This is a genomic window from Nocardioides sp. AN3, assembly GCF_054653495.1.
Genome location: NZ_BAAIGC010000035.1, coordinates 1 through 50,226 on the forward strand (window position 1 = coordinate 1; position 50,226 = coordinate 50,226).

Here is a 50,226-nt window from a genome sequence, read left to right on the forward strand (position 1 = left end):
CTAAGGTCGGCTTGGTGACGGCCTCGGCCAAGATCACCGCGACCTCCTCGCTGCTCATCGCGTTTGGCTGGTGCGGCTTGCGGCGTTCCTTGGGAAGCAGCGCCGAGAGACCGTAGGCCTCGGCCTTCTTCACCCACTCGTAGTAGGTCTTCCTCGACACGCCGAATACCCGGCAGGCCTCGGCCACGTTGTCGATCTTCGCGGCGTACTCAATCAGACGGACACGACGGTCATAGACAATGTCTTCGTGGGTCACGGGATGGCTTCCTATTCTCTAGATCTTCAGCAATCCAGAGACTGCCTCCCGTGACCCACGCCTGCGTGGAGGCTGGCCGGGCCAGGTGTCACCCCAACCCGTGATCCCTAAGTACTAGACCGCATGAGTGACCGTTTCCGCCTACTGGCCGTCAGGAGTAGTGCGGTTCCCGCCCGGCAACAGTCCTTACGGGCCGCACTGGAGTGGAGCTACGACCACTGCAGCGAGGCCGAACGGCTGCTGTGGGGCCGCCTGTCGTTGTTTCCGGCGTCCTTCGACCTCAGCGCAGCCGAGGCCGTGTGCGCAGGCTCCGGTGTGGCGGATGTGGTCAGCACGATCGGCGAGCTGGTGGACCGCTCGGTTCTCGTCTCCGAACCGCGGAGCTCCGGGATGCGGTACCGGCTGCTCGAGACCCTCCGCGAATACGGCTGGCAGAAGTTCGGCCAGCGCCCGGAGCAGGACAAGGGCCCATCCGAGCAACTGCTCCGCACGCGACACCTGGACTGGTACACGAGCCAAGCCGCCGAGTTCGACCGCGCCTGGTTCGGTCCACGTCAGCCAGAGTGGCTCGAACGGCTTGATCTCGACTTGCCCAACATCCGCGCCGCACTCTCCCTCGCCGCGGACGACCCCGTTCACGTCGAACAAGGACTGATCCTCGCCGGCTCCTTGTACCAGTTCTGGAGGGTGAGCGCGATACGCGAAGGAGAGCAGTGGCTCACGCGTCTCCTTCAGGTCGACACGCAGCCATCCACGGGACGTGCACGCGCACTGGTGGCGCTGACTGGTCTGCTCGCCGCCCGCGGTCGGCCGCAGGTGAAGATGGTCGCTGATGAAGCGCAGGCGATGGCTGCGGAGTTCGAGCCTTCACTGGTCTCGCACGTCATGTCCCTCCGTGCGTCGGGGTCGGTTGACGGAGACCTCGCCAGCGTGGAGGCACTGCTTCAGGCCACGCTGACACAAGCCAGGCAGGCGGGATCGGTGACCGATGTCGCCTTGGCCCTGCACAGCCTTGCCTGGCGCCTCGGCCTTGCCGGCCGACTACCTGAGGCCGAGGTCTACTTCGCCGAGACTCGGGTCCTCTCCGAGGAGGCCGGTGAGCTCGCGTATCTGGGTGCGATGCAACTCCGACGCGCCCTGGTCGCATGGATGAACAACGATCCGGCACTCATGTCAGCCGCGGCGACTGATTCTTTGCGCGCCTCGCGCCTGGTGCATGACCGGTTCACTTCTGCAAACGCTGTGAGCCTGATCGGCGTCTTGGCGGTGGGTCGACAAGACCGGCTCGCGGCCACCCTGTTCGGAGCTGCGGAGCGCTTCTGGGAGGACGCGGACGGTTCGATCGTGACCACCTCTCCTTGGCGCCCCCTGCTGGACGAGGCGAAGGCACGTTGCCGATCCAGGATCGGTGCTGCCGCGTTCGACGACCGCTACGGGCGCGGCCGACACCAGCCACTTGAGGATGCGATCTTCACGGCACTGGGGGAGCGTCCGGAGCAGCCCAGTATGTCTCTCACCCAACGGGACTTCGGTCTCACAAGACGGGAACTCGAGGTGGTGGAGCTGGTCTCCGAAGGCCTCACCAACAAGGAGATAGCCAGACGTCTGGTGATCTCATCGCGTACCGCGGACACCCATGTCCAGAACGTGCTCAGCAAGACCGGCTTCAACACGCGTAGCCAGGTCGCAGCCTGGCGGACGGCACAGGTCAGACAGAGGGGGTGATCCTCGGCGGCGAGGCGAGGTGTCGGCCGCGCAACGGTTCGTCCAGCCGCCCTTGGATCGCGTCCGGCTTGCAGTAGCGGGGAGCACCCCGTCAGTGGGATACCTGGCAGGATCGGATAACGGGGCAGGTTCATTCCCCGTATCCCGCACGAGCGTCCGGTTCCATGTCCGGCCGGGGTCGGGTGGCGTCGGTTCCGTCCGGCCGGCCGCGGAACATGCACGGAACGCGGAGGAGCGCCTGCGGTGTCTACCCTGGTCAACGCGTTGGTGCCCGAGTGCTGTAAATCCGTCGCGAAAGCTTCGACGGAGGAGACGCGGCTGGAGGCGTTCCACCTGCCCCAGAACTGGCGACTGCCCGGCGAAGGACTCGTGCCGCGTGCAGGGGTCGCCGCTTGTCCGGCTGGCCCAGCGCCAGGTCTTGTCGATGCGCAGGTGCAGCAGGTTGGCGGTGTGGACCGGATCCCGTACAATTGTGGTACGGCGGTTCGAGGAGGTTGGTGGGGATGGCCGAAATGGCGACCAAGACAGCCAGAACTCGGTCGAAGACGAAGTCTGCGCGCATCGAGGCTCGTGCCACCGAGGAGGAGTCGCGGGTCATCGCTCGTGCGGCCAAGCTCCTCAACGCCACGGTCTCCTCGTTCGTCGTCGAGGCGGCGGTGGAGAAGGCCGAGACTGTGGTGGCTCGTGCTGACCACACCATGATGCCGGCGGCGCAGTTCGACGAGATGATCGCCGCGCTCGACGACACCACGCCGATCCCTGAACTTGAGTCTTTGGCGGCGTTGCCGCGACGGATCACTCGCAGGTGACCCAGCCGAGCTCGGTGTTCGTCACGACGATGTTGACGTCCGAACATCAGGTCGCCGCTTTCGACAGCGGCGAGCCCGAGACCGACAACTGGCTCCGCAACAACGCCCTCCGCACCCAACGTCAGGGCAGCGCTCGCACCCGTGTCCTGGTTCTACCCGGCGATCCGCGAGTCCTGGGGTTCTATGCGCTGGCGCCGCATGACACCCATCGCGAAGACCTGCCGGGGACGGCTGCCGGCGGCCTGACCGTGGTGCCGGGCTACCTCGTCGCCCAACTGGCCATCGACCGGACTCTGCAGGGCACTGGGATGGGCGGCGAGCTGCTGCGTGATGCCCTCGAGACGATCATCGCCGCGGCGGACTCGGTCGGTGGGCGGCTGGTCGTCGTCGACGCCGTGGACGAGCGGGCGCTGGGCTTCTATCAACGCTACGGCTTCATTCGGATCGGGAAGTCGCTGCGGCTGTACATGAAGATCTCGCGGATCGCTTCGTCCCTTCGCGCCGAGGGCCACTGACCGAGGGGGCCCGCGCCGTGTCCCATCCGTGTCCCGGTGTCGGCCTCGTGGGGTGAAGACCCAGGTCGCAGTACTGCGTCCTTCAGACTGCAAATCCGTCGCGAAAGCTTCGAAGGTTCGAATCCTTCACCCGCCACCCCAGGGAAAGTAAAGGCCTCTGACCTGCGGGAACGCTGGTCAGAGGCCTTCTCGTATACCCGGGTATGGTAGTTGTGGTAGCGGATTTCGGACGCGCGGACGGTTTCTGGCCCGCAAGCGTGTGATGCGGAAACAGTGCTGGGGACGCGGGCGCCTGGACGGGTTGTGTCATATACGTGTCCGAGACGCGACCGCGCTTCTGGCTGCATCCCTTGCGGCCGCTGGCCAAACTGGGCGTTGACCTGCGGGTTCTCGAAGGGTGTGGGTATGTACCGCTTCGGACTGTCAGTCCGTTGCGATAGGCACCAGCTCAAGAGGATCGTGTTCCTCTCCAAGGTCCACATCGGTCGATCCGAACGCGCCGCCACGGTCGCCGTGCTCCCGGTCGGAAGCTTCGAGCAGCACGGCCGGCACCTGCCGCTAGGCACGGACACGCTCGTTGCGTGTGCGATCGCGAATGCCATCGCAGAGCGGTACGACGTTCTGCCGCTGCCGCTGCCGCTGCCGCTGCCGCCCATCACGATCTCGTGCTCCAACGAGCACGCGGACTTCGCCGGCACGGTGAGCATCAGCGCGACGACGCTCTTCCAGGTGGTCCGCTATGTGCAGGCGTCGCTGGAGCAGCGTGGCGTCCGCAAGCTGGTGCTCGTCAACGGCCACGGTGGCAACGATGTCTTGAGCAACGTCGTTCAGGAGGCGAACGTGGGGTGCGGCGAATGGCGCTGTTCCCCGGCCGCGACTCGTGGACGCAGGCGCGGAAGGCCGTGGGCATGGTCACCGATAACCACGAGGACATGCACGGCGGCGAGCTCGAAACGTCGATCCTGCTGCACTACGCGCCGGACGTCGTTCGGCAGGGCTTCGACGACGAGGATCATGTCGCTAGCGACAGACCGCATCTCCTCACCCGCGGCATGACCAGCTACACCGAGTCGGGTCTGATCGGGGCGGCCGTCGCTGGCCACTGCCGAGAAGGCCGAGCTTGTGCTGGCCGAGCTTGCGGAGGCTTTCGAGCAGTACCTGCGAGCGCTCGAGACCTGAACTCGTGTACCCCCGATGAACCTGCCCGAACGTGGCATCCAGGCCGTCGTCTTTGATGTCGGCGAGGTCCTCATCAACGAGACCACCGAGTACGGCACCTGGGCCGACTGGCTGGGCGTGCCCCGCCACACCTCCTCGGCCATGTTCGGAGCGGTGATCGCCCGCGGCGAGGACTACCGCCAGGTGTTCCAACACTTCAAGCCGGGCTTCAACCTCGCCGAGGAGCGTCAGAAGCGACTCGACGCCGGGCTCGGTGAGTTCTTCAACGCCCGCGACCTCTACACGGACGTGCGGCCTTGCTTCGAGCGTCTGAAGGCCGCCGGTCTCATCGTCGGTATCGCCGGCAACCAGACCCTGCGAGCCGGCACGCTCGTCCGCGAGCTTAACCCGCCCGCGGACTTCATCACCACGTCCGACGACCTCGGTGCCGAGAAGCCGGACGTGGCCTCTTCGAGAAGCTCACCGAGCGCGCAGGACTCGACCCGGCGCGCACCGCCTACCTCGGCGACCGCTTCGAGAACGACATCCTGCCCGCCCAGGTGGCTGGCTTCGTGGGCGTTCTGCTTCGGCGCGGGCCCTGGGGATTTGTCAACGAATCGCACGACGGTGCTGCCCGTGCGGAATGGAGGATCAATTCACTGGACGAGTTGGATCCCCAGTAGCAGCCCTCGGTCCACTGTAGGGATATCACCTACACATGCAGCAGTCCCGCGCTGTTACGTGTCTGGAGGGCGAAGGACTCTCGGCTCATCACCGATGGGGCGAGGAGCCCGTCTGGCGTTGTCGCCCTCTCGCCCCACACGGGACCAGATCGACGCCTGCCTTCGCGTTGGGGCTGGCAAGCAAACCGCCTGCTTCGGACTGCCGATCCGCTGCAGAAGCCGCAGTGACCAGCGAGAAGCTGCTTCTGGCGACGGATCAGAGGGCCAGGGGTTCGAATCCCCTCATCCCCTCCTCCCCCGTGAAGCAGGAGACCAGAGGCCGTGTTCGGAATCCCGAGAGTGCTGGGGTCGTCTCGTCGTTGAACTGGCCTTGCCGGCTCCCTAGGATCGGTCGCGATGACGGTATCCCCAGTCGACCGCCGCGGTGGGAACCTGCCGGCCGACCTGACCAGCTTTGTCGGACGGCGGCACGAGATAGCCGACGTCAAGAATCGGTTCGCGTCATCACGACTTGTCACGCTGACCGGGATGGGTGGGGTCGGCAAGACACGTCTGGCACTCCGGGTCGCGTGGGACGTGCGCCGGGCGTACCCGGACGGCGCGTGGATGGTCGAGCTCGCCGGGCTTCGCGCCCCCAACCTCGTAGGCCCGACCGTGGCCTCAGCACTCGGCCTCCAGGATCGCTCGGTCGATACATCCGTGAATTGGCTGTGCGCGATGCTTGCGGACCGCCAGATGCTGATCGTGATCGACAACTGCGAGCACCTCCTCGACGCCAGCGCCGTCCTCTCCAACGCCGTCCTGCGCTCCTGCCCCGGGGTTCGCATTCTGGCGACGAGCCGCCAAGCCCTGGGCATCGGTGGCGAACATGTCCTCACGGTGCCGCCGATGCCCACGCCGGTCATTGGCGGCGCCGAGTCGGCTGACGGGCTCGGTCGTTATGAGTCCGTCCGTCTGTTCGTCGAACGTGCGATTGCCGTTCGCCCTGGCTTTCGTCTCGACAACGCCAATCAGGAGGCGGTGTCAAAGATCTGTCGGCGGCTGGAGGGCATTCCGTTGGCCATCGAGCTCGCCGCCTCCCGCTTGAGCGCGTTGTCAGTGGATGAGCTGATGGACCGGCTGGATGATCGATATGCCTTGTTGAGTCGTGGAAGTCGGGCGGCGCTGCCGCGTCAACAGACGCTTCGATCTCTGATCGATTGGAGCTTCGATCTCTGCAGCGACGCAGAGCGAGCGCTCTGGGCGAGGCTCTCGGTCTTCGCGGGCGGGTTCGATCTCGATGCCGCGGAGAGTGTGTGCGCTGGTGGCGCGATTGCCTCCGACGCTGTGTGGGATCTGGTGACGCAGCTTGTCGACAAGTCCATCGTCCTGGCGACGAGTGGGAGCGACGGAGTCCGCTATCAGCTCTCAGAAACACTGCGCGAGTACGGGCAGGAACGCCTGCTCGAACTGGGCGCCACTGGTCAGGTGCAGGCGCGTCACCGACGCTTCTACTGGGAGTTGACCCTGGGCGCCGAAGCCGGCTGGTTCGGGGCCAGCCAGCTTCCCCTCCTCGCACGGCTTCGAGTCGAGCACGCAAATCTGCGCGAGGCGCTGAACTCCTACTTGAGCCCTGGCGCCGACGCCGAGCATGGGTTGGACCTCGCCAGTGCCCTTCGCTTCTACTGGGTTGTCAGTGGCCGGGTCAAGGAAGGACGCCACTGGTTGGAGCAACTCCTCGCGTCCTGCGAGGCCTCGGGGCCTACGCGGCTGAAGGCGTTGTGCGTATCGGGCTATCTGGCGACCCTGGTAAGCGACTGGGATGGAGCGACGTCGCTACTTGGAGAGGCGAGAAGTCTGGCGACGGACCTCGGCGACAAGCGCTCCGGGGCGCTCGTCGCGCAGGTTGAGGGGCTGGGCGCACTCTTCCGCAACGATCCAGCTCGTGCCGAGTCCCTGTTCGGGGCGGCGCTCTCCAGCCACCGTGACCTGAGCGATGCGGCCGCCGCGGTGTACGACCAAGTCGAACTCGCGTTGGCAGCCGCTCTGCTTGGTGACGGCGAACGGGCGATCCAGTTGCTGGAGGAGTGCCTCAGCGTATGCCAACCCACCGGTGAGCACTGGTTGACCTCACTGGCACTCTGGGCGGTTGGCATCGAGCGGTGTAAGCGGGGAGAGTACCGACAGGCTGCGTCCGCGGAACTGGAGAGCCTGCGGCTGCGCGTCGCGCTGGGGGACCGCTGGAGCGCGGCCTTGAATCTGCAGGTGCTTGGATGGATCGCTGCAGCAGAGGGTGACGGCACGCGCGCGGCTCAGTTGCTCGGCGCGGCTGACGCGAGCGCCCAGTCCGTCGGCCTGTCGCCGGCCGCGCTCGGACACCTGCTGCCCCTCCAGCACAGCTACGAGGGTATCGGTCGCAGGAGGCTGACCGACAAGGCATTCGACCTCGCGTACGACCAAGGTCTCGGAGCCGGTTTTGAGGAGGCCGTCCTCCTGGCTCAGGGAAAGCTCACTTCATCGGGTGAGGATGCCGAGGGGACCTCGTCGGACGTCGGGGGCTTGACGAGGCGAGAGCGTGAGATCGCCGAGCTCGTCAGTCGGGGCATGAGCAACCGAGACATCGCTGCAGCTTTGGTGATCTCAACACGCACCGCGGAGGCGCACGTCCAACACATCCTGACCAAGTTAGGGCTGACGTCTCGAACTCAAGTCGCGGCGTGGACCGCAACTGACACCCCCGGCTCGGGTTCCTAGCGTGAAGCATCCCTTTCAAGGTGGCGTCTGGCGGGATCGGGGACGCGTGGCACGGACATTTCGCGCACCAAATTCAGGAGCGTCCGGATGGTGTCCGAAGGTGTTCGGAGGGTGGGATCTCGCCGGTGGCAGCGTCGACGATTCGGATGTCGAGGTCCTGGACGAGGACGCGGACGTAGGTTCCGGCGTAGGTCCGGCCGATGCCGATATGATGGAGTCGGCTGTTGTGAGGCAGGGTCACGTTGCCGGTCTTGCTGATGTTGTCGGTGTGGACGCGGTCGTTGGTGTCGGTGCCGCGGTCGGTGCGGGGGCTGGCTTGGGGCGGGCGGTGGCCGTGCTGGGCTGCCGCGATGGCGAAAGTGTCGACCACGATCGGGGCGCTGATCCGGCGATGCACCGAGAGGTGCAGGGCGTGGCGGAAGTGGTCGTCGAGCCAGGTGATGACCTCCACATCCTTGCCCTGGGCGGCGTCGGTCTGCGCTCGTCGGACGCGCGTTTCTGCGACGAACTAGTCGGCCAGAGCGGTGGAGCCGTTGAGTCGATACCAGCGACGGTTGTGATAGACGATCGGCGCAGGCTCGGCGTAGTCGGCCAGCGACTCGCCCTTGATCAGCTCAGTAACGCGAGCAACGCACAGAGTGGAGCCGCCGGCGCGCACCCGGTCCACGACGGAAGCACGCACGATCGTGGGGGCGGCAGGGAAGTAGCGTTCGCCGCTTTCGAGGACGTCCCACTGGGTGGGGTCTTCGAACCGTCTGGCGCCACTCGTCGCTCCGAGCTTCGCTAGCCAGAGGCTGTTCGCGTCGACCATGTGGATGACGATCGTGCTGGCGGCGTTGAACACGCCCGCTGCCGAGGACATGTCCGAGACCGAGAAGCCGATCAGAGGCGGTTCAGCGCTGATCGAGAACAACGAACTGACAGTCATCGCCGCGTGGTCCTCCCCGGCCAGCGCCGTGAGTACCGCAACTCCGGCCGGGTGGTTGCGGAAGGCCGACTTGAAGTCTTCCGACGAGATGCTCTGTGTCACGGCGTCAATTGTCACTGGAACTCCTTGAACGTGGCCTGTGCCGCCCGTCCGCTTCCCGACCTGGTGCATCAAGGCCGCCTTCTCGTAAGCCTTGATTGACAGACGCGGTATGCGATCGATTGTTGCACACCAGAATTTAGTACGGCTTCACTTCAGCAAGGATCTCTTAAGCCCCACTTGTTCGTCAAGGGTTCAAGTAGATTCGACGACGATCTTGTGTCGCGTCTGGATCTCGTCTACCGGCGGTTGAGTGTGGTCACCCGCACCGGTGGCACCCTCGAGTACGGCGAACAACCGCGGTGCCGTTGGGCTTGTGGGCATGCGTCGCCTCCTCCGGCAACCCCGGCGCAGCGGCATGATCGGGGCGATGCGCCTCGAGTTCGATCATCTCCTCCAAGGCGACCCGAACCGACTCACGTCCGGAGCTGTCGACGGTTCAGATACAGCCCGACCGCGTCACCGGAAGCACTCCTCCTGCGCGATGAGCTGGCTACTTCGGTCAGTGGTGCTGGCTCACCAGTCCTCATGAGCGTCGAGGACCCTCAGCACATCAAGCAATGAACCTAGCTGCGAGTCGACCGGGCCCCCAGCCGAGTCAACGGGTAGCGCGGTTCGGCTACCGACAACGAACCAGAAGCCCCGCGCCTCTGTTTCACCTTCGTTGATGTACAAGTGCGGCCTGGCGCGGTCGAAGAAAACCGAGTCGCCGGCATCCAGCTGATGGGTCTCGAATCCGATCCGGAGTGTCAGCGATCCTGACAGCAGCACGCCGAACTCAAGGCCGGTCGAGGCGAGCATGCCTTGATCGGCAGAACTTGCTGCTCCCGGCGGATAGGTCACCTGAAGAGGTTCCAACCCCAGCCCCTCTCGACAAGCCAACCGCTCCCAGCGCACACCGCCGGACATCACCAGCGACGGATTGTCCGGCCCATGCTGGACCACGACCGTGGGATGCGGGCGCGCCGCGTTGTCAGTGCTGAGACCGAGAAGTGCGTCGACCGACAAGTCGAGACGGGTCGCCAGTTGGTAAAGGGTATTGAGCGAGGGCTGAACCTTGTCCATCTCGATCTGCGATAGCAGGCTAGACGTGACGCCCATGGAGTCTGCGAGAGCTTTCATCGTCAAGCCGCGCTCCTCGCGGGCTGCTCGTAGCCGCGCTCCGATGGCGGAGTGTGCTTTCATTGAATCCAACTTTCCAGCGGTTCGCTTCTGGCTAACCCCGGCCTGAGTGTGTGCAGGTACCTTCGGACAAGGGACGGCTTGTGTAGCGGCCCTCCTCACCTGAGACGGAGACATTCTCGTGGTCTCACGGTAGTGCCCGCGACTTCTGCAGGCTTGGCCGACGCCTCGGGAAGCTCTCCTTCCGAGAGCCGCCAGCCACGAGCCCGCATCCAATCCAAGGATGTGTCGCGCTCGAGCGCGGCCGGGAGCCCCCGCCAGAACGTCTCGCCTCGCTGTCGCCGACATCGAGCCGAGGACCTCACGTCAGCCTTCAGCGGCCATCTGGTTGTCACCACGGCCGCCATCGAGGTGACTTTGGCGGCCGTTGAAGTGGTGCGCTGCGGTAGGTGGCGTCGAAGTAGACGTAGGGGGATGGGTGTGGTCCAGAGCGCGGGTGCGGAACGCCCCGACCTGCTCGTCGACCCCGGCGCAGGTTCCGAAGGCCTCGGACTTGCTGACCCCAGCATCCGCGTACGGCGCCTGGTCAATGCGGCGGCGGCGTTCGAGGATGACGGGCAGGAAGGAGCCCGTGCGCAGATCGGGGTTCCTCGTAGGGGGCTGGGCCAATCCACTCGGTTGCCTGGAGTTCGATCATCTCCTGCAAGGCGACCGAACCGACTCACGGATCAGATCCACGACGTTACCTGCGCCGAATGCCTCGCCCAGCTCCGACGCGGCCCCGGGATAGGCCATCAGTGGACCCCTCTTCGATCTGTCCTCGGCCGCGCACGCCGACGCTCCCGCCGGTGGCTCTCTCACGTCCGGAGCCCCGCCGACAGTCTCCAAGTCTCCAAGCCCACCTCTCCACGGGACGCTCACGTCGGCTGTTGACTGCAGGGAAACCGTGCGATAGCGTCGATGCTATCGATTGCAGTGTTCGCAGCGTACCCCGGCCTTCGCATCGCGGGGCCGCGACCGGCTCCCATCAGGGCCGGCTGATCCGGTCGCGTTCATGTGGTGGCGGCCGAGCCCGCGGCGTGCCGCCCGGCAAACGGAGACAGAGCCAATGACACGGACGATGGATGACGAACGTGCACTCGCGCCCGAGATCCGCGAAGTCGTCGGCCGGATTCGCGGGATCGTGCCCCTGCTCAACAAGAATGCCATGCTGGGCGAACTGGATCGTCGAATCCCTCAGGAGTCCTTCGATGCTCTGGTGAAGACCGGGGCGTTCCGTGTCTCGGTTCCGACCCGCTTCTCTGGCTACGCCGGTAACTCTCGCGCATCGCTCGCTGTCGCCCAGGAAATCGGCCGGGGCGATGGAGGAGCCAGTTGGGTCTTCGGCATCCTGAACTCCGGTGCCTGGGTCCTCAGCCTGATGTCACTCCAGGCGCAGGAAGACGTCTGGACGGCCGGACCTGACCAGCTTGTCTCCATTGTCTTGGCTGCGTCATCAAAAGCTGTGAGGGAGCAGGGCGGCTACCGGGTGACCGGCAAATGGACTTACGGGACCGGGTCGCGCCATTCTCACTGGTCGCTGCTCGGAGTCCCGATCGAGGATGCCGACGGAAACGTGGTCGATAGCGGACTGGCGCTCATCCCTGCCTCGGAACTTTCACTGGAGGACACGTGGTACGTAGCGGGGATGAGATCGACCGGCAGCGATACTCTGGTCGCGAGCGAAGTTTTCGTCCCCGACCATCGAATCTTCCCGCTCACGGCTGCGATCGAGGGCAAGTACCCCGGTAGCGGCGTGAACCCAGAGGCGTCCTACCGTCCCGCGTTCGTGCCGGCGCTAGCACTTCAACTTGTCGGTCCGCACCTCGGCATGGGTCGAGCTGTCCTAGACCTGGTCTCGCAAAGAGCCACCTCCAAGGGGATCGCCTTCACGAATTGCGACCGCCAGGCCGATTCCGTGTCTGTGCAACTCGCTGTCGCCAAGGCGGCGTTGCATCTGGATGCCGCCGAGCTGTTCGCGGTTCGGGTCGCCGAGCGCCTGTATGACGCAGCGGAGCGTGGCGCCTACCCGGCTTACGCAGAGCGAGTCGAGATGCGGGCTCATATTGGCTACGCCGTCGACAATGTCACCCAGGCCATCGACGGCCTTGTCAGCGCCCACGGCTCGGCGGCGTTCGCTGACGCGAACCCGATCCAGCGGTTCTGGCGCGACCAGGCAACGGCGGCGCGGCACGCGCACTCGCTCCCCGCCACGGGGTATGAGGCCTACGGCAAGATATTGGTCGGCATGGAGGGCGCCGCACGATCCTTCATGCCTGTGCTCTGACCTGAAGGAGCCGGGCAGCGCGGTGCTACTCATGGGCGCGTGAGGGGATGAGTATTGCGTTGGACGCAATCCGTCCCGGAGTGGGGTCGGATGAAGAAGTAGCGGCGCTGTTGCCGAAGGCGGAGCAGTTCGGCTTCGAGAGCGAACTAGCTGCGTTTTGACCTCATTTGCCCTGGACTTGGCCTCTGGTTGCGCCAACGTGTCAGCGAGAGAGAGACGCCCGCCGACCGAGAACGAAAAAACCCAGTTGGATCCATTCCCGTGAGTCGCTGCCTCATGCTACGTTACAGGCCTGCGAGTACGCAATCGGTTGCAGAAGACGGTCGGCCGTCAACGAGGTGAGCAAGAGTGAGCAGTCCAGTTGATGAAGCACAGGTGATGGACGCCTTCTTCGGCGCGCCTGGTCCAGACCCGGAGATCGTCGCAAAGGCTCGGGCGTTTGCAGCCGCTGATCCGCGAGTTCGCGCAGCAGGAAGAAGATGATCGACGGGTGGCCGAAGAGGTCATCGTTGCCATGAAGGAAGCGGGATTGCCCCACATCTCAATCCCGCGAGGGTGAGGCGGCTACGGGGCCAACGTCCGCACCTTCGTTGATACCCCCGCCGAGGGAAATGGCTTTACTCAACATCACCTTGAATGCCCGGAGCAATTTGCCATGGCAGAGCGGGTGGAAGTTGATCGGTCCGGCGCATGGCTAGTCCCAGTCGCGGAAAGGTTATTGGCGCCTTCTCCACGGCGTGACCGCTTTCCGGAGCGCAGTGAGGCGGGCCCCAGGCTGCTAGCGATCAAGTGCGATCCGCCGATATCAAGAATCCATTCAAAACCATCAAGGGAGAGAAATGACTGTCGTTGATTCTTCTCAGATCGCCGATTTGCTCGGCAGCATCGCGTCAGGACGTCTGCGGCTCGTCGATTTGACGAACACCCTGAGCAGCTCCACGCCGACGATGACCCTCCCGGAACCGTTCGCCAGCCCGAGCGGCTTCAGCCTCGAGGAGTTGTGCCGCTACGACGAGAGCGGGCCGTTCTGGCACGCCAACGACTTCCATACGGGAGAGCACACGGGCACGCACCTGGACGCCCCGATCCACTGGCTCACCGGCAAGGGCGGCCGAGATGTTGCCAGCATTCCGGTGGAGCGACTTGTCGGCCCCGCGTGCGTCATCGACGTGCGTAGGCAGGTCGTAGCCGATCCCGACTTTCTCCTCGAGCGGTCCGACGTCATGGAGTGGGAGACCGAGCACGGTCGGCTTCAGCCGGGCAGCTGGTTGCTGCTGCGTACGGGTTGGGGCCGCTTCGCCGATGACCAGGAGGCCTTCGTCAATGCGGACGACTCCGGCCCGCACACACCGGGTGTCTCCGCAGATTGCGCCCGATGGCTCGCAGAGGAGACGCCGATCTCGGGGTTCGGCGTCGAGACCATGGGCATCGACGCCGGTTGCGCAGGGGAGCTCGACCCGCCGTTCCCGATGCACTACCACCTCCTCGGCAACGACAAGTACGGAATCACCTCGCTCCAGAACCTGAGCGAGCTTCCCGAGGCCGGGGCGCTGTTGATCGTCGCCCCTCTCCCGATCGTGGGGGGCACCGGCAGTCCCGCACGCGTACTTGCACTCGTGCCCACGGGATCTGGCGACTCGCACTGACTGCGACGGGACCGACCGGTCACCCCATCCGCTGACACATCGAGAACCAGGAGAAGACATGGCGTTCGCACACAAGCCGATCGAGACGGTCGACGAGGCGCATCGCAAGGCGAAGAAGCTGCTGCCCAAGGACGTCTATTCTGCGCTGCAGGCGGGAAGCGATGGCGGCGCCACGATGAAGGGCAACCTCACCGCCTTCGACGAGATCGGCATGATCCCGCGCGTTGGCGCTGCGATCCCGCCCGGCCTCGATCTGTCGGCGACGTTCATGGGACAGCAGATCGAGCTGCCCGTCGTCATCTCCCCGGCAGCGGCGTTTGCGATGCATCCGGATGCCGAGACTGGCGTCGCGCGGGCCGCCGAGCGAGCCGGCACAGCGATCGGGTTGAGTAACGTCGCTTCCGTCGCGATCGAGGAGGTCACTCGGGAGAGCTCGCGGGCATTTGCCCAGCTCTACTGGTCCGGCGGTCGCGAAGTCATTGCAGAGCGGGTGGAGCGGTTCCGCCGAGCCGGCGTCAAGGGATTGATCTTCACCATGGACCTTTCTGCCGGTCGGGTCGCCTATAACCCGCGGGACTGGGGCTCACCGGTATATCCAGACGGGATCAACCTCGCGACCCTCGTGAAGTACGCGCCGATGGCGGCTGGAAACCCGACGTGGTTCCTGCGCTACGCGAGGCGGGGGTCCGTACCCGGGCTCACGGCTCCCAACATGAGCACGAGCGGCGGCGCGGTTCCCACTCTGGTCGGCGCACTGATCGAGTGGCTCCAGAGCCCGGTCCCGACCTGGGAGGACGTCGCATGGCTCAGCGACCTCTGGGGCGGCCCGCTCATGGTCAAGGGCATCGTGGCGGCCGACGACGCGCGGCGTGCAGTCGATGCGGGGGCGACCACCATCGGGGTGTCCAACCATGGCGGTAACAACCTCGATACGACCCCGTCCCCGCTGCGATTCCTGCCGTCGGTCGTCAGTGCTGTCGGCGATCGGGCCGAGGTCACGTTCGACAGCGGTGTGCGCCGCGGCACGGATGTGCTCAAGGCCCTGGCCCTCGGCGCATCGAGCGTGATGATCGGGCGACCATGGTTCTACGGTCTCGCAGCCGACGGAGAGCGCGGAGTGTTCGAAGTGCTTGAGACCTTCCGCGGCACCATCGAGCGCGCGCTGGTCGGCCTGGGCAAGTCGTCCATCCGTGATGTGACTGTCGACGACCTGGTGATCCCGGAGGGGTTCATCATCGACTCCGAACGGCTGCAGGAGCGCCTCACCGCAAGTCTGGCTCGCTGAGCCACGACGCCGGTCCGGGTTATGACTCACAGACGACAGCGTGCCGCGGCGGAGATGGCTTCGTCACGCTCATCGCTGACAAGACGCACTTGGAGCTCCTCGGCGGGCTCCTGGTGCGACCCCTTCCGAGGTTGTTCAGGAGGCGTTTCATGGCCTCGCTGGGCACCTGATCGATCTTGAGCAACAGGTCAGTCATGTCACTCCAAGTCAAAGAACCAGCAGAGTCTCGGATAGGCGCGTTCGGGCAGAGCCTGAGCCTGGTCGACCGGCGATCGCTGGCGGGCATGGCGGTATTCGTCGTCGTGTTGCACGTGCTGGGTTTCGTCGCCCTGTTCCTGCTGATCGCGCCGCACCATTACCACCTGGCTGGCGGCCACTCGGTCTTGGGAGTTGGCGTCGGGATGTTGGCCTACACCTTCGGGCTGCGTCACGCGTTCGACGTCGACCACATCGCGGCCGTAGACAATGTCACGCGGAAGCTCATCGCCGACGGTGCGAAGCATTCGGCTCGAAGCCTGGAGGCGACACGGAAGCCACTCAGTGTCGGCTTCTGGTTCTCCCTAGGCCATTCCACCGTCGTGTTCGTTCTCGCGCTCCTCCTGAGCGCTGGGGTGAGGGCGTTGGCGGGCCAAGTCGAAGATGACGCCTCGCGGCTGCACACGATCACCGGCTTGATCGGGCCATCGGTTTCCGGGGCGTTCCTATGGATTGTGGGCCTCCTCAATCTTGGGACGCTGCTGGGTGTCGCGAAGGTCTTCCGCGAGTTGCGAACCGGACGCTTCGACGAAGCAGAGCTTGAGAAGCATCTGGACTCTCGGGGACTCATGAACAGGTTGCTTCGAGGGCTCACCAGAGCCGTTCGCAAGCCGTGGCACATCTATTCCGTCGGCTTCTTGTTCGGGCTCGGATTCGATACGGCTACAGAAGTGGGACTCTTGGCGCTGGCCGGCGGCACCGCTGCCTTCACGCTGCCTTTCTACTCCATCCTCGTCCTGCCGATCCTGTTCGCCGCCGGCATGTGCCTGATGGACACCATCGACGGAGTATTCATGAACGCGGCCTATGGCTGGGCTTTCGCCAAGCCAGTCCGCAAGGTGTTCTTCAACCTGACGATCACCGCCATCTCGATCATTGTCGCGTTCGTGATCGGCACGATCGAACTGATCGGAGTCCTCGTCGACCGGTTCGGTATCAGCAACGGGCCTCTGTCGGGAATCTCAAACATCAACCTCGACGAGGCGGGTTACGGCGTCGTCGGGCTCTTCGTTGTCTTGTGGCTGATAGCCCTCGGAGTCTGGCGCTTCGGCCGAATCGAGGAGAGGTGGGCTGCCCGCCTCGCGGAGTAGACCCTTCTGCGGCAGCCGGGTCCCTGCGGCGACGGGAACCCGCGTTCGTCACCATGTGTATTCGCGGTGGCCAGGCGCTCGCCGGCTCCTGCGGGCCTCATGAGGCAGGTCGCTCAGGGTGGTGGCGATCATCGGTGCGGACCCAGTGCTGTCCGCGCGGAGGGTGAGAATCGTGCCGGTCGCACCACATGCGGCGGACGAGCCGCGGCGTACGCCGGTGCTCGACAGATTGAAGTGATCCGTCGCCGCGGCCCGTGCTGCAGCCTGGTGAGCCTCGCCAGCACCCGCTCAGCCAGCGACTGGCTCGGCAAGTTCGGTGGGACCCGTGTCGGGTGGCCCGCGCCGGCCGCGCCGGAAAGGTGGCGTCCCCAGGCCGACCGCCGGACCCGGACCACCGCGTGCACCACTGTCGGCACGCAGGTCGCGTGCTTGCGGGTGGTTTGGATGTGGGCGTGATCAAGGTGGTCATCGCGGACCTCAGATCGATGCCGCCGGCGAGCAGCCAGGACTTCGTCTGCTTCCGGGAGCAGCCGAAGCGTGTCATGCGCCGAGTCGGACGACACCGACCCTCCACGCCCTGGCCGGAGCCGACCAACGCACCTCGAGGCTCTCGACCGCATGACCCGACGCCGATCGTCGTCGAACGGTCGGGTCGGTCCGACGCCGGTGAGGCCTTCCTTTCTCTGGCGGGCCGTTCGGCCTTGTCTTGAGGTCGTTCGGCGCGGCCCAAAGAGCGCGAACTCCGACCGCTAATGGATCCAATCGAGAAAGCTAAAGGTTCGCCCCAAATCTTGTCGCGGGCCTTGACAGGCCGCACAGACTGGCGCCAAAGTCCTGGCAATCGGTTGCAGGGCTTGGGGCCTCGCCTTTCGCTGGCTTCGTAATGGGATCCATTCCGGTTACGCCATTCAGTCTTCACTCACTTGCTCGTCACTGGAGGTGACATGACCGACGCCCTCGTGGTCTCCGGACTCACCAAGACCTTCGGCGGTCAGCGTGCCCTCGTCGACGCTGCACTCGCGATCGCGCCAGGGGAGACTCGGGCCCTGGCCGGCGAGAACGGCTGCGGGAAGTCGACCCTCATCAAGATCTTGGCGGGCATCTACGAGCCGGAGCCGGGTGGCTCGGTGAGCGTCGCCGGTGTGCCCATGGTGCTCGGCCAAGCCGGCGGAGGTGACGCGGCCGGGCTGCGGTTCGTCCACCAGGACCTCGGGCTGGTCGGCACACTCGACACCGTCGACAATCTCGCGCTGGGCCACGGGTACCGTTTTCGCCGGCTCGGTCGGATCGCTTGGCGCGAGGAGGCACGTGCGGCGCGTGCGGCGCTAGCCGAGCTCGGCTACGACATCGACGTACGGCGGCCCGTCGGTGAGCTGACGATGAGCGAGCGCACGGCGGTCGCTGTCGCGCGAGCGCTGTCCCCCCGCCGCTCTCCGGCCCGCGTGCTCGTCCTGGACGAGCCGACCGCCAACCTCCCCGCCGCCGAGGCCGAGCGACTGTTCGCCCTCGTCCGCACCGTCAGTGCCTCTGGGGTGGCGGTGCTGTTCGTGTCCCACAAGTTCGACGAGATCTTCGACCTCGCCGACACGGTGACCGTGCTCCGCAACGGGCAGGTCATCGACACCCGGCGGGTGGAGACGCTGACAGAGGAGGACCTCGTCGAACTGGTCATCGGGCACGCGTTGCCTACAAGGGCGGTCGACCGCACGGAGACCGGGCTGCGCCCGGATATCGTCCTGCAGGTGCAGGGCGTGGCCGGGCACACCGTGGCCGGTGTCGATCTCGACGTGCGTGCCGGGGAGGTCGTCGGCGTAGCGGGCATCACCGGCTCCGGACGCGAAGAGCTCGCCGCGCTGCTGTTCGGCGGTCGCGCCCGGCAAGGAGACGTCCTGGTCGCGGGTCAACGGGTACCACCGCAGCGACCCGATCGCGCGATCGCGCTCGGCATGGGGCTCGTTCCGGCCGAGCGGCACGCGAATGCCGCGTTCCTGTCGGCCTCGTTGCGGGAGAACGTCACGGTGGTTGACGCCGGCCGGCACGTCGTGCGCGGCATGCTGCGCACGCGGCGGGAGCGGTCCGACGTGGTGACCTGGCTGCAACGGCTGGGCGTGCGCCCGGGCCACCCGGAGCAGGCGCTCATCGAGCTCAGTGGCGGCAACCAGCAGAAAGTCGTGCTGGCGCGGTGGCTGCGCCAGGCGCCGAAGGTGCTGATCCTGGACGAGCCGACCCAGGGCGTGGACGTGGGTGCGAAGGAAGAGATCCATCAGCTCATCGATGAGGCGGCCGCCGAGGGTATGGCGGTGCTCGTCGCGTCGTCGGACCACGACGAGCTCGCCCGGCTGTGCCAGCGGGTGATCGTGCTGCGCAACGGACGGGCCGCCGACCATCTCGATCTGACCGAACTCACCGCGGCGCGGATCACGGCGAGCACCGTTGGCACGTCACAACTCGAGTCCGCCTGACCAGGCGCCGAACATGGAGACCCCGATGAACATGCCCACAGAGATAGTCCGTCCCGCCTCCGGAGTCGACGTCGCCCCAGCCGCGCCGAGCTCGGCGACCCCGTCCCGGCGCCGGAGCTGGAACCTCGGCCTAGACCGGTTCAGCGGACTCTACGTGTTCGCCGCACTGGTGCTGAGCTTCGGCCTGTGGATCCCCGACCTGTTCCTGACCACGAGCAACCTCCGCAGCATCGCCGGCGACCAGGCGGTCACCGCGATCCTGGCCTTCGGACTCATCATCCCGCTCGCAGCCGGCGTATTCGACCTGTCGATCGCCGGAATCATGGGGCTCTCGGCAGTGGTCACGATGTATGGTCAGAGCCACGGTCACAACGCGGCGCTGAGCGCGGTCATGGGCATCGTGGCCGCCGCCTTCATCGGTGTCGTGAACGGCTTCGTCGTGGTCAGGCTCCGGGTCGACTCATTCATCGCCACGCTCGGGATGGGCAGCATCCTTGCTGCGGCCGCCTACTGGGTCACCGACGGTCAGCAGATCGTCACGGGCATCTCGCCGAGGTTCGTCGAGTTCGGCACGACACAGTGGTTCGACGTCCCGGCGCCCGTGTTCTACATGGCCGGCGTCGGGTTGCTGCTCTGGTTCTTTCTCGAGTTCCGGCCGGCGGGCCGCTACCTCTACGCGGTCGGCGGCAACCTCACCGCGGCCCGGTTGGCGGGCGTGCGCGTCGACCGCATCGTCCTTCTCGCCCTCGTCAGCGGGGCGACCATCGCCGGAATCGCCGGGTGGTTCTGGCGGCCAAGCTCGGCACCGGTAACCCGGACAGCGGCCCGCCATACCTGCTGCCCGCCTTCACCGCGGTGTTCCTCGGGGCGACGCAGATCAAGCGGGGCGGCCGGGTGAACGTGCTCGGCACACTCGTGGCTATCTACCTCCTCGCGGCCGGCGTCAAGGGGCTCCAGCTGGCCGGCGCCCCGGTCTACCTCAACGACCTCTTCAACGGCGCTGCGCTCATCATCGCCGTCGCACTGGCCGGACGGACCAAGCGCGCGGCCTAACGCACGTTGGCGATGCGGCTATCCCGTGCCACGTCCGCGCTAGTTGCTCACCTCTGGATTCAGAAACAAGCTGCCACCGCTCCACGCGGCAGGCCGTGTGTACCCAAACACTAGGAAGGAACCCCAATGAGGCGCGCTAAGACAGCAAGGCTGCTTGTGTCGGCGACCGTCGCAGGGCTCGCCCTGTCGGCCTGCTCGAACAGCGGCGGTGGCAACTCGGCGTCGTCCAGCGACGCCGGCGGCGACGACGCCGCCGGCGTCGCCGCGGCCAAGGCCTACCTGCAGACGATCAGCGGCAACCCGTCCGACATCGTGCTGAAGACGCCGTTGTCGAAGAAGCCTGAGCCCGGCAAACTGATCGTCAGGCTCGTCACGCCTCAGCCGGTGGCCAAGGTGGCGTCCGACGGCACGGCCGCCGGCGCGGCGGCATTGGGCTGGTCCTACAAGGCCATACCCGTCGGTACTGGTCCTGAGGACATCCAGAAGGCCTTCGAGGCCGCGCTCGCGCTGAAGCCGGCCCCCCTGGGCATCGTGGTCTCCGGCTACCCGAAGGTGACGTTCGCCAAGCAGCTGGCCGAGGCTAAGAGCAAGGGCATCGCTGTCATCTCCGAGGCGACCACCGACCCGGCCGGCACGGGCGACGGGATCGTCGGCCTGGTGAACGGTCCGTCCCAGGTGCGTATCTGGGGCAAGGACGTCGCGGCCCAGGTGGTGGCCGACAGCAACGGCAAGGCGAAAGTGGCGATGTTCAGCATCTCGGCGTACCCGATCCTCGGCGAGTTCGTCAAGGGCTTCAAGGAGGCGCTCTCTGAGTGGTGCCCTTCGTGCACCGTCACCGACGTCGACCAGCAGGCGACCGACGTCGGCACCAAGACCCCGCAGAGCGTGGTGAGCACCTTCCAGCGCAACCCCAAGCTCAACTACGCGATCTTCAGCCTCGGGGACCTCACGATCGGCGTCGACGCCGCCGTGAAGTCGGCCGGGCTGACCAACGTGAAGATCGCGGGCGAGGTCCCCGCCGCGGCCAACCTGCAGGCGATCAAGGATGGCAACGAGCTCGCCTGGACCGGCTTGGCGGCCGCCGAGATGGGCTGGCGAGGGGTCGACGGCCTCGCCCGGTACGCGAACGGTGACCCCCTGGACGTCGTGAGCAACACGCCGCTGCCGACCCAGGTCATCACCACGGCGAACGTGGGCAGCATCGTCACGGGCGAATCGGGCTACTACGTCGGGCTCACCGACTACGCCGGCCAGTTCAAGAAGCTCTGGCAGGTGGAGTGACCACGCTTGCGGCAGCGTGGGGCAGACCGCTGCCGTCATGACACGCAGCGTCCGGGTGGGCCGGACGCCCACCCGGACGCTCACCTGGACGCAGGGGGCGAAGTCGCGGCAAATCCACCGCGCGATGCACCCGGCTTCACGGACATTGCTTCCTGGGACTCACGTTAGGAGACGTGCATGAACGCTGCCACAATCGACGGCATTGGTGATCCCCGAGCGGCTGCTGACCTCGCTGGCGGGTTCATCCTGGCGACGGTGGAGATCGACGCCGAACCGGAGCAGGTATTTGCGGCACTCACATCAGACGCGGTTGCGTCATGGTTGGTGCGACCGGGCGTTTGGGACACTCGAACCTGGGAGGGCGACGTGCGCCCAGGCGGCGAGTGGGCCACGAGCGGAGTTTCTCGCAGGGGCCCCTACGCAATCACGGGCACATACCAGGTCGTCGAGTCGCCCCATCGACTCGTGCAGACATGGCAAATGGCTCTGCTCGGTGCGTCCGGGGCCAGCCAGCTGCCAGAGATCGATTCCGTGGTCGAGTATGTCCTGTCACCGGTCGATGCCGGCACGCGGCTAACGCTTCGTCACACAGGATTCAGCGGCGCAGAGCAGTGCGCTCGAAATTGCCTCGGTTGGGAGACCAGTCTGGCCGCCCTTCGGGCACACTTCAACCGGTAACGCCGGGAAGAGCCGGTGGCTGGTGCCACCGAGCTCGACGAAGCCTCACTTGCCAAGACCAGGGCATTGGCCTTGTGGAGACTGGCGAGACCTTTGCGGACCAACTCGCCGATCGACTCTACGAGGCCGCCGGGCACGAGAACGAGAACGATCCGAACTATGCGGAGCGCGTCAGAATCTGTGCCCTCACGGACAGCCCGGGCGCTTCGCATCGTCCTCACCAGTCGGTGGCAGCGGCAACCTAGCCCGGCGCCGGGCTTGCAGTTGAGAAGCCTTGGCCCGTAGTGTTGCAATCGATTGCTTATCCAAGGAGCTGTTCAATGATCGACAAACCCACCGTCGGATGGATCGGCGCCGGCCGCATGGGGTACGCGCTGGCCAAGCGGCTGTTGGACGCCGGTTACGACGTCGCCATCTACAACCGCACGCGTACGAAGGCTGAGTCGCTCGTTGAGCATGGCGCAACGGTCGTCGACCGGCCGGTGGAATTGGCTGGTCGCGACATCGTCTTCAGCATGGTGGCCGCGTCCAAGGATCTGCGGCAGGTGATGCTCGATGAGAACGGCCTCCTGACGGACCCGTCCAGCGCGCCTCGGATCGTCGCTGACGCCTCGACGGTCTCCGTTGAGGTGAGCGAAGAGGTGAGAGCGGTCGCGGATGCACGGGGTGTCGGCTTCCTTGCCGCGCCGGTCTCCGGCAACCCTCGGGTCATCGCCGCGGGGAAGTTGACGGTGGTGGCCTCCGGTCCCCGCGCGGTGTTTGATGAGGCTCGCCCGCTCCTGGAGGCGTGGGGCAGAGGCGTCACTTACGCGGGGGACGGAGAGGTGGCGCGCATCGTGAAGATCGCCCACAACGTGTTTCTGGGCGTTGTCTTCCAGTCGCTGTCCGAGATCACGGTGCTTGCGGAGAAGGCAGGTGTGAGGCGGCAGGACTTCCTCGAGTTCGTCAACGACTCAGTCATGGGTTCGGTGTTCAGTCGCTATAAGACGCCAGCGCTTGTCAACCTCGACTTCACCCCCACGTTCACCAACGTCCTTCTCCAAAAGGACTTCGATCTCGGCCTGGACGCTGCCCACGAGTTGGGCGTTGTCATGCCGGTCGCGTCGGTCGTTCGCAACCTGGTCGCGCAGGAGGTAGGCAATAACAACGTCGACCAAGACTTCGCGTCCCTGATTCTGACGGTGGCGGCGGGCTCCGGCCTGTCGCTCCAGCCCGAGAACGCCGACGTGAGCGACGGACTCGAGGTCTCGTGATGGGTTCTCAGAAACGATCCGCGACCGAGCGCACCTTCGAACGGCTCAGTCAGCGTCCTACTGACCGGCAGCCGCTGGGTGCGCCGGGCCAGGCCGCAGTCGACTACGAGCACCGGGTCGACTTCGACCGCCTTCGGAGGTATCGCTTGGGGCGAGCCAAGGAAGCCTTGGAGCGGAGCGAATGCGGCGCGTTCCTCTTGTTCGACTTCTACAACATTCGGTACACGACGCAGACGTGGATCGGGGGAGCACTCGGCGACAAGATGATCCGATATGCGCTCCTGATTCGAGGGCAAGACCCGATCCTTTGGGACTTCGGGTCAGCGGTGCGACACCACAAGTTGTACTCGAACTGGCTGCCCGCCGAGAACTACAGGGCCGGGTTCTTGGGCTTCCGAGGAGCGGTTGACCCTGACGGCGCCGGACTCATGCAAGACGCTGTCTCGGAGATCGTGTCGCTGCTGCGCGCAGCGGGTGTTACAGACGCCCCGCTGGGCGTAGACATCGTCGAACCGCCGTTCATGTTCGAGCTGCAGCGGCAGGGACTGACCGTCGTGGACGCTCAGCAGCGGATGTTGGATGCCCGGGTCATCAAGAACCACGACGAGATCACGCTGCTGAACCAAGCAGCAGCGATGGTTGATGGCGTATACCAGGACATCGCCGATGCCCTCAGGCCCGGTATTCGCGAGAACGAGATCGTGGCACTGGCGAACAAGAAGCTCTATGAGTACGGCAGCGACCAGGTCGAAGCGGTCAACGCGATCTCCGGTGAGCGCTGCAACCCGCACCCCCACAACTTCACCGACCGGATCATCCGTCCGGGTGACCAGGCATTCTTCGACATCATTCACTCCTTCAACGGCTACCGAACGTGCTACTACAGAACGTTCGGAGTCGGCTGGGCGACGTCGAGTCAGCAAGACGCCTACTCTCAGGCCCGCGAATGGATGGATGTTGCTCTGGATGCGATTCGACCGGGCGTCGGAACCGATGAGGTGGCGTCTGTACTTCCCAAGGCCGAGGCGTTCGGCTTCGACAACGAACTCGCGGCGTTCGGGCTCCAATTCGCGCATGGGCTTGGACTCGGCCTGCACGAGCGTCCGATCATCTCTCGACTGAACTCGATGCGCGACCCCGTCGAACTGAAGGCCGGCATGGTCTTTGCGATGGAGACCTACTGTCCTGCGTCTGACGGATCATCGGCAGCGCGAATAGAGGAGGAGGTCGTTGTCACGGACTACGGCGTCGAAGTGCTCACGCGCTTCCCCGCCCAAGAACTGTTCGTCGCGAACCCGTATTGATAACCAAGGGCGGGGAGCCCAAGGGTTGAATAGGTAAAAAGATCAGCCGACGTCTGCCGCAGGTCGGCGTCACAGAGGTATAGTGCCAGAAGTCGTGTGCAATCGATTGCACAGTTGAAGAGGAGAGTGACCAGTGAGCGGTGCAGTGCAGGAAGTCCAGGAAGAGCAGATCATGGATGCCTTTTTCGGAGCGCCGGGTCCTGATCTGGACCTCGTGGCCAAGGCGCGAGCCCTTCAGCCGCTGATCCGAGAGTTCGCGCAGCAGGGCGAGGATGATCGACGTGTTGCCGAAGAGGTGATCACGGCGATGAAGGAGGCGGGACTGCTGCACATCTCGGTGCCGCGCCGCTGGGGCGGCTACGGCGCCAACTTCCGCACCTTCATCGACACCGTCGCGGAGGTGGCGCGTGCTGACGGCGCCACCGGGTGGGTGTCGGCCCTGCTGAACTCCTCCACCTGGTTCGTGTCGCTGTTCTCGGATCGGGCGCAGGAGGACGTCTTCGGCGCCAACCCGAGGGCGTGCGTCTCCGCAGTCCTGTCTCCTGGCGGACCGTTCGTCCAGGCCTCGTCGACCAAGAAGGTCGAACGCGTCGACGGGGGCATCCGGGTGACAGGCCAGTGGGGCTACTCCTCTGGTTCGCTGCACGCTGACTGGGCAATCGTTCCCGTCCGAACTGGGGAGGACGAGCACGGCCTGCCCGTGAACTCACTCGCGTTGATCCCCAGCAGCGACTTGACCATCCAGGACACGTGGCACGTCGCGGGCATGCGCGCGACAGGCTCGAACACCGTGGTCGCTGAGGATGTCTTCATCCCGGACCACCGCATCGAGCTCATCGGCGATCTCGCCGCCGAGAAGTATGGCCGCGAGTGGGCAGACGAGGACAACTATCATGCGTCATTCGTGCCGGTGGCAGAGATCATTCTCAGTTCGGCGCAGATTGGCATGGCACGTGCGGCGATCGACCTGACTCGCGGCTTCGGTGCGGAGAAGCCAGTCACCTACACCGTCTTCAAGCACGCCAAGGAGTCGACTGTCCACCAGATCGAGCTCGCTAAGGCGCAGTCGGAGGTCGACCAGGCGCACCTCCTCGCGGCGCGGAGCTGCGCTGTGATCGATCGGGCAGCCAGGGACCGTAGGGTTATGACGATCGAGGAGCGTGCCCGGACGCGGATGGACAACGGTCAGGCGGCGCGTCTGTGCCGCCGGGCGATCAATCGCTGTCTCAGCATCAACGGGGCCTTCAGTTTCGCGCTCGTCAACCCGCTGCAGCAGATCTGGCGCAACAGCGAAACCGCTAGCCGCCATGCCCTGGTGTTCCCCGAGATGGGCGCGGAGGTCTACGGCAAGGTGCTTTTCGGCATCGAGGACCCCATCCAGCCGTTCTAGTCTCGTGAGGTGCTCGGCCGGTGGCCGGGCGAGCACCGGGTCCCGTCCAGGACTTCTCGCGTGCAAAGGCGGCCGGGGCCTTCCCGATTCCGTGGACGCCGGCGAGCCTTGAGACGCCTCCACCCCACGTTCCACTGCGAGTCTCCAGCGGCGAGTCGTCGCCCAGGGGCGGTCGTTCGTCTGCGTCTTTGCACAAAACTCAGGGCCCCGCACCAACCGGAGCGGGGCCCTGAGTTGCCCGAGCACGACCCGGCCGTACTACTGGGCCCCGGCCCTTCCTGCGGTGATCGTGCGGCGACGTCGAACCTGGAGCTGTCAAGTCCCAACGCGATGCACCAGCGAGGTGACGGGTCGGCGTGACTGAAGACTCCGGGAACCATTGACCTGCTCAGCGACTGGCGCGTACGCTCAGCAAACGATTGCATCGATGGTAACGGGGGTGATGATGGAAGGCACTTGCATCGCAGCAGCGCGACACGCCAGTTGCTCGTGCGCGCCGGGCTGGTGCCCCTGGGGGCGGGACACGACCCCCGGCTCCTCCCGGTGTGTTGACCTCCTTCTCCACCTCGACGGACGAAGGTGCTGTACGGGAGCTCGGCACCTCGGAAGACGGTCGCGACAAGCTTCAACCGCGGGGTACGCACACGTCGCAGGCCTCCGGATGGCATCAGGCACCTCCCGGGGACCCGGTCCTCGGTCACCATCGACCTCGTTCTCTTCCAGGACCGAGGACGTCGGCACGCCACTCGCGGCCGCCTTCTTCGGCCAATCGTTCGGGCTGACCGGCCAGTTGTCAGACGACTAAAGAAAAGGAAATCGCAACCATGGATTACTCTATCCGGCCACTCAGTTTCGCCCACGCGGACATGCCGAGAGAATTCTTCGCCGGCGTCCCGATCCACAGCGGCGAGGGCATCTCACCCTGTACGATGGTCTATGTTCTGGTTTCGGGCCAGGACTCGACTGGTACTCATCACTATCTTGTGGACGCAGGATTTCATGCCGAGAAGTGGATCCAGCGGTTCAACTTCTATGACTGGGAGTCGCCCGAGCAGGTCCTGGCGAAGGTGGGAGTCCATCCCTCGGAGATCGAGAAGGTCTTCCTCACTCATATGCATTTCGACCACGCCAACAATGTCGGTGCATTCCCCAACGCTGACGTCTATGTGCAGCTCGACGAATACCACGGATGGCTTCAGGCACTTGCGCTTCCGGACTTGTACACACCCCTGGGCGAGCAAAGCTGGATCACGTCATCATTCGAACGCGACGACGCCCGGGTCTTCGGGGAACTGGCCCGCGATCACCGTCTGAAGTTCTGCGGTGACAATGAGGAACTCGCTCCGGGAATCCGAGGTCATCTTTCCAAGGACGGGCACACGTTCGGAACCCAGTGGATCTCAATCCAGACTTCCAACGGTCCGTTCGTCGTCGCCGGCGATGCCGTCATGTGGTACTCCAACGTCGAGGAGATGTGGCCGAGTGGCTACACCAACGGAAACACGTACAACATGCTCATGACCTACGGTCAGATCTACGAGTACCTGAAGGGCGACGTCGATCGTATCGTTCCGGGCCACGACCCGCTGTTGTTCGACCGGCACCCGAGCTGGACGGTCAACAACAACGAAGTTGCCGAGGTCCATGTGGCTGAGTGGGATCGGTCCCTTCGCCCCGTTCCTGCGGTGTAGCGACAACCACGAGGCCGATCGGAACGTCGAGTGAAAGAGACGGCTAGGGGCGGTGCGATCCGTCGCCCCTAGCCACTTCGACGGTGGTGGGGAGGATGGAGTCCTCAGACTGACCACCCGAAAGACCCCGACGTGCCTGACGCTACTCCCTCGGCGGGCTTCGACCGCCCTTGGCCTCACACGTTTCTGGCGACTTGACGAGCTCCGCTCCGAAGCCATCGGCGAGCGCCTTGAGCCCGATCGTGCTGTGCTGTGCTGGCCTGCCGAGTCGTGGAGCGCGGACCAGTGTTGTCACCGGTGCGCGGTGCCATGACACCAGCGGCGAGGCCCGAAGTGGCGCAGGAGACGGCTGTGGCCACCGCTTCGGAGGGCTCGTGCGCGAGTCGCGCCCCGGCGTCGAAGAGTGGACCGAGCGGCTCCGCCGACCTGTTCACACCACAACGTCGTGGCTGTCGCCGAGGAGTCGCATCACGGTGCCAGAGCCCCATTGACCCGGCCCCGAGGAACCCTACGGGCTCATGCTTCGCCCCGACCCCAGATGGTGTTGCGGTGGGACTGTGCGTCTCGGTTGAGGTTGAGCGGTCCGTCGATCGTGTAGTACTGGCGTCCCGCCACGATGAGTTCCTCGGCGGGGAACTTGGTGATGACCTCGCATCCGTCGGCCGTGACCACGACCTCCTCTTCGATGCGAGCCGCTCCCCACCCGTCGGCCGAGGGCCAATAGGTTTCGAGGGCGAAGACCATGCCTTCTTCGAGGGTCTCGGGGTGGTCGAAGGACGTGAGTCGGGAGAAGATCGGCTTCTCCCAGATCGACAGGCCGACTCCGTGGCCGTACTGGAGTGCGAACGCGGCCATCTCGTCTGCGAAGCCGAACTCCTCGGCTCGCGGCCAGACCGAGACGATGTCGTCCGTCGTCGCTCCGGGCTTGACGAGAGCGATCGCTCGGTCCATGTACTCCCGGGCGCGGGTGTAGGCGTCGCGCTGGGCGTGGGAGGCCGAGCCGACGGCGAAGGTTCGGTAGTAGCAGGTGCGATAGCCGTTCCAGCTGTGGAGGATGTCGAAGAAGGCCGGATCGCCGGGGCGGATGAGGCGGTCGGAGAACACGTGTGGATGGGGGGCGCAGCGTTCCCCGGAGATGGCGTTGACCCCTTCGACGTACTCGGAGCCCAGGTCGTACAACGTCTTGGCCACGAGGCCGACGGCCTCGTTCTCGCGGACCCGGGCCGCAGGAACCGGTGGAGCTCCTCATAGGCAGCGTCGACCATGGACGCGGCCTGAGTGAGAAGGCGGATCTCGTCGGTCGTCTTGATGCGACGCGCCTCCATGAACACCTGCTGCCCGTCGACGACGTCGAGGCCCTCCTTCTGAAGGGCGAACAGCACGGGAAGCTCGATGACGTCGACGCCCAGGGGCTCGTTCGCAAGCCCGAACTTCTCCAGCTCCCTCTTGATCTTCTTGGCCAGGTCGCTCGCGAGGTCCGCGTCTGGCGGGAAGGCGCCACGCAGGGTCGAGATGCCGGCACGTGCGCCACTCTCGAGACGAGGCCGCTTCGCACCCTCGTGAGGAGCGCTGGGGTCGGCATCGGCCTCCGCCGTGGTGACGTCGAGCCAGGGGTTGTACAGCGCGTGGTGCTTGGCCGCTGAGCCGAAGTCCCACACGATCGGGTCGGTCTTCCGGGTCAGGAGCGCGAATCGGATGAGCTTGTCCATCGCCCAGGTTCCGATGTGGGTGCCGCTCATGTAGCGAATGTTCGAGAAGTCGAACGCCAGCACCGCGCCGAGCGACGACTTGTCGAGCTCGGCGTGCAGCCGGGCGAGGCGGGCGTCGCGCAGCCGCTCCATGTCGACCCGTGCCTCCCAGTCGACCACGTTCGTGCCGCTGGTCCCCGTAGCGTTCATGGACTCCTCCTTATCTGTGCACCCCCGCGCCGAATGAGGCCAAGCCCACGCCGCACACCCCGGCCAGGGCTACTTCAGAAGCCGGCAGCGAAGCCATCCATCCGCGGGTCGGAGCCGCCGAGGATGCGTCCGTCTTCGACCATGATGGCCTGTCCGCCACCGAACCAGATCCGCTCGCCGTCGCGGACGGTCTCGTACCCTTCCGCGGTTAGTTCATCGGCTCGATCCCACAGGCCCTCTTCGAGATTGAGCTTCGCCTCATCCGTTCGGAACCGCGGACGGTCCAGCGCGGCCTGGGGGTCCAGCCCATCGTCGACGAGAGCTGACACCAGCTGAACGTGCGCCTGGGCCTGGATGAACCCGCCGACGACACCGAAGGGGCCGATGAGGTCGTCACCTTGCTGGAGGAGACCGGGAATGATCGTGTGGTACGGACGCCTGCCGGGGATCACCTCCCCGCCCACGCTGAAGCATTTCGCCCGATTGTTCAGAAGGATGCCGGTGCCGGGAACGACGACTCCGGACCCGAAGGGCTCGAACAGGCTTTGGATGAAGGAGACGGCCATCCCGTCGTCGTCGACCACGCACAGGTACGTGGTGCCACCCGCCAGCTCCGATCGGAGGGCGGGGTGCTCGTGACGGCGCTTGTCGATGAACTCATCGGAGAGCAGAGAGGACACGTCCGCGCCATCACGCGTCATGCGCCGCGCATCTTCCAGAGCGAGGCCGACGCACCGCACCTTGTTGACGAGTGTCGGCTCCATCGTGTTGAGCAGCGAGAGTCCCTCCAGGGCCGCGATGCCCTGCGTGGGAGGCGGTAACTCCAGGACGTCCACTCCGCGGTACTTGATGCGCATCGGTTCGACCCACCGGGCGGTGTACGCCGCCAGGTCGCTCTCCTCGAGCCAGCTCGCCTCTGCGATGGCGCGCCCGATTTCGCCGCTGTAGAACGCCGCCGAGCCCTCCTCTGCGATGGCACGCAACGATCGGCCAAGATCGGGCAGCTTGAACACCTCACCGACACCCGGGGGTCGCCCGAAGGACGCAGGAGCTCGGTCGAAGTTCCTCCACACATGGGAGGCGTGGAAGGCCGCCGCGACCCCGTTCTCGGCGGCGTCGATGGCAGCACCGAGACACCCGTCGAGCCCCCAGCGCCCGAAGCGCTGACTGAGGGCCTCCCAACCAGCCACCGCGCCCGGCACGACCGCGGAACCGCTGCCCGCGTCCGGCAAGGGCCTTCGTGGTGCCGTCAGCGGCGCCGGGCCAGCAGCGTCGAGCCCGTACACGACCCCGTCTGCGCTGATGAGCGCGAAGGCGTCACCGCCGATCCCGGTCGCGTAGGGCTCCGCTACGCACAGAACCGCCGCGGCTGTGATGGCTGCATCAACGGCGTTGCCGCCCCGTCGCAGCACGTCGAGGGCCGCCAGCGTCGCGAGGGGCTGACTCGTCGCCGCCATGCACGTCGCAGCCACAGCCGGCCCCCGGCCCGGTGAGAACCGGAACGCCATCCGGTCGAGCTCGTTCAGGTCCAACCTCATCGTTGCCTCATCTTTTCGGGCCGCACTCTCGGCGACCAGCGGCTACAAGTACAGGGCGACGTTCGCCGACCCTGGAGTTTGCTGCTGTTCGGGCGGGCCGACGGGCCACCAAACGAGATCACGATCGTTGTCGCCGCGCGTCGAACGCCCGAACGGGCGGAGCCTCCCCCAGGAACCTCTCCATCGGCACGACCCGGCAGGCCGCGATTCTGTCGGCCATTGCCGCGCCGACGGGCAGCCATTCGGCATCGTTCCGCAAGCCCTCAGGGCCGCGGTCCTCGTGGACCGGGGCCCTGAGGCAAGGGCTTCAAAAGTGCGATTCTCAGATGGCAGCGATCGCGTCGATCTCGATGGTGGAGTCGTTGAACAGCGAGTGGACGCCGATGACCGTGCTGGCCGGAACATTGTCGGTGTCGATGATTTCGTCGCGGACGCGCCGGTAGGTCATCAACTTCTCCTGATCGAGCTTGGCGATGTAGACGTTGACTCGGGCGAGATCCGAGAACGTAGCCCCACCATCCCGGAGGGCGCGTTCCACCTCACGCAGGGTCAGCTCGACGGCGCGAGCGAAGTCCTCGGGAACCGAGCCGTCCTCCTCGAAGCCGACGGCACCGGAGACGAACAGCAGGTCGCCGGCGGAGACCTTGACGCTGTCGGCGATGCCAGGGATGACGGGAGCGGGGTTGCGGATGATGCGGTCGTTGCTCATAGGTATCTCCTTCTAGGTGTTCAGCGAAATGCCGCGTGGTGCTAGTGCTCACGGGTACGGGAGCCGGGCTCGTCCGCCTGGCTCAGGGAACTACCCCTTCCAGACGCTCTTGAGGTTGCAGAACTCGCGAATGCCTTCTGCCGACAGCTCGCGACCGACCCCGGAGTCCTTGACGCCACCGAAGGGAAGCTCGGGGTAGGAGATGCTCATCCCGTTCACGAACACGGCACCGGCCTGGATGCCTTCAATGCATCGGCGCTCTTCCTCGGGCTCGTTCGTCCAGACGGCAGAGCTCAGCCCGAAGGTGGTGTCGTTCGCGATGCGGAGCGCGTCGTCCACGTCCGTGGCTCGGTAGAGAGTGGCGACGGGGCCGAACGCCTCCTCGGCGTAGAGCCTCATGGCCGGCGTGACGTCTGCGACGACGGTCGGCGGGTAGTACCAACCCCCGTCAGGGCCGGACTGTCCGACATAGGCCTTCGCCCCCTTGTGGACGGCATCGTCAACGAGCTCGTGGAGCTCGCCGAGGCCGCCGCGGGTTGCGACCGGACCGACGTCGGTCAGCGGGTCGGTGGGATCACCGACCTTGAGGGAGGTGATCGCGGCGATGAAGCGGTCGGCGAACTCGTCATAGATGTCGTTGTGAACGATGAAGCGCTTGGCGTTGATGCACGCCTGACCGTTGTTGGTGGTCCTGGCGGTGACTGCGGTCTTCACAGCAGCGTCGAGGTCAGCGCTGGGCAGCACGATGAAGGGATCAGATCCGCCCAGCTCGAGAACGACGTGCTTGACCTCGGCGCCGGCGATCGAGGCGACAGATCGTCCGGCTGGCTCGGAGCCCGTGAGGGTGACTGCCACCACACGCGGGTCTCGGATCACTGCCTCGACATCGCGGGCAGAGATGAGCAGTGAGTGGAAGGCTCCCCGGGGAAACCCCGCCCGTTCGAAGAGTGAATCCAGGTAGAGCGCTGCCTGGGGGACGTTGGACGCGTGCTTCAGGAGCGCTGTGTTGCCTGCCATGAGGGCTGGCGCGGCGAAGCGGATGACCTGCCAGATCGGGTAGTTCCAGGGCATGACCGCCAGGACGGCGCCGATGGGCTGATAGCGGACGTACGCCTCACTGGCTCCGACAGCGGAGGGGTCGTCAAGAACCCGTCCCGTGAGCATCGTCTCGGCGTTATCGGCGTAGAAGCGCATCGCTTTGGCGGACTTGAGCACCTCGGCGCGTGCCTGGACGAGCGTCTTGCCCATCTCGCCAGTGATGGTCGCCGCGACTTCGTCTGCGTCGGCTTCCATGAGGTCAGCGGCTGCCCGCATCCACTGGCCTCTGGTGGTGAAGTCGGTGCCGGCGAGTACAGAGAAGGCGCCGTGTGCGGCTGCGATCCGCTCCTCGACCTCCTCTGCGGTGTGGGGGTCGAACTCGCGCTCGACCTGGCCGGTAGCGGGGTTGACGCTTTGGATACTCATGAACTTCCCTTCGGTGAAGGATTACGTGAACGTCGGGTGGCATTGCCGTCGTCGAAGACGTCTGGGTGGCGTGCGAGCTGCCTACGCGTGCGTCGGATGTGGCTCGCAAGGATCCGCTCGGCCCCTTCCATGTCGTCGTCCTTGAGGGAGGCGAGCATGAGGTGGTGCTCCTCGTTGGCGACTCGTCGCAGGTCGGTGTTCCACCGCGAGACGTATGCTCGGCGATAGGGGGCGGTCGTGTTCCAGAGCTTCTGGACGAGTTCGCCGAGCTGCGCGGTCTCCGCGCCGGCATAGGTAGCCCAGTGGAACTCGCGGTCGAGCGCGAGGAAGATGGCGACGTCCTCGCCCGCGATGCTGATGCGATGGGCGAGGTCATCGAGACGTTCCAGATCAGCGCTCTGAAGCGTGGGAGCGCTGATACCGAGGAGGAGGGGCTCGAGCCGCTCGCGCATCTGGTAGATCTCTTCACATTCGGCGAGCGTGAGTTGCGAGACCCAGGCGCCGGTGTTGGCGATCACGGTCACCAGGCCCTCGTACTCGAGTTGGCGAAGAGCCTCGCGCACGGGTACGCGGCTGGCTCCGAACCGCTCGGCGAGGTCCTCCTGCCGAATTCGAGTCCCCGGCACGAACTCCCCGCAGATGATTCCGTCGCGGACCAGGTGCGCGATGCGAGAGCCGGCGTCCCCGAGGCGGGCGCGGCCCGCGATGGAGGGATCTTGTGTAGAAGCGGCGGTCATCGTGAGTCGTCGACCGGGTGCCACAGGCGAGAGCGGGTGGTGGATTCGTACGCTTTGCCGTTCGGGTAGCTGACGAGCTCGAACTGCATCCCCCATGGTGCGCGGAAGTAGACCCAGCGCTGCCCGAGCGACGCGTCCTTGCTCGCGACGGGCTCTCCCATCACGTCGACCCCGCGAGATCGCAGGTAATCGACAGCTCGGTCGATGTCGTCGACATAGAGCGCCAGGTGATGTCCTCCGACATCGCTGTTGCGGGGGTGAGGCGCTTGACCGTCGGCTGCGTCATAGGTGAACACCTCGAGGTTGCCGCCGTTACCGAGTCGGTAGAACCGGATCTCCTTGATGGTGGTGCGAGGGTGAACGCCGAGGTGTTCGCTCATCCAGTCGTCGTTGGCGCTCTTGCCCGGCAGCGAGTAGACCGGAACAGCGCCGAGCACGTCGACAAGGAAGTCTTCCGCCTCTTGCATGTCGGGAACCGTGATGCCCACGTGGTCCACGCCTCGAAGGTCCGTCAGGGCCGTGCGCGCGATGTTGGGGTCGTCGCTTTGGATGCAGTCGGACACAAAACTGACCATAACGCACGCTTGACTGGGACTGCAATCCATTGCATTGGATCCACTCCGGGGATAGGGTGTGTCTTCACCGCCGTGGGTTGACGGCGCTCAAGAGAGGGATGGCGATGCCGAAGCGGCGCAAGTTGCAGACGGGTGTGGACTGGATCCAGCTGGAGTCGACAGCAGCGGATTGGAAGACTGCCGATGCCGACCTCCTGACGAACATCCTGGGCCAACTGCACCTCATCCGGGCGTTCGAGGAGACGGTTCTCGACCTTGCTGGCGAGGGCCTGGTCCACGGACCCGCTCATTCCAGTGTCGGTCAAGAGGGCGGGGCAGTCGGATCGATCGTCGGGCTGCGCAGCAGCGACGCCGTCAATGGGTCCCACCGAGGTCACCACCAGTTTCTTGCCAAGGCCATCGAGCACGTCACCGGCGGCAAGTTGAATCTCGAGTCCCTGATCGACGAATCGCTCGAAGCGCTGCTGAAGAAGACGCTCGCTGAGATCCTCGGCCTGGCTCAGGGGTTCTCGGGTGGCCGGGGCGGCTCGATGCATCTTCAATGGCTGGAGGCCGGCGCTCTGGGCACCAACGCCATTGTCGGCGGAGGCGCTCCCATCGCGGCGGGCAATGCGTGGGCGCAGAAGCATGCTGGGACCGACGATGTGTCCATCAACTACTTCGGTGACGGAGCCAGTCAGATCGGGTCTGTCCTGGAGTCCATGAATCTGGCTGCGGCTTGGAAGGTTCCGGTCGCCTACTTCATCGAGAACAACCTGTACGCGGTCTCGACCCACGCCTCCGAGGTCACGGCCGACCCTAGGTTCTCCGTTCGTGGTCAGGGCTTCGCCATCCCTTCCTGGCGGGTCGACGGTATGGATCCGCTCGCGGTCCATCTCGCCATGTCCGAAGCAGTAGAACGCATGCGCAGCGGCGAAGGACCGGCCATCGTCGAGGCCGAGGTCTATCGCTTCTTCCACCAGAACGGTCCTTACCCAGGATCGGCTTTCGGCTACCGGTCCAAGGAGGAGGAGGGGCAGTGGCGGGCCAGGGACCCACTGGAGCGAACCGCCACCGAGCTCCTCAAGCTCGGAATCGTTGACGAAGCACTCGTCGAATGCGTCCGCGACCAGAGCAAGACGGCCATGGCGGCCATCGCTGCTGAGATGGTCGAGGCAGACCCTGAACGAGAGGGCCGGCGGCGCATCCGCCCCGAGCTGTGGCCCGACCCCGCCGTCGTCGACGACGGAATCCGCAGCGACGGCACCGAACTCGACCTGCTTACGGTTGTCGAGCCGGCCAACCACGACGGTGCTTGGCGCGATGCCACGTTCGTCGAGGCGATCGCCTCGACCATGGACCGACGAATGGAGCAGGACGCGCGCATCGTCGTCCTTGGCGAGGACGTCCACCGCCTCAACGGCGGGACGAACGGTGCCACCAAGGGGCTGTTCAAGAAGTACGGCGCAGACCGTGTGATCGGCACTCCGATCAGTGAGAATGGATTCTTCGGACTCGCAGGCGGGGTCGCGCTCGACGGGCGATTCCGTCCAGTCGTGGAGTTCATGTATCCCGATTTCATGTGGGTCGCGGCTGACCAGGTGTTCAACCAAGTCGGCAAGGCGCGCCATATGTTCGGCGACAACAACAGGGTGCCGCTGGTTCTCAGGACCAAGGTCTCGATGGGTTCGGGGTACGGCTCTCAGCACCTCATGGACCCGGCTGGAATCTTCGCAACTCAGGCTGGCTGGCGCATCGTCGCGCCATCAAACGCGGCCGATTATGTCGGACTCATGAATGCCGCGCTGGCACTCGACGACCCCGTCTTGGTGATCGAGCACGTTGACCTCTACGGCACGAAGGATCGCATCCCTGACGGGGACCTCGACTACGTCATCCCGCCCGGCAACGCGGCGATTCGTCGCGAGGGCAGGGACGTCACGGTGTTGACCTACCTGTCGATGGTCGGGCACTCGCTGGAAGCCGTTGAACAGACCGGTATCGACGCCGAGGTGGTCGACCTGCGTTGGCTCGACCGGGCTTCCTTGGATTGGGACACGATCGGCGAGAGCATCAAGAAGACCAACAACGTCCTGATCGTGGAGCAGGGCTCGCGCGGACCGTCGTACGGGGGATGGCTCGCTGACGAGATCCAGCGCCGCTACTTCGACTGGTTGGACCAGCCTGTGCAGCGTGTGACGGGTCGCGAAGCGAGCCCGAGCATCTCGAAGGTCCTGGAGCGTGCGGCGATCGCGCGGACCGAAGAGGTCGCCAAGGGTCTTGAGCTCGTTCGGGCTGGGTTCGGAGGCCAGGCATGACCATCGTCCGCATGCCCGAGGTCGCGACCGGCACGGGTTCAGCGGCCATCCAGACCTGGCTCGTCGGGGTTGGCGACACTGTGAGTGCTGGTCAGGCGATCGTCGAGATCGAGACCGAGAAGGCGGTCGTCGACTACGAGATCGAGCTAGATGGAATTTTCGCCGGTCCTCTGCTCGCGGAAGGCGAGTCTGCCGACGTGGGCACGCCGATTGCCGTCATCGCTGTCGGGGGGCAGAGCGTCGCGGATGCAATGCAAGAAGCCCGCGCCGAGAGCGTGGCCGTCAACGCGGTTGCAGGCGGTGCCTCGGCGGGGCTGGCTGAGCCAAACGAGGCGCAGTCGGAGGCCGAGGGACGGGCGGATCCAGTGGAGCAGTTTGCCGGAACGCTTGGGGTCACCTCCGCTCCCGTTGCCTCTCTCAGGTCACCGGACGGCGGTGCTGGCCGCAGCCGTGATGGGCGCCGATTCGTGAGTCCTCTCGTTCGACGGCTGGCTCGCGAGCAAGGCATCGACCTGACCACGATCGTTGGTTCGGGTCCGAACGGTCGAATTGTTCGTCGCGACCTGGAGCAGCATCTGGCTATGGGACCAGCGACCGCCGCGAAGGGCGATGAGGCAGCAGCTCTACCGGCACGACCCGCCGACACCCCTCGTCGGGACGTCGCCCCCGACCGAACCGGTTCGACCTTCGTCGAGATTCCGCACACCGGGATGCGCCAAGCCATCGCTCGACGTCTTGCTGAGAGCAAGGCGACGGTTCCGCACTTCTACCTCACTGCCGACTGTCGCGTCGACGACCTTCTGACGCTCAGGGCACAATTGAACTCGGCCGCCCCGGTGAAGATCTCGGTCAATGACCTGGTGGTGAAGGCCGCTGCGTGGGCTCTCCGGGACGTCCCCGAAGCCAATGCTTCGTGGACTGATGAGGCCGTTCGGCGCTACGAGCATGCAGACATCTCGGTGGCTGTCGCGCTACCGACCGGGCTCGTCACCCCAGTACTACGGGGGGTCGAGCAGATGTCGGTCAGCGAAGTGAGCGCGGGAATCCAGGATCTCGCCGGGCGAGCACGCGAAGGCCGGCTCAAGCAGCACGAGATCGAGGGTGGCGCGTTCAGCGTCTCCAACCTCGGCATGTACGGCGTCCGTGAGTTCGCAGCCATCATCAACCCGCCGCAGGCCGGGATCCTGGCCGTCGGCGCCGCGACCCGACGGCCCACGGTATCTGAGGATGGAGAGATCCAAGTGGCGACCGTGATGACGGTGACGCTCTCGGCCGACCACAGGGTCATTGATGGGGCGATCGCAGCCCAGTGGCTAGCGGCCTTCACCAAGCGGATCGAGAATCCGCTCAGCATCCTCATCTGATCAGCTCGACGAGGCCCGGCGACCACATCTGAGGCGCCGGGCCTCTCGGCGCGCCCACGTCGGCCTGCGGTATGACAACCGATCGCATGCGCCTATGATGGGTCACAGGTGGCCGCGTCTAGGCGGATCGGTTGCATTCCGCCGAGCATGTGAGTTCGGCAAGTGGATCAGGAGCGTCGCTCGGATGGATATGACGGACAGTGCGGCGCGTTTTGATCCTGCTCGGCGCGCAACGATCGAGGACGTTGCCAGGCTCGCCAAGGTTCACAAAGGCACTGTCTCTCGGGCTCTTGACGAGCGTAAGCGGCACCAGGTCGCTCAAGAGACCATCGAACGGGTCGAGCGAGCTGCTCGGCAGGTTGGTTACGTGCCAAACGCACTCGCTCGCGGACTCCGCACCCGCAACTCGATGACCATCGGAGTCGTTCTCCCGGACATCACGAACCCCTTCTTCCCGCCGATCGTACGAGGAATCGAACGGTTCGTGCTCCCTCGCGGTTACACGTCGCTGTTGGTCAACACTGATGGCGATCAGGCCACAGAGCGCACCGCGCTGAAGTCGCTCATCGACCGTCGGGTCGACGGACTCATCGTGGCGTCGGGTCAGCGGGACGAGTCTGCTCTCTCGGAGCTGTATGCCGCGGAGGTGAAGGTGGTCTTGCTGAACCGTGACGCTGGCGACGTCGCCTATCCGCTCGTGAGCGGCGATGACGCCAGCGGAGTATCCGCAGCGGTCGAGCACCTCGTCGACCTCGGCCACCGGGACATCCTTCACCTGGCAGGCCCACCGAACCTGTCGACGAGCTCGAAACGCGCCGTGGCATTCACCGCTGCCTGTGCGCGTCACTCCGAGGTGCGGGGAAAGATCATTGAAGCCGAGTCTTTGACCACCTGGGCTGGCGAGAGCGCGATGAAGGCCGCCCTGGAGGCTGGGGAAACTCCGACGGCTGTGGTGGCAGGCAACGACTTGATCGCGCTCGGAGCGCTACGAGCGCTCCGTGTCCACGGCCTACGGTGCCCGGACGACGTGTCGGTCGTCGGTTTCAACGACATGCCTTTCGCCGAGGACTTCAATCCTCCGCTGACCACGGTGCATGTACCCACAGAAGCCATGGGCAAGCGCGCTGCACAACTGATTCTCGAAGCGATCGACTCGAACGTCATAGACCAACAGACGGTGACGCTTCCGGTCTCGCTGGTGGTCCGATCCTCGACTGCTCCGCCGCCTTCGCGTTGAGCCACCTGCGAGTCGTCATCTCCTGAGTGCACGGTGTCGTCGGGGGCAACCGATCAAACACGTGGCTATGCCGCGTTCGAGCCTCGAGGGGCGGCTGCGCGAGTTCGTCCTGCCTCTATGTGAGACGGCAATGCGATCGATTGCATCTGTCCGTAGGGTGTGCCCATGGGTTCGTATGATGTCGTAGTTCTGGGTGCAGGACCTGGCGGTTACGTCGCAGCAATCCGGGCCGCTCAGCTCGGCCTCTCGACTGCCGTCGTGGAGGAGAAGTATTGGGGCGGCGTGTGCCTCAACGTGGGATGCATCCCGTCGAAGGCTCTCCTCAAGAACGCCGACCTGGCGCATCAGATACTCCATCGTGGAGCCGAGTTCGGCGTCAGTGGAGACGTGCAGTTCGACTTCGGCGTCGCATGGGACCGCAGCCGGAAGGTGGCCCAGAACCACGTCAAAGGCATCCACTACCTCATGAAGAAGAACGGCATCACCGAGATCAACGGACGAGGATCCTTCTTGGACCCGAACACGATCGAGGTCGTGGCCGCCGGCGGCTCCATCGAGACGGTCACCTTCGAGAACGCAATCGTGGCAACCGGCGCGTCGGCGCGTCAGCTGCCCGGCGTCGCGCAGAGCGACCGCGTGGTGAGCTTCGAACAGCAGATCCTCAGCAGGGAGCTGCCGGAGTCGATCGTGGTCGTGGGCGCAGGCGCTATCGGCATGGAGTTCGCGTTCATCCTCCACAACTATGGCGTGCGTGTGACGATCCTCGAGTACCTCGATCGCGTACTGCCGACCGAAGACATCGACGTGTCCCGAGAGATCGCGCGCAGGTACGCCGCCTACGGGATTGATGTACGCACATCAACGAAGGTCGAGTCGGTTCGGGAAGGGGCTACCGATGTCACCGTCGACTTCACTGACGCTGAAGGCATCTCTGGAACCCTCACTGCCGACAAGGTGTTGGTCTCGATCGGGTTCGCTCCGCACGTCGAGGGCTTCGGTCTGGAGGCCACGGGAGTCGATCTCACCGATCGTGGGGCGATCGCTGTCGATGAGCACATGCGGACCAACGTTCCGCATATCTACGCCATCGGTGACGTCACCGCCAAGCTTCAACTCGCGCACGTGGCCGAAGCCCAGGGCATCGTCGCGGCAGAAACGATCGCGGGTGCCCCCACGATGACGCTCGGTGACTACCGCATGATGCCGCGAGCGACGTTCTGCACACCTCAGGTCGCCTCGTTCGGACTGACCGAGGAGCAGGCACGCGCCGAGGGCCATGACGTCAAGGTCGTCTCGTTCCCCTTCTCGGCGAACGGCAAGGCGAACGGCCTGGGGGAGCCGGTCGGTTTCGTGAAGCTCATCGCAGACAGCACGTACCTCGAACTCTTGGGCGGACATCTCGTCGGGCCGGATGTGTCTGAACTCCTCCCCGAACTCACCCTCGCGCAGAAGTGGGAGCTCACTGCCTACGAGGGCGCCCGCAACGTGCATACCCACCCGACGCTGTCCGAAGCTGTCCAGGAGGCGTTCCATGGACTCGCTGGCCACATGATCAACGTGTAGCGCAACGACCGACCTCTCTCGCTGGAGCGGCCGGCGCGGGCCTTACCGGGAGTTCGTACGTCGGCCGAGCTCGGGGCTGTCGACGCTGCCGAGGAGGCCGTGCCGAGCCTGTCGGCGATCTCGATGGGCTCGAGTCGGCGGCAGTCGCTTGTCTGGGCGCTCATTCACTCTGCGCGGTCCTCCCGGACGGATCGCGCAGCAACGAGGACCAGAAGAACAGGGCCGAACTGGAGCACGGGGACGGCGAGCGGTGCTATTGCGTGAACGACGGCGGCCGCTCCAGCGCCGGAGATGAGACTGACCAGAATCTGAGCACTTGCGAGGACGTTCTTGGGGTGACGCCGCGCGGCGAGCGCCGACATGATCGACGTCATCGTGCCTGTCATGTAGGTGGTGCTGAGCCCTTGGATCCCGAACCGGAGGATGGCGCTGCTCTGGACGCCCAGGGCAAGAGCGACTGTTGCGAGCAGCAGGATCTGAAGCCGCGCCCCTGGATCGCCAGCGCTGAACCACCAAGCCGCCGAGAAGCCCAGCAGGAGGAGGAGTTCGACGCTGAGCGCGATGCTCACCGCGCGCGGCCAGGGCTGGTCGTGCTGCCGCGACGAGCCGGCGATCCGGGCGCCCAAGAATGCTCCTGCCATGAACGCGAAGATCGCGACGAGCGCCCGGAGTGCTCCTGCTTCGTGTCCAGTTGCAATACCTGCGCCCAGGAAGATCATGTTCCCAGTCATGACGCTGGTGAAGACACCTCCGAGTGCGACCAGCCCCACGGCGTCGATGGCACCGCTGGTGAAGGCAAGGAGGAGAAGGAGGCGATGACGACGTCTCGCCCATCTCGGTTGCGCGGCCGTCATTGCAGCACTGACCGCGGTCACCGACCCCCCTCGTCTCGAGAGTCCGACCTGGCGTCGGTCGAGTGGCGTGGGCGCGGAGGTTCCAAGGCGAACGCTTGCCCGGCATCGGTTCCGACTGTCTCTACGCCAGGGGCGATGATCGACGAGGCGGTGAGGTACCTGACCGCCTCGGCGCTCACACCCGGGGTGTTCTGGTCCTCCCAAGCCTCGAAGTCGTCGACCGTGAGCAGGTAGTCCGGGTCAGGCTGGAGTTCCATAACCGGCGTTCTTGCATGGAGTGGCGCCGTCAGATCGACCACTCCGATCGGTCTACCAACGATACCTGCAGCGAGATCGACTGGCTCTTCCACGCTCTTCTCCTCCGGTGTTGAGCGTCATGACGCGATGCTGAGGGTGCCCGCCTCCCTGGACGTGGCTTCACCGTCACGGGGGCGCTATTGCCCGTCCCGCGCAATCAGCGACGTGACCGATGGTCTCTCCAGCGTTGCGGCGGGTTCGCCACAACTCGTCCCGTTGTCGGGTTGAGCTGCTCGGACGCGCCGCATGCCTACCCCGAGACGCGGATTCGCTGCGAGCCGGCGGTTGAGACGCACTGAGTGTGACATCAATGAATCCAATAGGCAACAAAGCCAGAAACCAAAGATTTGGTCGCGCACCTTGACAATCGGTTGCAGTGAGCGCGACGCTCGTTTCCTCGGGTCCGCGTGAGCGGAGCCACATTGACGAGTTGGATCCAACAAGACCCAGGCTGCCAAGTGCGGTTGCGGACGAGTGGCCGAACTTGAACCACCGCAACGACACCTTCCACGAATGAAAAGGCCGGAAACAATCATGCGACTCCTGAGCTCAATCCCTCGCGTCACCGCCATTGGAGTGGCGCTGATCGCCAGTGCTGCCATGGCAGGGTGCGTATCGACCACGAACGAGAGTGGCGCCACGAACTCGGGGGGTTCCGGTGGCGCCGCCTGCGACAAGGGCCAGGTCCTGATCGGCAGCGCGATGTCGGCCACCGGATTCATGGGCCCGGTTGACGCTCCGGCTCTGGAGATGGCGAAGATCGCGATCGACAAAGTCAACCAGGACGGGGGTGTGCTCGGCTGCGACTTGAAGCTGACAACCGTCGACGGTGAGAGCAACCCTGACAAGGAAGCCCAGATCGCAACTGACCTCATCGGCAAGGGTGCCAAGCTCCTGCTGGTCAGTTGCGACTACGACATCAGCGCCAAGGCCTCGCAGGTCGCACAGGCGGCTTCAGTCCTGGTGATCTCGCCCTGTCTCGGCGACACCATCATGGGACCGAAGTCCGGGTTGACGCTCGGCTTCTCGCTCGGGTCGGCTGTGCCGGGGGAGGCCGCCATCATGGCGGAGTACGCCTTTGACACGTTCGGCCCGAAGGCCGCCCTGTTCCGCGACATGACGCTGAAGTACACCCAGAATCAGTGCAATGGCTTCGAGACCCGTTGGAAGCAGCTCGGCGGCACGATCGTGGCGGACCCCAAGTTCAGCCAGACTCCCACCGGCTCTCTTGCTGCTCCCGTAACAGCTCAGGCGAGCGAGATCAGTGGGTCGGCGCCTGACGTCGTCGCGCTCTGTTCCTACGGTGCTGGTGGTGCGGAGGCCTTGGCCGCGTTGCGCAAGTCCGGCGCGGAGACTCCGGTGATCTCCGGCTTCGGTATGGACGGCGCGTACTGGCTGGGCTCGGTCCCGAAGCTCTCGAACTTCTATGACGTGACCTACGCCTCGGTCTTCGGTGATGACCCCAGCCCGAAGATCCAGACCGTGTTGAAGGACTACAAGCAGGCCACCGGCCAGGATGCGGTGACGAGCAGCCTGGTGACGGGGTCATCCTCGATCGAGGCATTCACGACCGCCGCCGAGAAGGCGAAGAGCTTCGACGGACCCGCGCTCGCCAAGGCGCTCGAATCGTTCCACAACGTCGAGCTGTCCGCAGGGCCGACCTCGTTCTCGCCTGAGCTCCACATCAGTGTCACCCGACCCATGGCGGTTCTCCAGGTCCAGGACGGCAAGCACCACTTCGTCAAGTACGTCGCGGCCCAGAAGCCGGTCCTGGAGTGACCAAGCACAGCGGACTCGCGGCCATCGGAATCGAGAAGTCGTTCGGCGCCTTGCGGGTGCTCGACGGTGTCTCGATCTCGGTGGAGCGCGGCGAGGTGGTAGGACTGCTCGGCCCGAACGGCGCCGGCAAGAGCACCCTCGTGAACACCTTGTCTGGATATGAGCGAGCTGACCGAGGTTCGGTGTCGCTGGATGGGATTCCGCTCGACACCATGACCGCTGCCGGTCGTGCGCGTGCGGGCCTTGCCAGGACCTTCCAGTCCGCCCGCCTGTTCGCGGGTCTCAGCGTCGCGGAGAACGCCGCATTGGGCGCTCTCGGTGTAGGAGCGAGCAGGCGGGAAGCGACACGTCGCGCTGGGGAAGCGCTCGGAATGCTCGGCCTCATGCATGTCGCCTCGCATACCGCGGCCGGTCTTCCACACGGCCTCGCCCGGCTTGCCGGGTTGGCTCGAGCCATCACGGCACAACCTCGCTACCTCGTGATGGACGAGCCTGCGGCGGGCCTGAACGAGCACGAGGTGCCGGCGCTTCTCCAGGCGCTCGACAACGTCCGCGAGCAGGTGGGCTGCGGGATGCTGCTCATCGAGCACAACGTCTCCCTGGTCGCTCAAGCTTGCTCGCGAGTCGCGGTCCTCGCCGCGGGGTCCTTGCTCTTCGAAGGCACTCCGCATGCGGCCACAGAGGACGCTGCCGTCCGCAGCGCATATCTCGGCGATGTCAGCTTGGGCGCATCAGCCGATCAAGGAGCAGACGAGCCATATGTATAGCAACCCACTTCTCGAGGTCGAAGGCCTCACTGCCGGCTACTCGGGGCTGGATGTGATCTTCGATGCCGATCTCCGGGTCCAGCCAGGGGAGATGGTCGGCATCGTCGGCCCCAACGGCGCGGGGAAGTCCACCTTGCTGAGCGCGATCGCGGGGGCCCTGAAAGCGACTTCCGGGACGGTGCGTCTCCGCGGCAACGATCTGACGGGCATGAAACCCGAGTATGTGGTCCGTCGGGGCCTTGCGCTCGTTCCGGAGGGCCGCCACATCTTCACCGACCTCACGGTGGCTGAGAACCTCCAGCTCGGCCGAACCGCGTCTCGTGACAGGAGTACGGCTGCCAGGGCCGTCGCCTCGATGAAGGAGTTGTTCCCGCTGCTCACCACGCACGCGAATCACCGTGCTGGGCAGCTGAGCGGCGGTCAACAGCAGCAGCTTGCGATCGCTCGCGCCCTGGTGGCGGAACCTGACCTCGTCATGCTGGACGAGCCCAGCTTGGGGCTTGCGCCGACGGTGGTTCGTGATGTCTTCAACGTGATGGCAGACATTCGTGCCCGCGGAACGGCGATCGTTGTCGTGGAGCAACGGGCCCACCTCGTCATCGGGACTGCGACGCGAACCCACGTCCTGCGCGAGGGGCGCATCCGCGACACCCTGACGCCCGCGGACGAGCATGACGAAACTCGGCTCGGCCATGCGTACTTCGGAACGGAGTTGCCCACCCCATGATGCAGTTAATCATCGACGCCCTCAGCAATGGTGGCTTGTACGGACTCGCTGCACTCGGCGTTGGACTCGTCTTCGGTGTGATGCGCCTTGTGAACTTCGCTCACGGCGAACTCATCACCTGCGCTGCCTATCTTCTCGTGATTTGTCTTCCCTGGGGTCTGTTACCTGCGGTGGCTGTCGCTTTGGTCGGTGCCACAATTCTCGCTCTGCTGCTCGAGTTCGGAGTCTTCTCACGACTGCGCGGCGCGGACCCGGCTGTCCTGTTGATCGCGAGCTTCGGATTGAGCGTGCTCCTTCAGCGCTCCTACGAGATGATCTTCGGCGCCTTGCCTCGTGCGGGTCAGGCTGCCGCCTGGCTGTCGGATGTCTGGACCGTGGGCGACACACAGATCTCCCGGGGCAGCGTGGTCACCGTCGCCCTGACGCTGGCGTTGCTCGTCGGCATGAAGTGGGTGGTGGAGCGCACCACAGTGGGACTCCAACTGCGCGCCGCCTCGAGCGACTTCAATACTGCCCAGCTTCTGGGAGTCCGCTCGAGCCGGGTCATCGCCGGAGCGTTCGCAGCAAGCGGGCTGCTGGCGGGCGTGGTCGGCTTCATGCTGTTCACCCAGCGTGGGCAGGCGGATCCCCAATTCGGGGTCAATGTCACCATCCTTGCGCTTGTCGGCACGGTTATCGGGGGGCTCGGCAGCCTCATGGGCGCGGCCTTGGGTGGCATGGCCGTAGGCGTCACCATCAGCGTTCTGAACTCGGTGCTCGGTAATGACCGTGCCTATACGTACTCCGTGCTGTTCCTGCTCGTGATCCTCGTCCTACTCGTCAAACCCAGCGGCATCTTCGGGCAGGCCGCCCTCAAGGAGCGTGTGTGATGACGGTGAACGCTTTTCGATCGACCGAGGTAAATGCGGCAGAGGTCGACCTGGAACGGCCCCTACGGGGCGTCACCCAGTGGCGCTGGACTGAAGTCCTGGGTCCGCTCGCCCTCCTTGTGGCGTTGACCTACGCCTGCGCATTCGCCTCTCCTGGCATGCGTTTCATGGTCGAGGGCGCGCTCGCACTGCTGGTGATGGTCCTCGCGCTCCAGATCTTCATCGGCAACAGTGGAGTCCTGTCCTTCGCTCATGGCTGCTTTGCGCTCATAGGAGGCTTCACCACCGGAATCCTCACCATGCCCAGCCTGGTGAAGTCGAACACGCTCGACGGTCTAGCTCCGTTCCTTCAAACGGCCCACTCCAGCATGGTCGTGGGAATCGTCCTCGGCATTGTCGTCGCTGCAGTTGTCGCTGCCGTGCTCGGCGCCTTCCTGATGCGTCTCCAGGGACTGGCCGCAGGCATCGCGACCTTCGCGGTGTTGATGGTGAGCGACAACATCTTCTTCAACTCCCGTTTGGTCGGCCCCGGCCCGCAGGTGATGCCTCAGATCCCGCGCTTCCCCACCCTCGAGGTGTCGCTGGTCCTTGCCGCGGTTGCCGTGGTGGTCGCGTACGGCGTCGGCGTCTCCCGGGCGGGTCGACTACTGCGCGCTTCGCGTGAGGACTTCTTGGCGGCTCAGGCCCTGGGAGTCTCCGTGTGGCGGCTACGGGTGATGTTCTTCGTCATCTCCGGCGCCATGGCCGGCTTGGCCGGCGCCATGTACGCCCACCACTCCGCGGCGATCAGCGGGCGCGACTACTACCTGCAGTTCTCGTTCCTCACCTTGGGCATGTTGATCATCGGGGGATCTGGCAGCGTCTGGGGGGCAGTCGTCGGCTGCGCGGCCGTGACAGGGCTCTCGCGGGTTCTGCTCGAACTCGAACAGGGGCTGCAGGTCGGAAACCTGGTCTTCACCATTCCTGACGGCGCCAGCGGCCTCGTCGTCGCTGCCGCGTTCGTGATGGTTCTGTTATGGCGGTCGAAGGGCGTCACGCGAGGTCGCGAATTCAGGCTGCCCGGAACTCGCCGCCGTGACGTGGTCGACGACGCCATTGCTGCCGAGTGACGTTTAGCGGCGATCGGACGACCGCCGCGGGAGACCTTGCCTTGCCGGGGAAGTGCCTCGCGAGTCGATCGATGTCGGCGAGTCCCTCGTCAGGCTTGATCGACACGACGTGTCCCTGGGCCGATACATGCGTGCCGAAGTCGTCAGCTGCAAGCACCGTCAGCGACACATGGCCGTTGTTCTGTAGGTGTTTGAGGCGGGCCCGGTCGGCGTTCATGCACAGCATGAGATGTCCGTCATCCTCGATGAGGCACCGGGTCGCCACCGATACGGGACGGCCGCTCGACGTGACCGTCGCCATGACGGCCGGGTTCGGCTTGCGGAGGCTGGCGAGGACGGCTTCTGGCAACGGAGCGTCAGACCCAGATCCATTGTGGCAGCCCCGGCTCGGGGGAAAGCTCCCGCCACCGGAGCACCGTCGCGCGCGAAGCACAGACTCGATCAGCGATCTCCGAGTTCAAGAGCCACGTCGGCGGCAAGACAATCATCCGAGCACGCTTGACTACCTGCGCACCGAAGGGTCGGGGGTCTGAAAGATCTCCGGATGCGCAGACAGCCGGCGCCGGGTCCTGCGAATGTGTCCTTCCAGCACGCGCTCGGCTCCTGCCACGTCACCGTCGCGCAAAGCCGCGGTGATCATGTGGTGCTCGTCGTGAACGACGCGCTGGGACCGACTGTCCAGGGTGGTCGAGAACGCGCGCCGGTAATGTTGGGTGGTGTTCCACAACCGGTCCACGAGCTCGCCGAGCATCACCGTCTCGGCTGTGCTGTATGAGAGCAGATGAAACTCACGGTCGAGGCGCAGAAACTGTTCCAAGTCTGTCGAAGACTCCATCTGCATGGACAGGTCCTCCAGTCGGCCAAGCTCCTCCGCACCCAGCCCGGGTGCGGCGTACCGAAGGAGCAGTGGTTCGACGCGTTCGCGAATCTGGTAGATCTCCTCACACTCGATCAGGCTGAGGTGAGCTACCCAGGCTCCGGTATTGGCCACCAGAGTCACCAGGCCATCAGCCTCGAGGACGCGGAGAGCCTCGCGGACTGGCACGCGGCTGACGCCCAAGCGCGCGGCGAGTTCCACCTGTCGGAGGCGGGCACCAGGTGGAATCCGTCCCTGAAGGATGTCGTCGCGCAGAACTTCCGCCACGCGCCCGGTCGCCGTGCGGTGCGCGCCGTTCAAGGTGCTCATCATCACCGTCCCGACCATATCTCTCCGTGGCGCGCCCCGCCCATGTACGAGGGCCGTGTCGCCGCTCAGTCGGCCGTTGCCGAGGCCATCAAGGAAGCCATTGCGAAGGCCTGCCTACGGGCACGTCCGGTGATGCGGCGATCCAGGGGATCGCTAGGTTTCGCGTCGTCGTCCGATGGGATCTGCTGACTGATTGCCCGCGCTGCGCGTACAGCGGTCGTCATCCCCGTAAGGGTCGAGTTGCACGCCAGAGCCGTCGGGAGTGCCCCGTTGCCAGCCACGAAGAGATCCTGGAACCTCCACACCCGGCCGTTGGGATCACACACGCTCGTGCCGATAGTGGAACGAGCACGGCCAACCTCCCCTGGCCCGGGGACTTCTTCGACCCCGACACCGACTGGAGGCCCGCGACCAACAACGCACCCGACCTCGCCCACGGCGAGCAGCCCTTCTAACCAAAGAAACGCTGGATCAGCCGTTACACCACGTCCAGGGGCCTGACCCCCACACTATCGATCAGACCTCTTTGAGAGACTTGTGCCATGGCTTCTTGGGCCCCCGGTTGGGATGCGTTTCCCGTTGCCCTGCGCGAGTTCTGGACCGAGCGTCATCTGTGCAGCTTGACAACCGTGAGTCCGGACGGGCGCCCCCACGCGGTTCCGGTCGGCGTGGCGCTTGACCACGACGAGCAATGCGCCTGGGTCATCACCCACGGTGCCTCCCAGAAGGCTCGCAACGTCGCCGCCGGCCCGGCGGAAGGAAGCGCCGTGGCGGCGTGCCAGGTCGACGGTGCGCGGTGGTCCACCCTCGAGGGTCGCGCGCGGGTCCTGACCGAGCCGGCTGACGTACGCAGAGCCGAGGCGTGCTACGCGGCGCGCTACCGTGTCCCCAGGCCAAACCCGCAGCGCGTCGCTCTCCGCATCGAGATCGACCGGTTCCTCATGTCGACGACACTCGCGGCCTGAGACTGCCTGTACTCGCCGCTGGCTCACGACGTGACACAAACGTCGGAAGGCATGCCCCGCGCTAGGTCCGCCCGCACGGTCGCGAAGGGTGACGATCGGGTTTCGGCGGGGCTGTGCGTCACCTGTCAGCCCGGCAACCTCGAGGCCCTCGAGCATGTGGCCGCGTCCATTCACGAACGCGATGCCACGACCACGACAGGACGTGAGGCTGTCTTGATGTCCTCCGGATGAGGAGCACGTCTGCAGGCATCGGTGCAGGACTCGCGCATAGAGGCATTCTTGGGGCCAGCAGGATTGGTCCTGCCTCTACGAATCGCCTGCGCTCGTCCCTCCTAGGTCCTTATCCTTCCGTCGACGGTTCGGAGGAAGGTGTCTTGACTGCAGAGTCTTGTGTGTCCGCTGTGTCGGGGTGAGGTCGCTGCGAACTCGTCTGGCTGCCTGGCCTGTCATCTTCCGATGAGAGATGTGGCACGACATCAGCGGAGCTCGTCACGGGGCCGGGCATTCGCCCGCGCGATCTGGATCCGCATCACCGGACTGGTCCTCTA

Annotated in this window: 45 protein-coding genes and 3 pseudogenes; 32 read left to right on the plus strand and 16 right to left on the minus strand. The window is 65.3% G+C overall.

All coding sequences use genetic code 11. The features are described 5' to 3' along the window. A partial coding sequence (locus ACYQ1K_RS24260) for a helix-turn-helix domain-containing protein (RefSeq protein ID WP_459985996.1) occupies positions 1 to 256 on the minus strand: 256 nt, incomplete at its 3' end. 123 nt (positions 257 to 379) lie between these two features. Here ACYQ1K_RS24260 and ACYQ1K_RS24265 point away from each other — a divergent pair. The 6 genes and pseudogenes from ACYQ1K_RS24265 (at position 380) to ACYQ1K_RS24290 (ending at position 7,879) form a co-directional block, all read left to right on the plus strand. Beyond that, positions 380 to 1,981 (plus strand): ATP-binding protein, encoded by a 1,602-nt coding sequence (locus ACYQ1K_RS24265; protein ID WP_459985997.1) that lies wholly within the window; start codon positions 380 to 382, stop codon positions 1,979 to 1,981. A gap of 512 nt (positions 1,982 to 2,493) precedes the next feature. After that, entirely contained in the window at positions 2,494 to 2,790 is a 297-nt protein-coding gene (locus tag ACYQ1K_RS24270; RefSeq protein ID WP_459985999.1) for a type II toxin-antitoxin system TacA family antitoxin, read from the plus strand. After that, positions 2,787 to 3,305, plus strand: a complete 519-nt coding sequence (locus ACYQ1K_RS24275; RefSeq protein ID WP_459986001.1) for a GNAT family N-acetyltransferase — start codon at positions 2,787 to 2,789, stop codon at positions 3,303 to 3,305. Before ACYQ1K_RS24270 ends, ACYQ1K_RS24275 begins: the two co-directional genes overlap by 4 nt. A 513-nt stretch (positions 3,306 to 3,818) precedes the next feature. Beyond that, a pseudogene (locus tag ACYQ1K_RS24280) lies at positions 3,819 to 4,540 on the plus strand (creatininase family protein). Then, positions 4,500 to 5,531, plus strand: coding sequence for an HAD family hydrolase (locus ACYQ1K_RS24285; protein WP_459986058.1), 1,032 nt, complete (start codon positions 4,500 to 4,502; stop codon positions 5,529 to 5,531). The pseudogene ACYQ1K_RS24280 and the gene ACYQ1K_RS24285 overlap by 41 nt, the downstream one beginning before the upstream one ends. A gap of 11 nt (positions 5,532 to 5,542) precedes the next feature. Beyond that, complete coding sequence (locus tag ACYQ1K_RS24290; protein ID WP_459986002.1) at positions 5,543 to 7,879, plus strand: ATP-binding protein; 2,337 nt, start codon at positions 5,543 to 5,545, stop codon at positions 7,877 to 7,879. A 73-nt stretch (positions 7,880 to 7,952) separates the two neighbouring features. On the opposite strand, the gene ACYQ1K_RS24295 is transcribed toward ACYQ1K_RS24290, so the two are convergent. The 4 genes from ACYQ1K_RS24295 to ACYQ1K_RS24310 form a co-directional block, all read right to left on the minus strand. Continuing rightward, on the minus strand, positions 7,953 to 8,330 hold the full coding sequence (locus tag ACYQ1K_RS24295; protein WP_459986004.1) for a hypothetical protein: 378 nt from the start codon (positions 8,328 to 8,330) through the stop codon (positions 7,953 to 7,955). Between the two features lie 57 nt (positions 8,331 to 8,387). Beyond that, on the minus strand, positions 8,388 to 8,909 hold the full coding sequence (locus tag ACYQ1K_RS24300) for a flavin reductase family protein (protein ID WP_459986005.1): 522 nt from the start codon (positions 8,907 to 8,909) through the stop codon (positions 8,388 to 8,390). Positions 8,910 to 9,422: 513 nt separating this feature from the next. Continuing rightward, positions 9,423 to 10,376, minus strand: a complete 954-nt coding sequence (locus tag ACYQ1K_RS24305; protein ID WP_459986006.1) for a helix-turn-helix domain-containing protein — start codon at positions 10,374 to 10,376, stop codon at positions 9,423 to 9,425. 18 nt (positions 10,377 to 10,394) lie between these two features. Continuing rightward, positions 10,395 to 10,697, minus strand: a complete 303-nt coding sequence (locus ACYQ1K_RS24310; protein WP_459986007.1) for a hypothetical protein — start codon at positions 10,695 to 10,697, stop codon at positions 10,395 to 10,397. 451 nt (positions 10,698 to 11,148) lie between these two features. Between ACYQ1K_RS24310 and ACYQ1K_RS24315 the strand changes: the two genes are divergently transcribed. The 14 genes and pseudogenes from ACYQ1K_RS24315 to ACYQ1K_RS24380 form a co-directional block, all read left to right on the plus strand. Further along, the gene (locus ACYQ1K_RS24315; protein WP_459986009.1) at positions 11,149 to 12,354 is read left to right on the plus strand and encodes an acyl-CoA dehydrogenase family protein; all 1,206 of its coding nucleotides are present in this window, start codon (positions 11,149 to 11,151) and stop codon (positions 12,352 to 12,354) included. Positions 12,355 to 13,193: 839 nt separating this feature from the next. Further along, positions 13,194 to 14,000, plus strand: coding sequence for a cyclase family protein (locus ACYQ1K_RS24320; RefSeq protein WP_459986012.1), 807 nt, complete (start codon positions 13,194 to 13,196; stop codon positions 13,998 to 14,000). A gap of 58 nt (positions 14,001 to 14,058) precedes the next feature. Next, positions 14,059 to 15,285, plus strand: coding sequence for a pre-mycofactocin synthase MftD (gene mftD, locus ACYQ1K_RS24325; protein ID WP_459986013.1), 1,227 nt, complete (start codon positions 14,059 to 14,061; stop codon positions 15,283 to 15,285). A 194-nt stretch (positions 15,286 to 15,479) separates the two neighbouring features. Further along, positions 15,480 to 16,631: a Nickel transporter NicT gene (gene nicT / locus ACYQ1K_RS24330; protein ID WP_459986014.1), complete on the plus strand. Its 1,152-nt coding sequence runs from the start codon at positions 15,480 to 15,482 to the stop codon at positions 16,629 to 16,631. 944 nt (positions 16,632 to 17,575) lie between these two features. Beyond that, entirely contained in the window at positions 17,576 to 19,093 is a 1,518-nt protein-coding gene (locus ACYQ1K_RS24335) for a sugar ABC transporter ATP-binding protein (RefSeq protein ID WP_459986016.1), read from the plus strand. Between the two features lie 25 nt (positions 19,094 to 19,118). Next, complete coding sequence (locus ACYQ1K_RS24340) at positions 19,119 to 19,991, plus strand: ABC transporter permease (RefSeq protein ID WP_459986017.1); 873 nt, start codon at positions 19,119 to 19,121, stop codon at positions 19,989 to 19,991. Further along, positions 19,988 to 20,146, plus strand: coding sequence for a hypothetical protein (locus tag ACYQ1K_RS24345; RefSeq protein WP_459986018.1), 159 nt, complete (start codon positions 19,988 to 19,990; stop codon positions 20,144 to 20,146). The genes ACYQ1K_RS24340 and ACYQ1K_RS24345 overlap by 4 nt, the downstream gene beginning before the upstream one ends. 126 nt (positions 20,147 to 20,272) lie before the next feature. Then, positions 20,273 to 21,427, plus strand: coding sequence for a sugar ABC transporter substrate-binding protein (locus tag ACYQ1K_RS24350; RefSeq protein ID WP_459986020.1), 1,155 nt, complete (start codon positions 20,273 to 20,275; stop codon positions 21,425 to 21,427). A gap of 177 nt (positions 21,428 to 21,604) precedes the next feature. After that, the gene (locus tag ACYQ1K_RS24355; protein ID WP_459986021.1) at positions 21,605 to 22,105 is read left to right on the plus strand and encodes an SRPBCC family protein; all 501 of its coding nucleotides are present in this window, start codon (positions 21,605 to 21,607) and stop codon (positions 22,103 to 22,105) included. Between the two features lie 320 nt (positions 22,106 to 22,425). Continuing rightward, the gene (locus ACYQ1K_RS24360; RefSeq protein ID WP_459986022.1) at positions 22,426 to 23,358 is read left to right on the plus strand and encodes an NAD(P)-dependent oxidoreductase; all 933 of its coding nucleotides are present in this window, start codon (positions 22,426 to 22,428) and stop codon (positions 23,356 to 23,358) included. Beyond that, positions 23,358 to 24,662 (plus strand): M24 family metallopeptidase, encoded by a 1,305-nt coding sequence (locus tag ACYQ1K_RS24365; RefSeq protein WP_459986024.1) that lies wholly within the window; start codon positions 23,358 to 23,360, stop codon positions 24,660 to 24,662. The genes ACYQ1K_RS24360 and ACYQ1K_RS24365 overlap by 1 nt, the downstream gene beginning before the upstream one ends. Positions 24,663 to 24,795: 133 nt before the next feature. Then, a complete protein-coding gene (locus ACYQ1K_RS24370) occupies positions 24,796 to 26,052 on the plus strand; it encodes an acyl-CoA dehydrogenase family protein (protein ID WP_459986025.1) in 1,257 nt (418 codons plus the stop codon). An 824-nt stretch (positions 26,053 to 26,876) separates the two neighbouring features. Continuing rightward, a complete protein-coding gene (locus tag ACYQ1K_RS24375) occupies positions 26,877 to 27,743 on the plus strand; it encodes an MBL fold metallo-hydrolase (RefSeq protein WP_459986027.1) in 867 nt (288 codons plus the stop codon). A 132-nt stretch (positions 27,744 to 27,875) separates the two neighbouring features. Beyond that, a pseudogene (locus tag ACYQ1K_RS24380) lies at positions 27,876 to 28,044 on the plus strand (ISL3 family transposase); the annotation flags it as partial. 215 nt (positions 28,045 to 28,259) lie between these two features. Here the strand turns inward: ACYQ1K_RS24380 and ACYQ1K_RS24385 are convergent. Then, on the minus strand, positions 28,260 to 28,934 hold the full coding sequence (locus tag ACYQ1K_RS24385) for a M24 family metallopeptidase (RefSeq protein ID WP_459986029.1): 675 nt from the start codon (positions 28,932 to 28,934) through the stop codon (positions 28,260 to 28,262). Positions 28,935 to 28,978: 44 nt separating this feature from the next. Between ACYQ1K_RS24385 and ACYQ1K_RS24390 the strand changes: the two genes are divergently transcribed. Further along, positions 28,979 to 29,386 (plus strand): hypothetical protein, encoded by a 408-nt coding sequence (locus ACYQ1K_RS24390; protein WP_459986030.1) that lies wholly within the window; start codon positions 28,979 to 28,981, stop codon positions 29,384 to 29,386. Positions 29,387 to 29,715: 329 nt separating this feature from the next. Here the strand turns inward: ACYQ1K_RS24390 and ACYQ1K_RS24395 are convergent, their stop codons facing one another. The 5 genes from ACYQ1K_RS24395 to ACYQ1K_RS24415 all read right to left on the minus strand — a co-directional run bounded on the left by ACYQ1K_RS24395 (position 29,716) and on the right by ACYQ1K_RS24415 (position 34,652). Next, complete coding sequence (locus tag ACYQ1K_RS24395; protein WP_459986031.1) at positions 29,716 to 31,179, minus strand: gamma-glutamyltransferase family protein; 1,464 nt, start codon at positions 31,177 to 31,179, stop codon at positions 29,716 to 29,718. Between the two features lie 322 nt (positions 31,180 to 31,501). Beyond that, positions 31,502 to 31,888: a RidA family protein gene (locus ACYQ1K_RS24400; protein ID WP_459986032.1), complete on the minus strand. Its 387-nt coding sequence runs from the start codon at positions 31,886 to 31,888 to the stop codon at positions 31,502 to 31,504. Between the two features lie 90 nt (positions 31,889 to 31,978). Further along, entirely contained in the window at positions 31,979 to 33,352 is a 1,374-nt protein-coding gene (locus ACYQ1K_RS24405) for an NADP-dependent succinic semialdehyde dehydrogenase (RefSeq protein ID WP_459986034.1), read from the minus strand. Next, on the minus strand, positions 33,349 to 34,089 hold the full coding sequence (locus ACYQ1K_RS24410; protein WP_459986035.1) for a GntR family transcriptional regulator: 741 nt from the start codon (positions 34,087 to 34,089) through the stop codon (positions 33,349 to 33,351). Before ACYQ1K_RS24410 ends, ACYQ1K_RS24405 begins: the two co-directional genes overlap by 4 nt. Next, positions 34,086 to 34,652: a VOC family protein gene (locus ACYQ1K_RS24415; RefSeq protein WP_459986037.1), complete on the minus strand. Its 567-nt coding sequence runs from the start codon at positions 34,650 to 34,652 to the stop codon at positions 34,086 to 34,088. The genes ACYQ1K_RS24410 and ACYQ1K_RS24415 overlap by 4 nt, the downstream gene beginning before the upstream one ends. A gap of 116 nt (positions 34,653 to 34,768) precedes the next feature. Between ACYQ1K_RS24415 and ACYQ1K_RS24420 the strand changes: the two genes are divergently transcribed. The 5 genes and pseudogenes from ACYQ1K_RS24420 to lpdA all read left to right on the plus strand — a co-directional run bounded on the left by ACYQ1K_RS24420 (position 34,769) and on the right by lpdA (position 41,125). Then, positions 34,769 to 36,961, plus strand: a complete 2,193-nt coding sequence (locus tag ACYQ1K_RS24420; protein WP_459986038.1) for an alpha-ketoacid dehydrogenase subunit alpha/beta — start codon at positions 34,769 to 34,771, stop codon at positions 36,959 to 36,961. An 11-nt stretch (positions 36,962 to 36,972) separates the two neighbouring features. Then, a complete protein-coding gene (locus tag ACYQ1K_RS24425; RefSeq protein WP_459986039.1) occupies positions 36,973 to 38,325 on the plus strand; it encodes a 2-oxo acid dehydrogenase subunit E2 in 1,353 nt (450 codons plus the stop codon). Positions 38,326 to 38,515: 190 nt separating this feature from the next. Further along, positions 38,516 to 38,689, plus strand: a pseudogene (locus ACYQ1K_RS24430) (LacI family DNA-binding transcriptional regulator); the annotation flags it as partial. A 45-nt stretch (positions 38,690 to 38,734) separates the two neighbouring features. Next, complete coding sequence (locus ACYQ1K_RS24435; RefSeq protein WP_459986056.1) at positions 38,735 to 39,562, plus strand: LacI family DNA-binding transcriptional regulator; 828 nt, start codon at positions 38,735 to 38,737, stop codon at positions 39,560 to 39,562. Between the two features lie 165 nt (positions 39,563 to 39,727). After that, positions 39,728 to 41,125, plus strand: a complete 1,398-nt coding sequence (gene lpdA / locus ACYQ1K_RS24440) for a dihydrolipoyl dehydrogenase (RefSeq protein WP_459986040.1) — start codon at positions 39,728 to 39,730, stop codon at positions 41,123 to 41,125. Positions 41,126 to 41,289: 164 nt separating this feature from the next. Here the strand turns inward: lpdA and ACYQ1K_RS24445 are convergent, their stop codons facing one another. Together ACYQ1K_RS24445 and ACYQ1K_RS24450 are read right to left on the minus strand one after the other, a co-directional pair. Beyond that, positions 41,290 to 41,979 carry a YoaK family protein gene (locus ACYQ1K_RS24445; RefSeq protein ID WP_459986041.1) on the minus strand — a complete coding sequence of 230 codons (690 nt, stop codon included), beginning with the start codon at positions 41,977 to 41,979 and terminating at the stop codon, positions 41,290 to 41,292. 17 nt (positions 41,980 to 41,996) lie between these two features. Continuing rightward, positions 41,997 to 42,329, minus strand: a complete 333-nt coding sequence (locus tag ACYQ1K_RS24450) for a cyclase family protein (RefSeq protein WP_459986043.1) — start codon at positions 42,327 to 42,329, stop codon at positions 41,997 to 41,999. 481 nt (positions 42,330 to 42,810) lie between these two features. On the opposite strand from ACYQ1K_RS24450, the gene ACYQ1K_RS24455 reads away from it, so the two are divergent. Genes ACYQ1K_RS24455 through ACYQ1K_RS24475 form a run of 5 tightly spaced genes read left to right on the plus strand, consistent with a single transcriptional unit; the run spans position 42,811 to position 47,527 of the window. Then, positions 42,811 to 44,055, plus strand: a complete 1,245-nt coding sequence (locus tag ACYQ1K_RS24455) for an ABC transporter substrate-binding protein (protein WP_459986045.1) — start codon at positions 42,811 to 42,813, stop codon at positions 44,053 to 44,055. Next, positions 44,052 to 44,822 carry an ABC transporter ATP-binding protein gene (locus ACYQ1K_RS24460; RefSeq protein WP_459986047.1) on the plus strand — a complete coding sequence of 257 codons (771 nt, stop codon included), beginning with the start codon at positions 44,052 to 44,054 and terminating at the stop codon, positions 44,820 to 44,822. Before ACYQ1K_RS24455 ends, ACYQ1K_RS24460 begins: the two co-directional genes overlap by 4 nt. Continuing rightward, positions 44,725 to 45,549 (plus strand): ABC transporter ATP-binding protein, encoded by an 825-nt coding sequence (locus ACYQ1K_RS24465; RefSeq protein WP_459986048.1) that lies wholly within the window; start codon positions 44,725 to 44,727, stop codon positions 45,547 to 45,549. Before ACYQ1K_RS24460 ends, ACYQ1K_RS24465 begins: the two co-directional genes overlap by 98 nt. Further along, positions 45,546 to 46,418, plus strand: coding sequence for a branched-chain amino acid ABC transporter permease (locus ACYQ1K_RS24470; RefSeq protein WP_459986049.1), 873 nt, complete (start codon positions 45,546 to 45,548; stop codon positions 46,416 to 46,418). The genes ACYQ1K_RS24465 and ACYQ1K_RS24470 overlap by 4 nt, the downstream gene beginning before the upstream one ends. Continuing rightward, entirely contained in the window at positions 46,418 to 47,527 is a 1,110-nt protein-coding gene (locus tag ACYQ1K_RS24475) for a branched-chain amino acid ABC transporter permease (RefSeq protein ID WP_459986050.1), read from the plus strand. Before ACYQ1K_RS24470 ends, ACYQ1K_RS24475 begins: the two co-directional genes overlap by 1 nt. Here ACYQ1K_RS24475 and ACYQ1K_RS24480 read toward each other — a convergent pair. The 3 genes from ACYQ1K_RS24480 to ACYQ1K_RS24490 form a co-directional block, all read right to left on the minus strand. Then, positions 47,469 to 47,960, minus strand: coding sequence for a pyridoxamine 5'-phosphate oxidase family protein (locus ACYQ1K_RS24480; RefSeq protein ID WP_459986051.1), 492 nt, complete (start codon positions 47,958 to 47,960; stop codon positions 47,469 to 47,471). The genes ACYQ1K_RS24475 and ACYQ1K_RS24480 overlap by 59 nt on opposite strands. A 69-nt stretch (positions 47,961 to 48,029) precedes the next feature. Then, positions 48,030 to 48,716, minus strand: a complete 687-nt coding sequence (locus tag ACYQ1K_RS24485; protein ID WP_459986057.1) for a GntR family transcriptional regulator — start codon at positions 48,714 to 48,716, stop codon at positions 48,030 to 48,032. Positions 48,717 to 48,778: 62 nt separating this feature from the next. Further along, on the minus strand, positions 48,779 to 49,150 hold the full coding sequence (locus ACYQ1K_RS24490; protein ID WP_459986053.1) for a GMC oxidoreductase: 372 nt from the start codon (positions 49,148 to 49,150) through the stop codon (positions 48,779 to 48,781). A gap of 105 nt (positions 49,151 to 49,255) precedes the next feature. Here ACYQ1K_RS24490 and ACYQ1K_RS24495 point away from each other — a divergent pair, with 105 nt between their 5' ends. Then, positions 49,256 to 49,678 carry a TIGR03618 family F420-dependent PPOX class oxidoreductase gene (locus tag ACYQ1K_RS24495; protein WP_459986054.1) on the plus strand — a complete coding sequence of 141 codons (423 nt, stop codon included), beginning with the start codon at positions 49,256 to 49,258 and terminating at the stop codon, positions 49,676 to 49,678. Positions 49,679 to 50,226 lie beyond the last annotated feature (548 nt).

Excerpts from the sequence above, each read along its gene's own strand:
- ACYQ1K_RS24375 (WP_459986027.1), top strand. The coding sequence starts at position 26,877 with ATGGATTACTCTATCCGGCCACTCAGTTTCGCCCACGCGGACATGCCG.
- ACYQ1K_RS24400 (WP_459986032.1), bottom strand. The coding sequence starts at position 31,888 with ATGAGCAACGACCGCATCATCCGCAACCCCGCTCCCGTCATCCCTGGC.
- ACYQ1K_RS24475 (WP_459986050.1), top strand. The coding sequence starts at position 46,418 with ATGACGGTGAACGCTTTTCGATCGACCGAGGTAAATGCGGCAGAGGTC.
- ACYQ1K_RS24435 (WP_459986056.1), top strand. The coding sequence starts at position 38,735 with ATGACCATCGGAGTCGTTCTCCCGGACATCACGAACCCCTTCTTCCCG.
- ACYQ1K_RS24485 (WP_459986057.1), bottom strand. The coding sequence starts at position 48,716 with ATGATGAGCACCTTGAACGGCGCGCACCGCACGGCGACCGGGCGCGTG.
- ACYQ1K_RS24425 (WP_459986039.1), top strand. The coding sequence starts at position 36,973 with ATGCCCGAGGTCGCGACCGGCACGGGTTCAGCGGCCATCCAGACCTGG.
- ACYQ1K_RS24290 (WP_459986002.1), top strand. The coding sequence starts at position 5,543 with ATGACGGTATCCCCAGTCGACCGCCGCGGTGGGAACCTGCCGGCCGAC.
- ACYQ1K_RS24350 (WP_459986020.1), top strand. The coding sequence starts at position 20,273 with ATGAGGCGCGCTAAGACAGCAAGGCTGCTTGTGTCGGCGACCGTCGCA.
- ACYQ1K_RS24360 (WP_459986022.1), top strand. The coding sequence starts at position 22,426 with ATGATCGACAAACCCACCGTCGGATGGATCGGCGCCGGCCGCATGGGG.
- ACYQ1K_RS24355 (WP_459986021.1), top strand. The coding sequence starts at position 21,605 with ATGAACGCTGCCACAATCGACGGCATTGGTGATCCCCGAGCGGCTGCT.
- ACYQ1K_RS24395 (WP_459986031.1), bottom strand. The coding sequence starts at position 31,179 with ATGAGGTTGGACCTGAACGAGCTCGACCGGATGGCGTTCCGGTTCTCA.
- ACYQ1K_RS24335 (WP_459986016.1), top strand. The coding sequence starts at position 17,576 with ATGACCGACGCCCTCGTGGTCTCCGGACTCACCAAGACCTTCGGCGGT.
- ACYQ1K_RS24320 (WP_459986012.1), top strand. The coding sequence starts at position 13,194 with ATGACTGTCGTTGATTCTTCTCAGATCGCCGATTTGCTCGGCAGCATC.
- lpdA (WP_459986040.1), top strand. The coding sequence starts at position 39,728 with ATGGGTTCGTATGATGTCGTAGTTCTGGGTGCAGGACCTGGCGGTTAC.
- ACYQ1K_RS24305 (WP_459986006.1), bottom strand. The coding sequence starts at position 10,376 with ATGTCGGCGACAGCGAGGCGAGACGTTCTGGCGGGGGCTCCCGGCCGC.
- ACYQ1K_RS24365 (WP_459986024.1), top strand. The coding sequence starts at position 23,358 with ATGGGTTCTCAGAAACGATCCGCGACCGAGCGCACCTTCGAACGGCTC.
- nicT (WP_459986014.1), top strand. The coding sequence starts at position 15,480 with ATGTCACTCCAAGTCAAAGAACCAGCAGAGTCTCGGATAGGCGCGTTC.
- ACYQ1K_RS24455 (WP_459986045.1), top strand. The coding sequence starts at position 42,811 with ATGCGACTCCTGAGCTCAATCCCTCGCGTCACCGCCATTGGAGTGGCG.
- ACYQ1K_RS24470 (WP_459986049.1), top strand. The coding sequence starts at position 45,546 with ATGATGCAGTTAATCATCGACGCCCTCAGCAATGGTGGCTTGTACGGA.
- ACYQ1K_RS24465 (WP_459986048.1), top strand. The coding sequence starts at position 44,725 with ATGCGGCCACAGAGGACGCTGCCGTCCGCAGCGCATATCTCGGCGATG.
- ACYQ1K_RS24315 (WP_459986009.1), top strand. The coding sequence starts at position 11,149 with ATGGATGACGAACGTGCACTCGCGCCCGAGATCCGCGAAGTCGTCGGC.
- ACYQ1K_RS24405 (WP_459986034.1), bottom strand. The coding sequence starts at position 33,352 with ATGAGTATCCAAAGCGTCAACCCCGCTACCGGCCAGGTCGAGCGCGAG.
- ACYQ1K_RS24340 (WP_459986017.1), top strand. The coding sequence starts at position 19,119 with ATGAACATGCCCACAGAGATAGTCCGTCCCGCCTCCGGAGTCGACGTC.
- mftD (WP_459986013.1), top strand. The coding sequence starts at position 14,059 with ATGGCGTTCGCACACAAGCCGATCGAGACGGTCGACGAGGCGCATCGC.
- ACYQ1K_RS24420 (WP_459986038.1), top strand. The coding sequence starts at position 34,769 with ATGCCGAAGCGGCGCAAGTTGCAGACGGGTGTGGACTGGATCCAGCTG.
- ACYQ1K_RS24445 (WP_459986041.1), bottom strand. The coding sequence starts at position 41,979 with ATGACGGCCGCGCAACCGAGATGGGCGAGACGTCGTCATCGCCTCCTT.
- ACYQ1K_RS24270 (WP_459985999.1), top strand. The coding sequence starts at position 2,494 with ATGGCGACCAAGACAGCCAGAACTCGGTCGAAGACGAAGTCTGCGCGC.
- ACYQ1K_RS24410 (WP_459986035.1), bottom strand. The coding sequence starts at position 34,089 with ATGACCGCCGCTTCTACACAAGATCCCTCCATCGCGGGCCGCGCCCGC.
- ACYQ1K_RS24265 (WP_459985997.1), top strand. The coding sequence starts at position 380 with ATGAGTGACCGTTTCCGCCTACTGGCCGTCAGGAGTAGTGCGGTTCCC.
- ACYQ1K_RS24495 (WP_459986054.1), top strand. The coding sequence starts at position 49,256 with ATGGCTTCTTGGGCCCCCGGTTGGGATGCGTTTCCCGTTGCCCTGCGC.
- ACYQ1K_RS24285 (WP_459986058.1), top strand. The coding sequence starts at position 4,500 with ATGAACCTGCCCGAACGTGGCATCCAGGCCGTCGTCTTTGATGTCGGC.